This window comes from Bacillus sp. FSL K6-2431, assembly GCF_038005165.1.
Taxonomy (GTDB): Bacteria; Bacillota; Bacilli; order Bacillales; family Bacillaceae; genus Bacillus; species Bacillus pumilus.
The window spans coordinates 807,402-863,868 of sequence record NZ_JBBOSQ010000001.1 but is presented as its reverse complement, the minus strand read 5'-3'; the positions used below and the strand labels follow the sequence as shown (position 1 = coordinate 863,868).

General features: G+C 42.4%; 62 protein-coding genes, 3 riboswitches and 1 other annotated feature (2 of these 66 only partly in view). Of the genes, 47 read left to right on the top strand and 15 right to left on the bottom strand.

The window, feature by feature from the left end; genetic code table 11:
• The 4 genes from MHH40_RS04395 to MHH40_RS04380 all read right to left on the bottom strand — a co-directional run.
• Positions 1–121, bottom strand: partial view of a type II toxin-antitoxin system SpoIISA family toxin gene (locus MHH40_RS04395; protein WP_340900672.1) — the beginning only. 650 nt of this gene lie to the left of the window's left edge; only the first 121 of its 771 coding nucleotides appear in the window; the start codon lies at positions 119–121; its stop codon lies off the left edge, out of view.
• Between the two features lie 136 nt (positions 122–257).
• On the bottom strand, positions 258–1,256 hold the full coding sequence (locus MHH40_RS04390; RefSeq protein WP_003210927.1) for an inorganic phosphate transporter: 999 nt from the start codon (positions 1,254–1,256) through the stop codon (positions 258–260).
• Between the two features lie 15 nt (positions 1,257–1,271).
• Entirely contained in the window at positions 1,272–1,889 is a 618-nt protein-coding gene (locus MHH40_RS04385; RefSeq protein ID WP_003212390.1) for a DUF47 domain-containing protein, read from the bottom strand.
• Between the two features lie 206 nt (positions 1,890–2,095).
• On the bottom strand, positions 2,096–2,554 hold the full coding sequence (locus MHH40_RS04380) for an ASCH domain-containing protein (RefSeq protein WP_050945220.1): 459 nt from the start codon (positions 2,552–2,554) through the stop codon (positions 2,096–2,098).
• A gap of 227 nt (positions 2,555–2,781) precedes the next feature.
• On the opposite strand from MHH40_RS04380, the gene ggt reads away from it, so the two are divergent.
• The 14 genes from ggt to MHH40_RS04310 all read left to right on the top strand — a co-directional run bounded on the left by ggt (position 2,782) and on the right by MHH40_RS04310 (position 16,581).
• Entirely contained in the window at positions 2,782–4,533 is a 1,752-nt protein-coding gene (ggt, locus tag MHH40_RS04375; RefSeq protein WP_340900670.1) for a gamma-glutamyltransferase, read from the top strand.
• A gap of 459 nt (positions 4,534–4,992) precedes the next feature.
• On the top strand, positions 4,993–5,460 hold the full coding sequence (locus MHH40_RS04370; RefSeq protein ID WP_106029849.1) for a PTS sugar transporter subunit IIA: 468 nt from the start codon (positions 4,993–4,995) through the stop codon (positions 5,458–5,460).
• A gap of 53 nt (positions 5,461–5,513) precedes the next feature.
• Positions 5,514–6,887 carry a PTS galactitol transporter subunit IIC gene (locus MHH40_RS04365; protein ID WP_340900669.1) on the top strand — a complete coding sequence of 458 codons (1,374 nt, stop codon included), beginning with the start codon at positions 5,514–5,516 and terminating at the stop codon, positions 6,885–6,887.
• Positions 6,888–6,906: 19 nt separating this feature from the next.
• Entirely contained in the window at positions 6,907–7,185 is a 279-nt protein-coding gene (locus MHH40_RS04360; RefSeq protein ID WP_003212259.1) for a PTS sugar transporter subunit IIB, read from the top strand.
• A gap of 66 nt (positions 7,186–7,251) precedes the next feature.
• On the top strand, positions 7,252–7,698 hold the full coding sequence (locus MHH40_RS04355) for a hypothetical protein (RefSeq protein WP_003211419.1): 447 nt from the start codon (positions 7,252–7,254) through the stop codon (positions 7,696–7,698).
• Positions 7,695–8,726, top strand: coding sequence for an alcohol dehydrogenase catalytic domain-containing protein (locus MHH40_RS04350; RefSeq protein WP_340900668.1), 1,032 nt, complete (start codon positions 7,695–7,697; stop codon positions 8,724–8,726). Before MHH40_RS04355 ends, MHH40_RS04350 begins: the two co-directional genes overlap by 4 nt.
• A 182-nt stretch (positions 8,727–8,908) precedes the next feature.
• Positions 8,909–9,892: a pyruvate dehydrogenase (acetyl-transferring) E1 component subunit alpha gene (gene pdhA / locus MHH40_RS04345; protein ID WP_268458809.1), complete on the top strand. Its 984-nt coding sequence runs from the start codon at positions 8,909–8,911 to the stop codon at positions 9,890–9,892.
• A gap of 31 nt (positions 9,893–9,923) precedes the next feature.
• Entirely contained in the window at positions 9,924–10,904 is a 981-nt protein-coding gene (locus MHH40_RS04340; protein WP_034620051.1) for an alpha-ketoacid dehydrogenase subunit beta, read from the top strand.
• A 17-nt stretch (positions 10,905–10,921) separates the two neighbouring features.
• Complete coding sequence (locus tag MHH40_RS04335) at positions 10,922–12,244, top strand: dihydrolipoamide acetyltransferase family protein (protein WP_340900667.1); 1,323 nt, start codon at positions 10,922–10,924, stop codon at positions 12,242–12,244.
• A gap of 12 nt (positions 12,245–12,256) precedes the next feature.
• The gene (gene lpdA, locus MHH40_RS04330) at positions 12,257–13,639 is read left to right on the top strand and encodes a dihydrolipoyl dehydrogenase (RefSeq protein ID WP_003211944.1); all 1,383 of its coding nucleotides are present in this window, start codon (positions 12,257–12,259) and stop codon (positions 13,637–13,639) included.
• Between the two features lie 25 nt (positions 13,640–13,664).
• Entirely contained in the window at positions 13,665–14,366 is a 702-nt protein-coding gene (locus MHH40_RS04325) for an SDR family NAD(P)-dependent oxidoreductase (protein WP_233421732.1), read from the top strand.
• Positions 14,344–15,129 (top strand): SDR family NAD(P)-dependent oxidoreductase, encoded by a 786-nt coding sequence (locus MHH40_RS04320; protein ID WP_050945211.1) that lies wholly within the window; start codon positions 14,344–14,346, stop codon positions 15,127–15,129. Before MHH40_RS04325 ends, MHH40_RS04320 begins: the two co-directional genes overlap by 23 nt.
• A 93-nt stretch (positions 15,130–15,222) precedes the next feature.
• A complete protein-coding gene (locus tag MHH40_RS04315) occupies positions 15,223–16,179 on the top strand; it encodes a sugar-binding transcriptional regulator (protein ID WP_050945210.1) in 957 nt (318 codons plus the stop codon).
• 63 nt (positions 16,180–16,242) lie between these two features.
• Complete coding sequence (locus tag MHH40_RS04310; protein ID WP_034619978.1) at positions 16,243–16,581, top strand: bh protein; 339 nt, start codon at positions 16,243–16,245, stop codon at positions 16,579–16,581.
• Here the strand turns inward: MHH40_RS04310 and MHH40_RS04305 are convergent, their stop codons facing one another.
• Positions 16,582–17,907 (bottom strand): APC family permease, encoded by a 1,326-nt coding sequence (locus MHH40_RS04305; protein ID WP_106029841.1) that lies wholly within the window; start codon positions 17,905–17,907, stop codon positions 16,582–16,584. It abuts the gene before it with no gap.
• Positions 17,908–18,225: 318 nt separating this feature from the next.
• On the opposite strand from MHH40_RS04305, the gene MHH40_RS04300 reads away from it, so the two are divergent.
• Entirely contained in the window at positions 18,226–19,182 is a 957-nt protein-coding gene (locus MHH40_RS04300) for a ring-cleaving dioxygenase (RefSeq protein WP_003212217.1), read from the top strand.
• A gap of 136 nt (positions 19,183–19,318) precedes the next feature.
• On the opposite strand, the gene MHH40_RS04295 is transcribed toward MHH40_RS04300, so the two are convergent.
• Positions 19,319–20,623, bottom strand: a complete 1,305-nt coding sequence (locus tag MHH40_RS04295) for a trypsin-like peptidase domain-containing protein (RefSeq protein WP_137054739.1) — start codon at positions 20,621–20,623, stop codon at positions 19,319–19,321.
• A gap of 168 nt (positions 20,624–20,791) precedes the next feature.
• Between MHH40_RS04295 and proG the strand changes: the two genes are divergently transcribed.
• The 10 genes from proG (at position 20,792) to MHH40_RS04245 (ending at position 31,388) form a co-directional block, all read left to right on the top strand.
• Positions 20,792–21,616 (top strand): pyrroline-5-carboxylate reductase ProG, encoded by an 825-nt coding sequence (gene proG / locus MHH40_RS04290; RefSeq protein ID WP_340900665.1) that lies wholly within the window; start codon positions 20,792–20,794, stop codon positions 21,614–21,616.
• A 189-nt stretch (positions 21,617–21,805) separates the two neighbouring features.
• Positions 21,806–22,630 carry a M55 family metallopeptidase gene (locus MHH40_RS04285; protein ID WP_003211925.1) on the top strand — a complete coding sequence of 275 codons (825 nt, stop codon included), beginning with the start codon at positions 21,806–21,808 and terminating at the stop codon, positions 22,628–22,630.
• 18 nt (positions 22,631–22,648) lie between these two features.
• Positions 22,649–23,584: an ABC transporter permease gene (locus MHH40_RS04280; protein WP_050945204.1), complete on the top strand. Its 936-nt coding sequence runs from the start codon at positions 22,649–22,651 to the stop codon at positions 23,582–23,584.
• Entirely contained in the window at positions 23,581–24,543 is a 963-nt protein-coding gene (locus MHH40_RS04275; protein WP_044138912.1) for an ABC transporter permease, read from the top strand. The genes MHH40_RS04280 and MHH40_RS04275 overlap by 4 nt, the downstream gene beginning before the upstream one ends.
• A gap of 7 nt (positions 24,544–24,550) precedes the next feature.
• Positions 24,551–25,561: an ABC transporter ATP-binding protein gene (locus MHH40_RS04270; protein WP_106032385.1), complete on the top strand. Its 1,011-nt coding sequence runs from the start codon at positions 24,551–24,553 to the stop codon at positions 25,559–25,561.
• Complete coding sequence (locus tag MHH40_RS04265; protein WP_050945202.1) at positions 25,561–27,183, top strand: peptide ABC transporter substrate-binding protein; 1,623 nt, start codon at positions 25,561–25,563, stop codon at positions 27,181–27,183. Before MHH40_RS04270 ends, MHH40_RS04265 begins: the two co-directional genes overlap by 1 nt.
• Positions 27,184–27,495: 312 nt before the next feature.
• On the top strand, positions 27,496–28,437 hold the full coding sequence (locus MHH40_RS04260; RefSeq protein ID WP_340900664.1) for a S66 peptidase family protein: 942 nt from the start codon (positions 27,496–27,498) through the stop codon (positions 28,435–28,437).
• Positions 28,434–29,513: a dipeptide epimerase gene (locus tag MHH40_RS04255; protein ID WP_106029836.1), complete on the top strand. Its 1,080-nt coding sequence runs from the start codon at positions 28,434–28,436 to the stop codon at positions 29,511–29,513. The genes MHH40_RS04260 and MHH40_RS04255 overlap by 4 nt, the downstream gene beginning before the upstream one ends.
• Positions 29,513–30,430, top strand: coding sequence for a C40 family peptidase (locus MHH40_RS04250; protein ID WP_137054733.1), 918 nt, complete (start codon positions 29,513–29,515; stop codon positions 30,428–30,430). Before MHH40_RS04255 ends, MHH40_RS04250 begins: the two co-directional genes overlap by 1 nt.
• Complete coding sequence (locus tag MHH40_RS04245) at positions 30,420–31,388, top strand: ABC transporter ATP-binding protein (protein ID WP_003211497.1); 969 nt, start codon at positions 30,420–30,422, stop codon at positions 31,386–31,388. The genes MHH40_RS04250 and MHH40_RS04245 overlap by 11 nt, the downstream gene beginning before the upstream one ends.
• Before the next feature lie 39 nt (positions 31,389–31,427).
• On the opposite strand, the gene MHH40_RS04240 is transcribed toward MHH40_RS04245, so the two are convergent.
• Positions 31,428–32,309, bottom strand: coding sequence for a dimethylarginine dimethylaminohydrolase family protein (locus MHH40_RS04240; protein ID WP_003210878.1), 882 nt, complete (start codon positions 32,307–32,309; stop codon positions 31,428–31,430).
• Between the two features lie 179 nt (positions 32,310–32,488).
• Here MHH40_RS04240 and MHH40_RS04235 point away from each other — a divergent pair, with 179 nt between their 5' ends.
• From MHH40_RS04235 to MHH40_RS04215, 5 genes are all read left to right on the top strand, one after another.
• Entirely contained in the window at positions 32,489–33,010 is a 522-nt protein-coding gene (locus MHH40_RS04235) for an acyl-CoA thioesterase (RefSeq protein ID WP_034619972.1), read from the top strand.
• A 114-nt stretch (positions 33,011–33,124) separates the two neighbouring features.
• Complete coding sequence (locus MHH40_RS04230) at positions 33,125–33,451, top strand: PadR family transcriptional regulator (RefSeq protein ID WP_012009682.1); 327 nt, start codon at positions 33,125–33,127, stop codon at positions 33,449–33,451.
• Between the two features lie 4 nt (positions 33,452–33,455).
• Positions 33,456–34,208 carry an HAAS domain-containing protein gene (locus MHH40_RS04225; RefSeq protein WP_050945197.1) on the top strand — a complete coding sequence of 251 codons (753 nt, stop codon included), beginning with the start codon at positions 33,456–33,458 and terminating at the stop codon, positions 34,206–34,208.
• Positions 34,209–34,320: 112 nt separating this feature from the next.
• A complete protein-coding gene (locus MHH40_RS04220) occupies positions 34,321–34,809 on the top strand; it encodes a small multi-drug export protein (RefSeq protein WP_003211008.1) in 489 nt (162 codons plus the stop codon).
• A gap of 17 nt (positions 34,810–34,826) precedes the next feature.
• Positions 34,827–35,372 carry a GNAT family N-acetyltransferase gene (locus MHH40_RS04215; RefSeq protein ID WP_340900662.1) on the top strand — a complete coding sequence of 182 codons (546 nt, stop codon included), beginning with the start codon at positions 34,827–34,829 and terminating at the stop codon, positions 35,370–35,372.
• 17 nt (positions 35,373–35,389) lie between these two features.
• Here the strand turns inward: MHH40_RS04215 and MHH40_RS04210 are convergent, their stop codons facing one another.
• Both MHH40_RS04210 and MHH40_RS04205 read right to left on the bottom strand, forming a co-directional pair.
• Positions 35,390–36,433: a bifunctional transcriptional activator/DNA repair enzyme AdaA gene (locus MHH40_RS04210; RefSeq protein WP_003212344.1), complete on the bottom strand. Its 1,044-nt coding sequence runs from the start codon at positions 36,431–36,433 to the stop codon at positions 35,390–35,392.
• Between the two features lie 174 nt (positions 36,434–36,607).
• Positions 36,608–36,742 carry a YrzI family small protein gene (locus MHH40_RS04205; protein WP_003212325.1) on the bottom strand — a complete coding sequence of 45 codons (135 nt, stop codon included), beginning with the start codon at positions 36,740–36,742 and terminating at the stop codon, positions 36,608–36,610.
• Between the two features lie 220 nt (positions 36,743–36,962).
• Positions 36,963–37,070, top strand: a riboswitch (guanidine-I (ykkC/yxkD leader).
• Between the two features lie 66 nt (positions 37,071–37,136).
• Between MHH40_RS04205 and MHH40_RS04200 the strand changes: the two genes are divergently transcribed.
• Positions 37,137–37,466 carry a DMT family transporter gene (locus tag MHH40_RS04200; RefSeq protein ID WP_003211810.1) on the top strand — a complete coding sequence of 110 codons (330 nt, stop codon included), beginning with the start codon at positions 37,137–37,139 and terminating at the stop codon, positions 37,464–37,466.
• Positions 37,463–37,777, top strand: a complete 315-nt coding sequence (locus MHH40_RS04195; protein ID WP_003212530.1) for a DMT family transporter — start codon at positions 37,463–37,465, stop codon at positions 37,775–37,777. The genes MHH40_RS04200 and MHH40_RS04195 overlap by 4 nt, the downstream gene beginning before the upstream one ends.
• Positions 37,778–37,809: 32 nt before the next feature.
• On the opposite strand, the gene MHH40_RS04190 is transcribed toward MHH40_RS04195, so the two are convergent.
• Positions 37,810–37,995, bottom strand: coding sequence for a hypothetical protein (locus tag MHH40_RS04190; protein ID WP_003211372.1), 186 nt, complete (start codon positions 37,993–37,995; stop codon positions 37,810–37,812).
• A 162-nt stretch (positions 37,996–38,157) separates the two neighbouring features.
• Between MHH40_RS04190 and purU the strand changes: the two genes are divergently transcribed.
• The 6 genes from purU to MHH40_RS04160 all read left to right on the top strand — a co-directional run bounded on the left by purU (position 38,158) and on the right by MHH40_RS04160 (position 43,701).
• The gene (gene purU / locus MHH40_RS04185; protein ID WP_003212058.1) at positions 38,158–39,060 is read left to right on the top strand and encodes a formyltetrahydrofolate deformylase; all 903 of its coding nucleotides are present in this window, start codon (positions 38,158–38,160) and stop codon (positions 39,058–39,060) included.
• A 43-nt stretch (positions 39,061–39,103) separates the two neighbouring features.
• Positions 39,104–39,322: a binding site (T-box leader), on the top strand.
• A gap of 55 nt (positions 39,323–39,377) precedes the next feature.
• Positions 39,378–40,475, top strand: coding sequence for a glutamate 5-kinase (gene proB, locus MHH40_RS04180; RefSeq protein ID WP_106029829.1), 1,098 nt, complete (start codon positions 39,378–39,380; stop codon positions 40,473–40,475).
• Positions 40,476–40,487: 12 nt separating this feature from the next.
• Positions 40,488–41,735: a glutamate-5-semialdehyde dehydrogenase gene (locus tag MHH40_RS04175; protein WP_340900657.1), complete on the top strand. Its 1,248-nt coding sequence runs from the start codon at positions 40,488–40,490 to the stop codon at positions 41,733–41,735.
• A gap of 125 nt (positions 41,736–41,860) precedes the next feature.
• On the top strand, positions 41,861–42,997 hold the full coding sequence (locus tag MHH40_RS04170) for a Rap family tetratricopeptide repeat protein (protein WP_340900656.1): 1,137 nt from the start codon (positions 41,861–41,863) through the stop codon (positions 42,995–42,997).
• A complete protein-coding gene (locus MHH40_RS04165) occupies positions 42,987–43,121 on the top strand; it encodes a hypothetical protein (RefSeq protein WP_050945190.1) in 135 nt (44 codons plus the stop codon). Before MHH40_RS04170 ends, MHH40_RS04165 begins: the two co-directional genes overlap by 11 nt.
• 151 nt (positions 43,122–43,272) lie before the next feature.
• Positions 43,273–43,701, top strand: coding sequence for an organic hydroperoxide resistance protein (locus MHH40_RS04160; protein WP_044138892.1), 429 nt, complete (start codon positions 43,273–43,275; stop codon positions 43,699–43,701).
• 32 nt (positions 43,702–43,733) lie between these two features.
• Here the strand turns inward: MHH40_RS04160 and MHH40_RS04155 are convergent, their stop codons facing one another.
• On the bottom strand, positions 43,734–44,180 hold the full coding sequence (locus MHH40_RS04155) for a MarR family winged helix-turn-helix transcriptional regulator (RefSeq protein ID WP_003212097.1): 447 nt from the start codon (positions 44,178–44,180) through the stop codon (positions 43,734–43,736).
• A gap of 162 nt (positions 44,181–44,342) precedes the next feature.
• Here MHH40_RS04155 and MHH40_RS04150 point away from each other — a divergent pair, with 162 nt between their 5' ends.
• A complete protein-coding gene (locus MHH40_RS04150; RefSeq protein WP_065097132.1) occupies positions 44,343–44,759 on the top strand; it encodes an organic hydroperoxide resistance protein in 417 nt (138 codons plus the stop codon).
• A 61-nt stretch (positions 44,760–44,820) separates the two neighbouring features.
• On the opposite strand, the gene MHH40_RS04145 is transcribed toward MHH40_RS04150, so the two are convergent.
• The 3 genes from MHH40_RS04145 to MHH40_RS04135 all read right to left on the bottom strand — a co-directional run bounded on the left by MHH40_RS04145 (position 44,821) and on the right by MHH40_RS04135 (position 49,136).
• Positions 44,821–45,291 (bottom strand): nucleoside deaminase, encoded by a 471-nt coding sequence (locus MHH40_RS04145; RefSeq protein ID WP_003212370.1) that lies wholly within the window; start codon positions 45,289–45,291, stop codon positions 44,821–44,823.
• A gap of 138 nt (positions 45,292–45,429) precedes the next feature.
• A complete protein-coding gene (gene metE, locus MHH40_RS04140; protein WP_340900655.1) occupies positions 45,430–47,718 on the bottom strand; it encodes a 5-methyltetrahydropteroyltriglutamate--homocysteine S-methyltransferase in 2,289 nt (762 codons plus the stop codon).
• A gap of 154 nt (positions 47,719–47,872) precedes the next feature.
• A riboswitch (cobalamin riboswitch) is annotated at positions 47,873–48,064 on the bottom strand.
• 112 nt (positions 48,065–48,176) lie between these two features.
• Positions 48,177–49,136, bottom strand: a complete 960-nt coding sequence (locus tag MHH40_RS04135) for a S8 family peptidase (protein WP_309216562.1) — start codon at positions 49,134–49,136, stop codon at positions 48,177–48,179.
• Between the two features lie 457 nt (positions 49,137–49,593).
• On the opposite strand from MHH40_RS04135, the gene MHH40_RS04130 reads away from it, so the two are divergent.
• The 6 genes from MHH40_RS04130 (at position 49,594) to MHH40_RS04105 (ending at position 53,745) form a co-directional block, all read left to right on the top strand.
• Positions 49,594–49,896, top strand: coding sequence for a hypothetical protein (locus MHH40_RS04130; protein WP_050945188.1), 303 nt, complete (start codon positions 49,594–49,596; stop codon positions 49,894–49,896).
• The gene (locus MHH40_RS04125) at positions 49,897–50,100 is read left to right on the top strand and encodes a helix-turn-helix transcriptional regulator (protein ID WP_050945187.1); all 204 of its coding nucleotides are present in this window, start codon (positions 49,897–49,899) and stop codon (positions 50,098–50,100) included.
• 236 nt (positions 50,101–50,336) lie between these two features.
• The gene (locus tag MHH40_RS04120; protein WP_034662974.1) at positions 50,337–51,023 is read left to right on the top strand and encodes a response regulator transcription factor; all 687 of its coding nucleotides are present in this window, start codon (positions 50,337–50,339) and stop codon (positions 51,021–51,023) included.
• 3 nt (positions 51,024–51,026) lie between these two features.
• Positions 51,027–52,376, top strand: a complete 1,350-nt coding sequence (locus MHH40_RS04115; RefSeq protein ID WP_050945186.1) for a HAMP domain-containing sensor histidine kinase — start codon at positions 51,027–51,029, stop codon at positions 52,374–52,376.
• Positions 52,377–52,443: 67 nt separating this feature from the next.
• Positions 52,444–53,133 (top strand): PepSY domain-containing protein, encoded by a 690-nt coding sequence (locus tag MHH40_RS04110; protein ID WP_003211196.1) that lies wholly within the window; start codon positions 52,444–52,446, stop codon positions 53,131–53,133.
• A 93-nt stretch (positions 53,134–53,226) separates the two neighbouring features.
• A complete protein-coding gene (locus tag MHH40_RS04105) occupies positions 53,227–53,745 on the top strand; it encodes a PepSY domain-containing protein (RefSeq protein WP_050945185.1) in 519 nt (172 codons plus the stop codon).
• A 148-nt stretch (positions 53,746–53,893) separates the two neighbouring features.
• Here the strand turns inward: MHH40_RS04105 and MHH40_RS04100 are convergent, their stop codons facing one another.
• The gene (locus tag MHH40_RS04100) at positions 53,894–55,186 is read right to left on the bottom strand and encodes an aminotransferase class V-fold PLP-dependent enzyme (RefSeq protein WP_050945184.1); all 1,293 of its coding nucleotides are present in this window, start codon (positions 55,184–55,186) and stop codon (positions 53,894–53,896) included.
• A gap of 260 nt (positions 55,187–55,446) precedes the next feature.
• Here MHH40_RS04100 and MHH40_RS04095 point away from each other — a divergent pair, with 260 nt between their 5' ends.
• Positions 55,447–55,587, top strand: coding sequence for a hypothetical protein (locus MHH40_RS04095; protein WP_003212346.1), 141 nt, complete (start codon positions 55,447–55,449; stop codon positions 55,585–55,587).
• Between the two features lie 132 nt (positions 55,588–55,719).
• Positions 55,720–55,883, top strand: a riboswitch (M-box (ykoK) riboswitch).
• Positions 55,884–56,090: 207 nt separating this feature from the next.
• Positions 56,091–56,467: the 5' end (the start) of a magnesium transporter gene (gene mgtE, locus MHH40_RS04090; RefSeq protein ID WP_003212108.1), read on the top strand. 982 nt of this gene lie beyond the right edge of the window; the window shows 377 of its 1,359 coding nt (coding positions 1–377); it begins with the start codon at positions 56,091–56,093; its stop codon lies beyond the right edge, outside the window.

Genomic DNA, 56,467 nt, shown 5'->3' with positions numbered 1-56,467 from the left:
ACGTTTTGCGAATGGCAAACATCTTTTCTTTTACTTTTTGTTCAAAGCGCCATACGGCAAATACATATACAGCAAGAGCACCTAGCAATAACCACACGGTCAATTGAAAAAATAATAGCATGTTCTTCTCTCCCATAGACAGATGGATACTTATTCATTTCTATGGATATGATTGGAAACCCTGCTTCATGAAAAAATGGCTTGCAGGAAAAGGGTGCAGACAAATAAAAAAAGACCTGTCTGACAGGTCTTTGATATTAGATAATCGCATTTAACACAAAGTATATAAGAGCCCCTAGAGTTCCCGAAATCGGTAATGTGATCACCCAAGTGACGAGCATGCGTTTTGCCGTACCCCAGTTTACTCCTTTTACTCTGTGTGCAGAACCTACACCTAGAATAGAAGATGAGATCACGTGAGTGGTACTAACAGGTAAGTGAATAAATGTCGCTCCGAAGATAATAGCTGCACCCGTTAAGTCAGCTGATACTCCGTTTACTGGACGAATTTTCATAATTTTACCGCCGACTGTTTTAATAATCTTCCAGCCGCCAATAGAAGTACCTAGTCCCATTGCAAGCGCACAAGAGAATTGTACCCAGAAAGGAATGTCGTCAGTTGTATGCAAATTACCTGCAATTAAAGCCATCGTAATAATTCCCATCGCTTTTTGCGCATCGTTTGTTCCGTGGGTATACGATTGCAGTGCAGCAGTTAAAATTTGAACACGTCGGAATTGTTTATTTGTTTTTGCGAGATTGTTGTTTCTGAATATAATTTTGATAATGGTATACACGATATATCCCAATACGAAAGCTAGGATAGGTGAAAGCAACAGTGCTTGAATGATTTTAATGAACCCCGAATAGTTTAAAGCGCCAAAACCAGCAGAGGCAATAACAGCTCCTGCAATTGATCCGATCAGTGCGTGCGAAGAACTACTCGGAATTCCGTAATACCAAGTAAGCAAGTTCCAAGTAATGGCCGCAATTAAAGCAGCCAAAATGACGACAGAACCGTTTTGAAGTGTGAAAGGATCTGCGATGTCTTTTGTAATGGACTTTGCCACACCTGTAAATGTCATTGCTCCTAAGAAGTTCATGAACGCTGCCATAATAATAGCATGTCTAGGCTTTAACGCCTTTGTTGAAACCGAAGTGGCAATGGCATTTGCTGTATCGTGGAATCCGTTGATGAAATCAAAAGCAAGTGCACAAATGACAATAAATATGGTAAGGATGAGTAATGTGTCCATGTTTAACTAACCCCGTTACGCATTCTTCATAATGATTGTTTCTAAATTGTTGGCAACACTTTGACAGGAATCAGCAATTTCTTCAAGTGTTTCGTAAATTTCTTTGTATTGAATGACCTTGATTGGATCCGTTTCTTTTCCAAACAAGTTCTTTAGTGATTTACGATAAAGATTGTCACAATTATGCTCGATCTCTTTGATTTTGATTGCGTGTGGTTGAATATCTTTTAAGCGATTTTCAGCCAGTAAATCGATTGTAATTAAAATTTCCTTTGCACATTCTCTGATGTAGTGGCTGAATTTGTCGATATGTTCGTCAGAGCTTGTCATTGAATAAATTTCCATTGTCGCTGAAAAATGCTCAATTCCATCTAAAACATCGTCGAGGCTATTCGTCAATTGAAGAATGTCTTCACGTTCAATCGGCGTAATAAAGGCTTTGTTCAGCTCTTTAATCATCGTATGAACATGATTATCACCTTTTGTCTCATATTCCTTCAATGTGTCAGAAAATTCTTTCAGAGTGGTTTGATTTGTTACTTTATAGCTAACAAAATACTCAGCAGTTTCATCTAAATTTTTAGCAATTTCCGTTAACAAGACGGAAAACTTGTCTTTTTTCCTTTTTAACATGTAAAAACCCTCCATTGTATAAATGAGACAATGCACACATCAAATAATTATATATTCTTTTGTCGAAAAAAAACAGGTGTAGTCGAAAATTTCTTCACTTTTTCTATTTGATCTTATTCTGACCTAAAGATGTGTTCTCAACACACCTTTTTCAGAAAGGAGAAAAGAAATGAAAAAAGCGGTCCATTCTTGGCGCCGCTTAAAGCTTAAGAAGCTGAATATATTAGTTTAAATCGCTCGCAAACTAGGAGCATGTCTTCTTTAAATTCTAATCCGTACGGTTTGAGTGCTTCTGTGAAAAATGCTTGATGGGCTTTGTACCAATAGTTATAAGAAAGATCGCCTTCACCTTCTGCTTGGGCAAATGATTCTGGAACCTCATTCATTGGCATGACATCTACATGTGTGATCTCTATGATGGCTTTTGGTTCGTCATGGCTGTCCAAAATGACCGCATATTGTCCTGCCTTTGGAAGCGGCTCCTGTTCCTTTTCGTAAAAAAGATGTCCAGAACATGTCGCTGTTTTTTTCCCTTGCAGAACAAGGTCAAGTAAATGATCTGGGTCTGCTCCAAATGCCCAAGCGGAAACAGATGCGTCAATTGGTGCGCTTTCTGATTTTTCTTTCCAATAAGTTTCCCAAAATAAGGTGCTCTGCTGATTCATCATTCTTCCCCCTTTGTGATGCGTTTATTATACCGCGAAATCAAAGACTTGAAAGGATAGTGTCTTTATCCCTACTTTGTACATGTGTCATATGTTTTGAAAATCCGCTTTATATTTGGTGAATATAGGAAGAAATAATGAAAAATTTAGAAATTTTAGAATAATCTATTGTATTCTGGTCAAGAAGTCGGTATGGTCAAAGTAAGAATATGGAAGGGGTGTTGTGTATGAAACGCATTTCTCTAACTATTTTGTCCATATGTCTGTTGGTTTTCTCGTTTTTTCTGCCTGTCAGTCAGGTCACTGCAAACGAAACTCATGGGAATAAAGTAGCTGTTGGGAAGGATGGCATGGTGGCTACTGCCCATCCACTCGCATCAGAAGTGGGTGCAGATGTATTAAAGAAAGGTGGAAACGCTGTTGACGCTGCTGTTGCCATCCAGTACGCACTGAATGTGACAGAGCCAATGATGTCTGGAATTGGTGGCGGAGGATTTATGATGGTTTATGATGGGAAGACAAAAGAAACATCCATCATCAATAGTCGAGAAAGAGCACCACAAGGCGCAACACCAGACATGTTTTTAACAGATGAGGGGAAAGTCATCCCGTTTGCTGAGCGATCCACACACGGTAATGCTGTTGGTGTTCCAGGGACTGTGAAAGGTCTTGAGGCGGCATTAGAAAAGTGGGGAACCCGCTCGATGAAAGAATTGATTAAGCCTTCCATTGAGCTTGCAGAGGATGGATTTGAAATCGATTCTGTTCTGGCAAAAGCCATTGATGATCATCAAGGAAAATTGAAAAAAACGGCCGCAGCGCCAATCTTTCTTCCAGATGATCAGCCGCTCAAAGAAGGAGACCTCCTAGTTCAGCCAGGTCTTGCAAAAACATTTAAGCTCATTGCGAAAAAAGGAAGCAAAGCATTTTATGAAGGAAAAGTAGCAAAGGCACTTGCAAATACAGTCCAAGATTTTGGCGGGACGATGACAACTGATGACATTGGTCGTTATGAGGTCGAGACTGACAAGCCTATCTGGGGAGACTATAAAGGATACCAGCTTGCAAGTATGCCTCCACCAAGCTCAGGCGGGGTGTTTATGCTGCAAATTCTCAAAATACTTGACCACTTTAACCTATCTCAATATGACCCCAAATCATTTGAAAAATATCAGCTACTTGCTGAAACGATGCATCTCTCCTATGCTGACCGTGCTGCATATGCCGGCGACCCCGAGTTCGTAGATGTTCCACTAAAAGGACTATTAGACGATGATTACATTTCAGAAAGAGCCTCTCTTATTCAATTAGATCAAAAGAATCGTAACCCGAAAGAAGGGGATCCGTGGGCGTATGAGGATGAAAAAAATCCAGCTCCTATTGTTCCGCAGCCTGAAGATAAAACCATTGGTGAGACCACACATTTTACTGTTGCCGATCAGTGGGGAAATGTTGTGTCATTCACGACAACCATTGAACAGTTATTTGGTACAGGGATTCTCGTCCCGGAATATGGTTTCTTCTTAAACAATGAACTAACAGATTTTGATGCAAGACCAGGCGGAGCAAATGAAGTTCAGCCGAATAAACGACCATTGTCTAGTATGACACCGACCATCATTTTTAAAGATAATGAGCCTGTCATGACAGTAGGTTCACCGGGAGGAACGACCATTATTGCTTCTGTTTCACAAACCATTTTGAATTTGCTTGAATATGAGATGGAGCTTCAGGATGCAGTTGAAGAACCAAGAATTTACACAAACAGCCCAACTTCTTATCGTTATGAAGTAGGTGTCCCTCTCGATGTGAGAACAAAGCTTAATGACATGGGACATCGTTTCGGCAATTCGCCTATTGATATAGGAAATGTCCAAGCGCTACTCATTGATCGAAAAGCAGGAACCTTTACTGGAGTGGCTGACTCCTCGAGAAACGGAACTGCCGTTGGCGTCAATTTAAAGCTCTCTGCCCAATAAGAACATTTCCCGGGAAAAGAAGCGCCTCTTGAGGATGGCGTTTCTTTTTTATTTAAATAAATGAAACATAGCTGATCAGAGAGCGGAAGACGCTTCGCTATTTATGAAGTACAGGACTGTATGTATTTCGATGGCTAAGGGCCTTTTTTCCGTATGAATGATAATGTTGTTGCTGACATCAAAGAGCAAGTACTGAGTGATTAGAGAGAGGAAGTCACATTTAATAAGAAGTAGAGCAGAGTTGATGAAAGATGCAGAAGACTGCCTCTTTTTTTATAAAATTTTCCCTAGGAACATTGACTTATAATTTAGAATATTATAATATATTTACAAAGGTAACAACATTGAACATTTTTCAGGATGCATATATGTAAGCGCTTTATAAAAGGTTCTATTCCAAAATGTTCTTTCTTTTTGTTACATGTGTTCATATTTATACCAAATGAAAGGAGTGGTTGTTTGAACAACTTGTTTGAGTTAGATGAACAGCTGATTAAGCTGCAGTACGATGCATCTTCAAGAGAGGAGGTGACCACATATTTAGCAGAGCGATTAGAAGCGGGAGGATATATTAAGTCGAGCTTTTTACCAGCTGTGCTTGAAAGAGAAAAAACATATCCTACGGGCCTTCCACTTGCGACCTTTGGGGTAGCAATTCCACATACAGATCCTGAGCATGTGAACAAACCGGCGATTAGTGTAGCCACTTTAAAGGAACCTGTTATCTTTCACAAGATGGGGAGCCCTGATGAAACTGTGCTGGCTAAAATTGTGTTCGTCCTAGCAATCTCTGAACCTAGTAAGCAGCTTGTGATGTTAGAGAAGCTCATGACACTTTTTAGAAAAGAAGAGGTGATGACGAAGCTGTCTGATATGACGTCGTATGAAGAAGCGGTTGCTGTGCTTCAGAAAGAATTAAACCAATAGCCTTTCACAAAATAATGTAAGCGCTTTATCTGAAAAATCCAGGAGGTGGATGTATGATCAAGCAAGCTGTCGATTTTATATTAGACCTTGGACCAACTATTATGCTCCCGATTATTATGACGCTTTTCGGTATAATTTTAAGGCAAGGCTTTAAGAAATCCTTCCGAGCCGGTATTACGATCGGAATTGGGTTTGTCGGTGTCAACCTTGTCATTAATTTGCTTGTGAGTGGCCTTGGGCCAGCAGCAAAAGCCATGGTTAATTCCCTTGGCCTAAAGCTCGATATTTTGGATGTTGGATGGCCGATTGGAGCGGCTATATCCTTCGGTACACCTGTTGCCCCTTTGATGATTCCTCTTGTGCTTTTGTTAAATGTCATCTTATTGTCCGTTAACTTTACGAAAACGCTGAATGTGGATATTTGGAACTTCTGGCATTTGATTTTCGCAGCCTCTGTGACTTACTACGCTTATCATAATATGTTCTTGGCACTTGCTGTTGGTTTGATCGTCTCTGCTATCACGCTTAAATTAGCTGATTGGACGGCACCGACAATCGAACACCATTTTGGATTGAAAGGCGTATCGATGGCTCATGCTGAAACGGTCAACTTCGCACCGCTTATGTATGCGTCCAACCGTATCATTGACAAGATCCCTGGCTTAAACAAAATTCATGCTGATCCAGAAACATTGAAGAAACGTTTTGGTATTTTTGGCGAACCGCTTGTGATGGGTCTCATACTTGGTATCATTATTGGTCTTTTAGGCGGCTATGATGCGAAAGGCGTCATGACGCTTGGTATTCAAATGGCAGCAGTTCTTGTCCTAATGCCAAGAATGGTTGCGTTATTAATGGAAGGTCTTATTCCAATCTCTGAAGGCGCTCGTTCTTATATTCAAAAGCGCTTCCCTGGGAAAAATGTCTATATTGGTTTAGATACAGCGATTGTGATTGGTCATCCGGCGAATATGGCGGTAGCCCTTCTTATGGTGCCGATTACGATTCTACTTGCAGTCGTTCTCCCTTACAATGGCATGCTGCCGTTTGCTGACTTATCAGTTCTACCATTTACAGTTGTATGGGCAGTAGCAGCCGCTCGTGGAAACATTATTCGTGGTCTTATTAACAGTATTTTTACATTAATGATTGTCTTCTTTATCGCAACGAATCTCGCACCGCTTGCGACAACAATGGGGAAAGCAGTCGGGTTTGACTTCCCAGAAGGAGCCAATATGATTTCAGGTATTGACCTTGGTTCCCACGTCATTCCTTGGATCATGGTGAGACTTCTTGATCCGAGCAACCCGTACTTTATTGCAGCCATCATCTGTGCTCTGGCTTATGCGCTCCTATGGTACTGGGTGCGAAATGATATTAGAAAGCAGTATGCGAAAGAAATGGGCTTAGATCAGAAAGATCAATAAAAGAGCTGGAGGGATTCTTATGGCAAAGAAAATATTGGTTTCATGCGGAACAGCGGTTGCAACATCAACGGTTGTTGCCAAAAAGGTCGAAGAGACGTTAAAGGAAAAAGGATATGATGTCGTGGTGGAACAGTGCAAGGCATCTGAAGTCCCGCAAAAAGCGGAAGGCGCCGATTTAATCGTAACGACAACACCAGTGAGTGATACGAAAGGAACGCCTGTGATTCAAACATTATCCTTTTTAACTGGATTTGGCATTGAAGATGATATTGAAAAAATCATCGATCATATTAAGTAAACAATCATTCCATGGAGGAGCTTTGCTTTCCCGGCTCCTTCTATGTATCTGAAAGGAGGACGTCTCATGCAGCATCATGCTTATAGCCGAACGTCTGCAGTGTTGTCTATTTTTCTTCCAGCCGTACTCATCTGTCTGTTTTTTCTTTGGTCTCTTTATACGTTAATGTCAGCAGGGCCTGAACCGTTAGCTGTGTTAGGCGTTTATACGCTGCCTATCCTCATGCTTTCTAGCATCACTGGGCTGAACCAGCCGACAAACGTCATCATTAGTGAAGATAAACTCAAAATCGGAGCGTTTGGCAGATGGCACACATATGCGGTCTCTGATATTAAAGGAAAGCTTTTTATCAAGCCATACCCTCATATCGGAAAAGTCTATGTCAGGGTGGGCCCATCTCGCATATTCGGAGGACGTTACTGGATATCCAGTGAGATGAGTGAGTACAAGCAGCTTGTGCAAACGTTGCAGGATTTTGCGAAAGGTGATGAAAAGGAGGATGCAGCTACATGAAATCAGCTGTCTTTTATTCTTCAGAGGACATTCGGTATGAGGAGCGGAACCGGCCTGCGATTGGTGATGATGAAGTTCTATTAAGAATGCGTGCCTGCGGCTTATGCGGCACAGATATTTACAAAGCAACACATGAGACGGTACCTCCTGGAACGGTACTAGGGCACGAAATCGCAGGAGATGTTGTTGAAACCGGAAAAAATGTGACAAATATAAAAACGGGAGACAGGGTTTATGTTGCGCACCATGTACCTTGCTTCGCCTGTGACTTTTGTCAAAAGGGATTTTATACAATGTGTCCGCAGTTTGCAGCCACTAATGTAGAGCCAGGCGGGTTTTCAGAGTATATCCGCGTCCCTGCATTACATGTCAAGCACACAATGGGCAAGCTCCCGAATGATGTCTCATATGAGCAAGGGGCGATGGTGGAGCCAGTCGCCTGCTGCCTGCACGGGTTTGAACGAGCACCTGTTCATCCAGGAGATTCTGTACTGATCCTTGGAGCGGGGCAAATTGGCTGCATTCAACTACAGCTTGCCAAACATTACTTAGCTGGGAAAGTGATGATAACGGATGTGAATGAGAACCGGCTGCTGCAAGCGAGAAATTTAGGTGCAGACGTCGCTTTTCATCCAGCCTCTGAGCCGGTGGAAGACCGGGTCATGAGAGAAACAAATGGAAAGGGAGCAGACCTCGTCATTATTTCTGTTGGGAGTAGTGCGCTTTTAAAAGAAGCATTTCAATCGGTAGCGAGAGGCGGAACGATTTTAGTGTTTGCTCATTTTCCTAAGGGAGACGTCTCCATTCCGGCTGATCGATTTTTCCATGATGAAGTGAAAGTAGTAGGAGCCTATTCCTCACATCCTTATCACTACCTCGAAGCCCTTGAACTTTTAAGAGCAAAAGTGGTCAACACAGAAAAGATGGTGACGCATCGTTATCCGTTAAGTCAGCTCCTTCAGGCGATAGAATGCGCAAGGCACCCTGAAGGTGAGAGTGTCAAAATCATGATGTACCCAGATGAATGAGAACCTAGGAGATTGGAAGAGAAAGAGAAGTTCTTTAGAAAAGGGCTTTGCCTTTCTCTTTTTTTCTGATAAAAGATGAAAACGCTTAAAAATGATAGAGAAATGCTTGACTTCAAAGATACTTAAACGTATGATAATTACAAATGTAACATATAAGAACAAATGTAAAGGGGAGAGAAGAAATGCAAAAACAAATCACTTTGCCTGAACAGATTAGTCATGAGAGATTAGCAGATTTATATAAACAAATGTGGTTAGTGAGATATTTTGATGAAAAGGTCGATCAATTCTTTGCCAAAGGACTTATCCATGGAACCACTCATTTATGTGTCGGACAGGAAGCGTCAGCTGTTGGATCAATTGCCGTATTAAAGGACGAAGATAAGATCGTCAGCACGCACCGTGGACATGGTCACTGTATTGCAAAAGGTGCAGAGGTCAATAAGATGATGGCAGAACTATTCGGACGTGAGACTGGCTATTGCAAAGGAAAAGGCGGCTCGATGCATATCGCTGATTTAGAAAAAGGGAACCTTGGCGCAAATGGAATCGTTGGCGGCGGTATCCCGCTGGCAACAGGTGCAGCGCTCACATCTAAAATGAAACAGGAAGGCTATGTCGTTCTTTGTTTCTTCGGAGATGGAGCGACAAATGAAGGCAGCTTTCACGAAGCGCTAAATCTTGCATCCATTTGGGATCTGCCTGTTGTATTCATTTGTGAAAACAATCAGTACGGCATGTCTGGCCCTGTAAAAGAAATGATCAACATTGAAGACATTTCAACAAGAGCAGAAAGCTACGGAATACCTGGGAAATCGATTGATGGAAATGACATGGTCGAGATTATGAACTCAGTAGATGAAGCAGTCAGCCGCGCAAGAGCTGGAGAAGGTCCATCACTTATTGAAATGAAAACGTATCGCTGGAAGGGTCATTCTAAGAGTGATGCGAAAAAATACCGTACACGTGAAGAAGAAACAGAGTGGAGACAAAAAGACGGAATCAAGCGCTTTAAGTCTCTCTTGATTGAACTGAATGTTTTGACAGAAGAGCAGGCAGCGGCCTTGCAGGAAGAAGCGAAGCAGGAAATTGAAGAGTCTGTAGAATTCGCTAAAAACAGTAAAGAACCGTCAATCGATACACTATTAGAGGATGTATACGCCTAATTAGGAGGGGAATCACGTGACAAAAACAACAGTGAGAGAGATTTCATATTTAGAAGCCGTTCGAGAGGCTATGAGTCAGGAAATGAGAGAGAACCAAGATGTATTCATTTTAGGTGAGGATATCGGCGTATATGGCGGTGCTTTTGGGGTCACGCGCGGCATGATTGAAGAGTTCGGTCCGGAGCGCGTACGCAATACACCAATCTCTGAGGCTGCCATCGCAGGAGGTGCAGTCGGAGCGGCTTTGACAGGTATGCGTCCGATTTTAGAGCTTCAATTCTCTGACTTTATTACAATCGCAATGGATCAGCTTGTAAACCAAGCAGCCAAAACACGATACATGTTTGGCGGAAAAGGAAAAGTACCACTCGTTGTGAGAACACCAGCAGGATCAGGAACGGGTGCCGCAGCGCAGCATTCACAAAGCTTAGAAGCATGGATGGCTCATATTCCGGGATTAAAGGTAGTTCAGCCTTCAACAGCTTATGATGCCAAAGGACTTTTAAAAGCAGCAATGGATGATGACAACCCTGTCATTTTCTACGAGCACAAGCTTTTATATAAAACAATCGGCGAAGTGCCTGAAGAGCCTTATTCGATTCCTTTAGGGAAAGCTGATGTGAAAAGAAGCGGGAAAGACGTCACAATTGTAGCAACAGCGATTATGGTACACAAGGCATTAGAAGCGGCGAAGGAACTAGAAGCAGAGGGAATCGATGTTGAAATCATTGACCCAAGAACACTTGTCCCATTAGATGAAGAAACCATTATCGAATCTGTGAAGAAAACAGGTAAATGTATCGTGGTTCATGAGGCTGTCAAACGAGGCGGCTACGGTGGAGAGATTGCAAGTATGATAGCGGAAAGTGAAGCGTTTGACTATTTAGATGCGCCGATTAAACGACTTGGCGGCCTTGCAGTCCCAATACCATACAACCCGACGCTGGAAAAAGCGGTCATTCCACAAGTGCCAGATATTATTGAAGCAGCAAAAGAGCTTGTACGCTCTTAAATAAAGGGGAGAAGATCATGCCAAAAGAGATATTTATGCCGAAGCTAAGCAGTACGATGGAGATCGGAACCTTGCTTCAATGGTTGAAAGAAGAAGGAGATTCGGTTGAAATCGGTGAGCCTCTTTTTGAAATTATGACAGACAAAATCAACATCGAGGTGGAAGCCTATGATGATGGCATTTTTCTAAAGAAATACTACGAAGCTGATGATCAAATTCCAGTCAATGCTGTTATTGGATATATCGGAGAGGCAAATGAACAGGTGCCAAGCGAGCCGCCAGCACAGGCTGATGAAGATTCCTCAGAAAGCAGCGAATCGTCTTCACCAGACACGGCATCATCCAGTTCTACTGAAGCCCCAAAAACATCTGATGAAAAAGTACGTGCCACGCCCGCAGCGAGAAAAACGGCAAAGGATCATCATGTGGCGATTCAAGAGGTATCTGGCACAGGGCCAAAAGGCAGAGTCCAAAAGCGGGACGTCGAGGCAGTCGTTCATTCTAGCGAGAAAGACCAGCGCGTCTCACCACTTGCAGAAAAAGTCGCTGCTCGTGAAGGAATTGATTTAGCAGCAGTTTCTGGATCTGGCGCTCACGGTAAGATCATGAAGAGTGACGTACAAGCAGCAACGCAAACAAAAGAGGCTTCGCCTGTGAAAACACAAAAATTAGCTGGCATGAGAAAAGTGATTGCTGATCGCATGTCACAAAGTGCCTTTACAGCACCGCACGTCACATTAACAAGTGAAATTGATATGACGAAAGCGAAAGAAGTGCGTCAGCAGTTACTTCCGGCGATTGAAAAAGAGACAGGTTACAGGTTGTCGTTCACAGAAATCATCATTCATGCGGTCAGCCATGTACTCACGCGCCACCCGCAAATCAATATGACATTTGAACAAAATGAGCTCCATTTCCATGAAGATGTACACATTGGTCTCGCTGTTGCAGTGAAAGACGGCTTGATGGTACCAGTCATTTCTCATGCGAATCAAAAAGGATTAAAACAACTGACAAAAGAAGCGAAAGAAATTGGCCGAAACGCACGTGATCAAAAACTACTTCCTGACCAGCTGAAAGGATCCACTTTTACGATTAGTAACCTAGGCATGTATGCCATTGATACCTTTACCCCGATCATTAATCAGCCAGAAGTGGCGATTTTAGGTGTAGGACGGATTCAAGATAAACCTGTTGCAGTAGATGGAGAAATTCAGGTGCGGCCAATGATGGGTGTCAGTTTATCGTTTGATCACCGAGTAGTAGATGGCGCACCAGCGGCTGCCTTTTTAACAGACCTTAAAAAAGTGCTTGAACAACCATTTGAATTGCTAATGTAGGAGATGAATCGGATGACGAAAACGTATGATCTGACAGTCATTGGCGGAGGGCCAGGCGGGTATACTGCCGCCCTTCAAGCGGCTGAGCGCGGACGGAAGGTTGCTTTGATTGAGGAGGATTTTCTAGGCGGTACTTGTTTAAATCGAGGCTGTATCCCTTCAAAAACCCTGCTGAAACATGCAGAAGTCATTGAATCAATCGAGAAGGCGAAAAGCTGGGGAATCGAAACAGGTGACATGATTCTTTCCTTCGATAAAATGAGAAAGCGCAAAGATGACGTCATTGAAAAGCTCAGAGGTGGAATCGCCTTTTTATTAAAGCAAGGAAAGATTGATGTATATAACGGCAGAGGCACAGCGGTGACAAAGCACCGGATTGAGATTGAAAAACAAGATGGATCAGAATCGATTGAAACGAAAGAGTTAATCATTGCTACTGGATCTACACCAGCTATTCCGCCAATACCGGGGCTTAAAGATATTTCATTTGATACAAGTGATACAATCTTTGACATCCCAGATATTCCTGCTTCTGTCGTCATTATTGGCGGAGGCGTCATTGGTCTTGAGCTTGCTTGTATCTTCCAAAGTCTTCAATCAAAAGTCACCATTATTGAAGCGGCACCGTCCATTATCCCGCAAGAGGATGAAGAAGCATCTAAGCTGCTAGAAAGAGAACTCAAGAAAAAGGGCATCCATATCGCGAAGAAAACCACTGTGACAGAGGTGACGGAAAGCGAAGGAGTCAAAGCGGTTCATGCAACAGATGATAAAGGGGAGACGCACATCTTTACAGCGGAAAGACTGCTTGTCTGCGTTGGAAGAAGACCGAATGTATCAGCTGTTAACCAGCTTGATCTTCAGCATGATGGTCCGTTTATCAAGGTGAATGATCGGATGCAGACAAGTGCTGAAGGTGTATACGCAGTTGGGGATGTCGCCGGCGGTTATCAGCTGGCTCATGCGGCGATGGCAGAGGCTGCTGTTGCGGTCAGCAATATTTGCGGCGTGCCTGAAAAAATGAATGCTGATATTATGCCTAGATGTATTTATACATTACCAGAGGTGGCAAGTGTTGGTCTTACGGAGAAAGAGGCAAAAGCTAAAGGGCTCAGCGTACAAACTGAACGATTTGATTTAGCGGCAAGCGGTAAAGCGTTAGCGGCAGGTGTTCAAACAGGCTTTATTAAATTGGTGTACGATACAGCATATGGTGAAGTGATCGGTGCAACGATGGTTGGTCCGCATGTCACAGAAATGATTTCAGAAGCTTCTTCCTTTATGTATTTAGAAGGAACAGCAGAAGAGATGGCGAAAATGATTCATCCGCATCCGACCATCTCAGAAGGTTTTTATGAAGCAGCTCTTGATATCGTGAGTAAGCTGAGAAAATAAATGCCAAACAAGGGATAGGGAGGAGATGCATGTGCACGTCCAGCTTCATCAGAAAGCGGCACTTGTGACAGGTAGCACAGATGGATTTGGAGAAGCCATCTGCCTGGCTTTAGCCCAGGCAGGTGCACATGTTTTTTTACACACATTTCATGATGAATCAAAGGCTAGAACCATTTGTGAAGACATTCAAAAAATGGGCGGTCAGGCGAGTATCATCATGAACCCGCTAGAAACGCCGCGTGATGCCACGCGTATGTTGAGGCAAGTGATCGATACATGCGGGAAACTGGATATTTTGGTCAATCAAGCAGCGCAAGGAGCTGAGGCGGAGCTTGATGCCGCTCACCCTAATGAGTGGATGGACGAAGTGGAAACAGCTGTGAATACTGTCTTTCTTTCCAGTCAAGCTGCCGTATGGCACATGGTTGACCAGAAAAAAGGCTGCATTATTAATATATCGTCATCAGGCAGTATCACAGGTGATGGCGGGATTTCACATGCGACATCGAATTCCATGCTGAATGCCATGACAAAAGGGCTGGCGCGAGAATTTAAAGACAAAGGCATTCGGGTGCTCGCCTTATTACCGCCCCCTCTCCATTTGATTCCTAATGCAGAGCAAATCAAGGAGACTGTGGCCCATATGACGGTCTTTTTAAGTACATCATATGGCGCATTTACTGATGGTGCAGCGATTATGCTTGATGGGGGTGAGAGTGCTGGCTAATGATCAAAAACCGGTTCTCATCGTTGGTGGTGCCCAAGGGATTGGAAAGGAAATTGCCGAGCGTTTTTTAAAAGAAGGGCACAGAGTGGCTGTGTCTGATATAGATGAACAAGGACTTTCACTTTTAAAAAAACAGCACTCTGAGCTGCTGACATTTCAAGCTGACGTTTCATCGTGGGAAAGTGTTCAGCAGATGATCTCAGCAGCTGAAAGGGAGCTAGGCGGCATTGCTCATCTTGTGTATTCAGCAGGGATGACAAAATCACTTCCTTTTTTAGAAGTCGATTTTTCACTTTGGAAAAAGACACTGGCTGTGAACTTGTATGGTCTTTACTATTGCATCAAAGCGTCAGCACCTTATATATGTGAGCGGCAAGAAGGAAGCATTGTCGTGATTGGATCAGGATCTGCTATCACTGGCTCAGGCGGTGGAATTCAGTATTACGCCTCAAAAGCAGGTGCTTTTGGCCTGATGCGTTCGCTTGTAAAGGAATTAGGGGCACACCATGTGCGTATCAATGTGATTGCACCCCGCGTGATTGAATCTCAAATGCTTGATACGCTCTATCCTACTGAGGTGGAGAAAAGGCAGCTACAATCGCTCATTCCTGTCGGGAGATTAGGAAGACCAGAGGATATCGCAGGACTCACTTTATTTCTTACAAGTGAAGAGGGAAGCTACTTGCACGGACAAATTATCCTGTTAGACGGCGGGAGAACGTATCAGCCAAAATATACGGAGGGAAAAAGAGCGGAGAGGTAATCGCTCTTTTTGTCATTTTCATAACAATTGTGCCAATTAGAAACGAATGTTTGGTATACTGGGAATCATAGTATATTAAAAGGATGATGTCACATGCTGAATTGGGAAGAAAGACGACAGCTCGTCAAAGTTGCTCATCTTTATTATACAGACGGGTGGACGCAGCAGGAAATCGCAAAAAAGCTCAATGTCTCAAGACCAGTCATTTCAAAGCTCTTACAAAAAGCAAAAGATGTGGGAATCGTTGAGGTGTACATTAAAGACGAAAGTATTCATACGGTGGAACTGGAAAAACAGCTAGAAACAACTTTTCAATTAACAGATGCTGTCGTTGTCCCAAGCGTCGGGACAATGTCTGAGATGGTGAAGCGGGCAGTCGGTCAAGCAGGCGCCTATTATTTATCTAAAAACATGAAAGACGCGGAGAAAATCGGCATTTCATGGGGAACTACACTGTCTGAGCTTGTAAAGGAATACCCGTTCGAGCGAAGAAATGATGTGAAGGTCATTCCATTAGAGGGCGGAATGGGCAGGCAGGCAGTCGACATTCATGCCAATCAGCTGGCATATGAGCTGGCAAAGAAAATGAATGGCACGTGTTCCTATTTATATGCCCCGGCGATTTTAGAAACAGAAGAATTAAAAGAGCGGCTCATGGCAATGCAGGATATAGAAGCTGTGCTTGAAGAAGGTAAAAATGTAGATATTGCCCTCATCGGTATTGGCAACCCGCATAAAGGTTCAACGTTAAAAACAGTTGGTTACTTAAAAGAAGAAGATTTATCTGGTTTAAGGCAATCAGGGGCTGTTGGTGATATTGGCTTTCGTTTCTTTGACGGTCAAGGCAAACCTGTCCAAGATGAACTGAACCAAAAGGTCATTGGTTTATCACTGGAGCAGTTAAAGAGTGTCAAAACGGTCATCGCTGTTGTAGAAGGAACCCATAAGGCTGAAAGTATTTTAGGGGCTTTAAATGGCGGCTTTATTCAAGTACTGGTGACAGACGAACTAACGGCCGCAGCCATTTTAAAGGAAGCTTCCGTCCAATAAACGGCGAGTAGCCATCGAATTGTATAAAAAGAGCAACATCAAACGAGAAAGGAGCTGTGTATCTTGAAGAAAACCGAAATGGAAGCGAACCTACATTGTACTCGGTGCCAAGAAGAGACCCTCCACAGCATCGTTTATGTGAATGATCAGATGAAAAGCGTTGAGTGTACAGAGTGTCATCAGAAGATCAGTGTGAAAGTCGACATCATGAAGGAATTTTACAAAGAAGTATACGAAAAAATTGCGACAAAGCCAAAGCGGATGACGCAGGAATATAAGGCGAATTTGAATGGATTTATCTCAAGACTCCCAATCCGCGTGCTTAGTAAGCCATACCGGCTCATGAGATATTTAAACGAATCATACAAAGTGATTAAGCAATATAAAAAAAAGCAGAGCTGATTAGCGCTCTGCTTTTTTGTGTGTTTTTTTCATATAATAATAAATAGGCAGTCCAGCAATCCCGATCAGCATAGAGATGAGACAGCTTTTCCAGTCTGTGATCATGGTGCTGATTAAGACGAATAAAGAACCGATAATCGCAACGATTGGTGTGAGCGGATAAAGTGGTACGCTATAAGCACGCTCCATTCCTTTGTTTTGTTTTCTCAGTTTAAAGACTGCGAAAAAGGCCATGACATAAAAGATGTAGATCATGAAGATCGAAACCTCTGACAGCTTTTCTGGATTGCTGACGACCATAAACACAATGGCGATCAAAATTTGTACAAATACAGCAATCCACGGTGTTTTAAATGTAGGGTGAATACGTGAGATCGCGTTTGCGAAAGGAATTTGCTTTCGTTCTGCCATCGCGAAAATCACACGTGGGAATGAAAGAACTTTTCCGTTCAAACAGCCAAAGATACTAATGATGATGCCGATACTAATGACCTTACCGCCGATTGGTCCAAAGAGCATTGTCGCAGCAGTACTTGTCGCATTTTCTCCAAGCTGTACGATTTGATCTGCTGGTAACACGTGCAAAAGAGCGACATTAATAAAGAGATAGCAAGCCGTGACGATTAAAATCCCGCCTGCCATTGCACGAGGAAGCAGCTTCTCTGGGTTTTTCATCTCACCGCCAAGTGCTGCAAGCAATATCCAGCCGTCATAGGCAAACAACGTAGCCAAGATCGCTGCACCGAAGTTCATTTGAGCGATGCTATCGTTGACAGCCATAAAAATATTTTCGTTTCCTTTCCATAAGCCAAACACAATAATAGCGGCAATCGGGACAAGCTTTCCGATGGTGGTCAGCCCTTGAACAAAGCCGCCGTATTTTGTTCCCATGATGTTAATGAAACATAAAAATAAAACAGTGATAATGCCGATTGTTGTCGACCATAAAGAAGAAAGAGAAAATAAATTAGCTAACAATGAACCAAAATAAAGACCGAGCGCACCGATGATGGCAGGTCCGTAAATGATAATCTGCACCCAGCCGCATAAATAGCCCCAAAACTCACCATACACTTCTTCAAGGTAGGCATACAATCCGCCAGTCCGAGGGATTTGTGTACCAATTTCAGCAACAGTGAGTCCGCCTGCAAGGGTTAAAATGCCGCCTAGCAGCCAAGCGAATAATGCGATATCTGAGCTTCCTGAATAGGAAAGGACGTTGCCTGGCTTCATAAAGACGCCGGACCCGATAATCGTCCCGATGACAAGAGATAGGGCGAAAAATAAGCCGATGTCCTGTTTTAACGCTGGTTGTTCTTTGTTCATTACTCGCGACCTCCTGCATCACTTTCGTACGTTACTGTGACATGTATTTCGTTCATTGTAATACGATTTTAGGAAAACAAGAATTAAAAAAATTTTCTGATTTTCGTATTTGTATTTAAAAGTGTTCGTTTATTGGAGATATCAGGGTGAATGTTTCGTTAAAAACGAACAATAAAAGATTATTTTTGACTTAATGTTAATTTTATCGTTAGAAACCGAACATCTAGCCAAATGGTTGACTTTTCTTGAAAAATGACCTATTTTATTCATAAGGATATTATCTTGAATTCGAGATATTTAGAAAGAGGAGTGAACGTAATGAAAATCAATGGAATTCACCACGTATCTGCATTAACAGCCAATGCTCAAAAAAATGTTGATTTCTACCGCCAGATTCTTGGCTTAAAACTTGTAAAGAAAACGGTCAATCAGGATGACCCATCTATGTATCATTTATTTTATGGAGATGAGGTCGCTTCACCGGGAACGGAGCTCACATTCTTTGAAATTCCAATGCTCGCTCGTCGTTTGAAAGGAACAAACGCGATCACAAGCACAGGCCTTCTCGTTTCTTCTGAAGAAGCACTTTCATTTTGGGAAAAGCGTTTTGAAGAGACAGACGTACAGCAAGAAACGGCTTCCTTGAGAGGGGGCAGACCTGCCTTGCGCTTTCAAGACCCAGAAGGGCAGCAGCTATTTTTAACAGTAGAACCGAACGCACAAGAAGCAGGCTCACCGCCAGTGCATGATGATATTCCGGCAGAGTTTGCCATTAGAGGTTTGGGTCCAGTGGAATTAACTGTTGCAGAAGCGGACAAAACGATCCGTGTTTTAACAGACATCCTTGGCTTCACCGAAAGAGCGCGTGAACAATCAAATGATGGTGAGATCGTGACCATTTTTGAGTCAGGAAATGGCGGTGCTGGAACAGAAATTCATGTGATCGAAAAAACTGAAGGGCCTTCTGAGCGTTCCGGCAGAGGAAGTGTGCATCACGTAGCCTTTCGCGTGGAAGATGCAGAGGAACTGGAAAAATGGTATGACAAAATATCAAAAGCAGGCTTCACGAACTCTGGTGTTGTGGAACGTTTCTACTTTAAAGCCCTTTACTTTAGAGAACCGAATGGTATCTTATTTGAAATTTCAACAGACGGCCCTGGATTTACAGTCGACGAAGGAGTAGATGAGCTTGGCGATCAATTAGCCCTTCCGCCATTTCTAGAGCACAAACGAGCAGAAATAGAACAAAGATTAACGCCAATTCAGTCATCATAAAAAAGCAGCTCATGATGAGCTGCTCAGCGTATAGACAACCCCCCCGCATTCTTTGTCAGATCTGCAAAGGTTTTCTATCACGCTGAAAAGAAAAAAGGGCTAAAATCATCTTGATTTTAGCCCTTTTTCTTTTGCATTAGGAACTTACCTGCTTAGATTCAGTTTGTGTTAATGTCACCTTCTTCGTTTCTTCTTTTCCGTTTCGAATGAGTGTGATGTTTACGGTGTCTCCAACTTTCGTATTCGTGTATAGTTCATGACGTAATTCACTTCCGGTTTTGATTTGTTTCCCATTGATGGCGGTAATGACATCCTCAGACTTTAAGCCGGCTTTGGCGGCAGGTGAGCCTGCGGCGATTTCTTTGACGTATACGCCTTGATCAAGCTGACTATTTTTGAGACCGAGTGTTTCTTTCTGATACACATCCGGGACTTGTTCGAGATCCAGCATGCTGATGCCGATATATGGACGCTCAATCTTTCCTTTTGCGAGAAGCTGATCGGCGATTGGTTTGACATCATTGATTGGAAGCGCGAATCCAATGCCTTCAACACCTGTTTCAGAAATTTTCATACTCGTGATCCCCACAACCTTTCCATCTGTCGTAAGAAGCGGGCCGCCGCTGTTTCCTGGATTAATAGCTGCATCTGTTTGAATGACATTAATGTTGCTTTCACCTGAGGATGTGTTCATCGAGACTGTTCGGTCGACACCGCTGACAATTCCTTGTGTCACGGTTCTTGATAGATCTTCACCAAGCGGGTTTCCGATCGCGATGACGGTTTCCCCAGCACGCAGCGAGGAGGAATCGCCTAATGCCGCAACCTTCGTTACGTGACTGCTGCTAATTTCTACAACAGCTAGGTCAGTCAGCGGGTCAGCTCCAACCAGTTTACCTTTGGCGGTTTTGCCATCGTGTAAGGATACTGTGAGTTTATTTGCCCCTTCAATGACGTGGTTATTTGTTAAGACATAGGCTTTACTGCCGGATTTTTTGAAAATCACTCCTGAGCCTGTACCTGTTTTTTCCTCTTGACTGCTTTTATTTTGCTGTGATTCATCAAAAGGCGTATTGAAATCGCCGAAGCTCGTGTCTGTTTGACTTTGCGCTTGGTAGTTTGTAATGCCGACAATGGCTGGTGATACATTTTCCACCATGCTGGAGATGCTGCTCGATGAATGTGATGTTTGGACGGCGGTTGTTTTTGACGAATTGGCACTTGTATCATTTGTCGATACCACTGCTGAATTATGTGCTGTGTTGTCTGATGCGTGCTGGGCATATGGCGAAAGGACGTACACACCTAACGCCAGCGTACCGCCTACAACACCGCTGACAAATGGCTTAAACCAGCCGTTTGGCTTCTTCTTTCGTTTTTGTGGCTGCTCCGTTGTTTGAAGTTCTTGAGAAGGTTGTTGTTCATTTTTGTGATGTGTCATTCAAATCACTCTCTTTCATCATTTTTTCATGTATGGGTTTAAGGGGTTTTACCTTTTGTTGTGGATACTGACTTGATCGTAAGAAAAAAGTGTGGGATAAAAATGAAAACATTGTGGGAAATTGTTAAAATAAGTAGTGAATCTAAGCAAAATAGAGGAGATTAAACTGTGAAGACAATTGGAATCATTGGATATGGAAGCATGGCTGATATGATGGTGCAAAAATGGCTGGAAAAAGAAGTGCTCTATGCCCATCAAATCATGATCCATACAAGAAGTGAAACGGACCGCCTGCTTCAACTTAAAGACAAGCATCAAGAAATAAACATCTGCTCATTAGAGGAACTTTCTGCGTCATGTGATGTACTTTTTATCTGCGTGCCGCCGCTTGCTGTACTTGATGTACTCGATCAACTGTCTTCAGCAGCCAAATCGGTGCATATTGTGTCAGTAGCAGCGGCTGTGACGTTAGACAAGTTATCAAAGCATACGACTCAACCAATATCCAGATACATCCCAACGCTCACGTCAGCTGTTGGAACGGGCGTTTCCCTTGTTGCGCATGGTGAAACTACTGGAGAGGAAGAAAAGGCGCGTTTGCACCGCCTGCTTTCAGCTTTTAGCATCGTACGTGAAGTTGAAGAAGACAAGCTCGATGCGGCGAGTAACTTGACGAGCTCATCTCCTGGTTTTATCGCTGCTCTTTTTGAAGAAATGGCGAGAGCTGCTGTGAGAAATAGTGAGCTTTCCTTAGAGGAAGCGTATGAATTTTTAACGTATGCCCTTTTAGGCACAGGTCAAGTCCTTGTAGAACGGGGCCTCACCTTTGCTGAAACCGTCGATAGAGTGGCGACAAAAGGGGGCATTACAGGAGAAGGCGCCGAGGTTATTCAAAAGCAGGCACCTCAGATGTTTGATGATCTATTTACACAAACGATGAAGAAATATGAACAGCTGAAATCACAGATTAACGAAGCAGACAAACACCACTAAAGACATAGTTAGTGGTGTTTTATTTGTTAAAAAAATCCTTTGTCGTACAGTCTTTTGATCTATAATATCTGAGTCTAATTTCCTTATTTTCAGACATTGTATTGAAAAATCGATCAAGTAATCATATAATTTTTTAGAAAATTTAGAAAAATATACACAAATTTTAAGTTTAATTTAAGGGGGATGGGAATGAAGCTCTATGTATCTGTCGATATGGAGGGGATTACTGGTCTAGCTGATCATACATTTGTCGATGCCCGTCAGCACAATTATGAACGGGGCAGAAAGATCATGACGGGTGAAGTGAATGCCTGTGTGGAGGCACTTCTTCAGCATGGCGCAACCAATATTTTGGTCAATGACAGTCATTCTAAAATGAATAATTTGTTGATTGAAGAATTGCATGAAGAAGCATCTCTTATATCTGGTGACGTCAAGCCTTATTCAATGGTTCAAGGGTTAGATCAAACCTATGATGCTGCTGTTTTTTTAGGCTATCATGCGAGGGCGTCTATGAAAGGTGTGATGTCCCACAGTATGATTTTTGGTGTTAGACATTTTTACATAAATGATCATCCAATTGGTGAAATGGGCTTTAATGCGTATGTTGCAGGCTACTATGGTGTGCCGGTGATTCTTGTTTGCGGAGACGATCAAGCAGCTCTTGAAGCAGAGAAGCTGATGCCTGGTGTGAAAACAGTGGCAGTGAAAGAGACCATATCAAGATCTGCTGTGAAATGTCTCACTCCTGCCAAAGTCAACCAACAAATCTCACAGCAAGTGGAAGCCGCAATGAAACAGATTCATCACATCAAGCCGCTGACGCCTCCTGATCAGCCGCTGCTGAAGATTGAGTTTGCCAATTATGGACAAGCTGAATGGGCGAATTTAATGCCTGGTACTGCCATTATTGAAGGGACAACAACGGTGACGTATCAAGCAGAGAATATATTAGAAGCCTACCAAGCGATGCTTGTCATGACAGAGCTTGCCGCACGTACAACATTTTGTTAAGCGAGGGGGAGACGGCAGATGACCAGCTTTTTGCTCAAGCGTTTTATTGCGATGATTGCCACGATTTTAACGATTACGACGTTAACGTTTATTTTAATGAAGGTCATCCCAGGATCGCCCTTCAATGAAGAACGAAATACAAACGAAACCGTCCAGCGAAACCTCGAAAGCTACTATCACTTAGACGAACCACTGTATGTTCAATATGTCATCTATTTAAAATCCATCGTTACCTTTGATTTTGGTCCTTCCATTAAAAAGCCTTCTGAAAGTGTCAATGATCTATTGGCGAGAGGCTTCCCAGTCTCATTAGAACTTGGTCTTATCTCTATATTGATTGCTGTCATCTCCGGCATCCTGCTAGGGGTCATGGCTGCCCTCCGGCACAATGGATTGATTGATTATATCGCCATGACCATTGCTGTTTTCGGTATATCCATTCCAAACTTTATCTTTGCTACCTTATTAATTCAGCAGCTTGCTGTGAATTTGAACCTCTTTCCTACAGCGATGTGGACAAGTCCGATGCATATGGTGCTGCCAACCATTGCTCTTGCCGTTAGTCCGATGGCCATTATTGCCCGGTTAACAAGATCGAGCATGATTGAAGTGCTGTCTCAGGACTATATTCGCACTGCTAAAGCAAAAGGACTTTCTCCCTTTAAAATTGTGTTTAAACATGCACTTCGAAATGCGCTTTTGCCTGTTGTGACCATTCTTGGCACACTTGTCGCAAGCATTTTAACAGGAAGTTTTGTCATTGAAAAAATATTTGCGATTCCTGGCATGGGAAAATACTTTGTCGAGAGTATTAACAACCGTGATTATCCTGTCATCATGGGAACCACTGTTTTTTACAGCATCATTTTAATCACACTTCTTTTCATTGTCGATGTGGCGTATCGCCTGCTTGATCCAAGGATTCAGCTGCATCAGAAAGGAGGAAAGGCATGAGTATACATTTGCAGCAGGATCAACCGAATCCGCATCATGAAGTGCCGGACGAATGGTTTTCTCCGAGAGAGCAAAAGAAAACGGAGGCCCATGCCATTAAAAGACCCTCTCTTTCGTATTGGGCAGACACATGGAGGCGACTGAAGCAAAATAAGCTTGCGATGTTTAGTCTATCGGTATTGATTTTTCTTTTTATCATGGCACTATTAGGCCCATTGCTTGCACCTAATAGCGTGACAGAGCAGCGTCTTTCGATGCAAAATCTGCCGCCATCCGCTGCTCACTGGTTCGGAACGGATGAGCTTGGACGAGATGTGTTCACGCGTACATGGTACGGGGCGCGTATTTCTTTATTTGTAGGCGTCATGGCAGCCCTGATTGATTTTGCCATCGGCGTGATCTATGGAGGCATTGCCGGTTATAAGGGCGGGAGATATGACCATGTCATGATGCGAATCGTCGAGGTGCTCTACGGTCTTCCTTATTTACTTGTTGTCATTTTATTGATGGTTCTGATGGGGCCAGGGCTCGTCACCATTATTGTAGCGCTCACTGTCACCGGATGGATTGGAATGGCAAGAATCGTGAGAGGTCAAGTTCTTCAGCTGAAAAGCCAGGAATATGTCCTTGCCTCAAAAACCTTTGGTGCAAAGAGCCTTCGTATCATTCGCCGCAACCTGCTGCCGAATACGATGGGGCCGATTATCGTTCAGATGACCTTAACTGTACCAACCGCGATATTTGCAGAAGCGTTCCTAAGCTTTCTTGGTTTAGGCATTCAAGCACCGTTTGCAAGCTGGGGCGTGATGGCAAATGATGCGCTGCCGACAGTGCTGTCAGATAACGGGCATTGGTGGCGTTTATTTTTCCCTGCGTTTTTTATTTCGCTCACGATGTTTTGCTTTAACAATTTAGGTGATGGCTTGCAAGATGCGCTTGATCCGAAGATGAAGAGGTGATGGCGCTTTGAAAAAAGTTCTACAAATCATCGATCTGCACGTCAGCTTTCGGACATATGGCGGCTCAGTTCGAGCGGTACGCGGGGTGAATGTGGATGTATATGAAAAAGAAACCCTTGCCATTGTAGGAGAGTCAGGCTGCGGGAAAAGTGTGACTTCACAAAGCATTATGAGGCTGCTGCCAGCTTACAGCGCTCATGTTGATCGAGGAGAAATCTGGTTTGAAGACCGAAATTTGCTGTCATTATCTGAAAAAGAAATGCGCGCCATACGAGGTGTCGATATTTCGATGATCTTCCAAGATCCAATGACCGCACTGAACCCAACCTTGACAATCGGCGATCAGCTCATGGAGGCGGCAAAGGAGCATCAAAAGCTGACGAAAAAAGAAGTGACAGAAGCCGCCATTCGGATGCTTGATTTGGTCGGCATTCCGCAGCCGAAGGAAAGGTTAAAGCAATACCCTCACCAGTTCAGCGGGGGAATGAGGCAGCGGCTCATGATTGCCATGGCACTAATTTGCGAGCCCAAAGTGCTGATTGCTGATGAACCGACGACCGCACTGGATGTGACCATACAGGCACAAATATTAGAGCTGTTTAAAGAGATTCAGAGAAAAACAGGGGTCACCATTATTTTAATCACACATGATTTAGGGGTCGTCGCCCAAGTCGCAGACCGGGTAGCCGTCATGTACGGAGGGAAAATGGTGGAGGTCGGAACGAGGCGAGATATTTTTTACAGTCCGCAGCATCCCTATACAAAAGGACTTCTGCAATCCGTTCCAAGACTTGATATGAAAGATGAACTCATTCCAATTGAAGGAAGCCCGCCTGATTTATTTGCTCCGCCAAAGGGCTGTCCGTATACAGATCGCTGCCCGTCCGCCATGAAGGTGTGTGATCATATCATGCCGCACGAAACGCAGCGGTCACCTACCCACACAGTGCATTGCTGGCTCCAAGATGAGCGAGCGAATCAAACCGTTTTATCATCAACACAAAGGGGGAGTTTTTGATGAGAAAAAAGGGATGGATCATCAGTATATGTTTGTTCACGATCATGCTGCTCGCAGGATGTACAGCCAATGAGCAAGCAGGGAAAGGATCATCAAGCAATCAGGGTGAAAAGAAAATATTAACCTTAAATAACGAAAATGAACCGACGTCGTTTGATCCGCCGATTGGTTTTAATAATGTATCGTGGCAAGGGCTCAATAACTTAATGGAGGGATTAACGAGACTGAATGAAAAGCACGAACCATCTCCTGCAATGGCGGAAAAATGGGAGATATCAGAGGATGGAAAAACGTACACGTTCCATTTAAGAGATGGCATCAAGTGGTCAAATGGTGATCCAGTGAAAGCGAGTGACTTTGAATATGCGTGGAAGCGGCTGCTGGATCCGAAAACAGGCTCATCTGCATCGTTCCTAGCCTACATGATTGAAGGCGGAGAGGCATTTAACAGCGGAAAAGGAAACAAAGAAGACGTGAAAGTCAGCGCTGTAAATGACAAAACGCTTAAGGTCACACTGGCATATCCGCAGAAATCGTTCTTAAATATGACCGCAAACCCTGCTTTTTTTCCTGTCAATGAACAGGTAGCTAAGAAGGACCCAAACTGGGCAAAAGACGCCAAAACCTTTGTCGGAAATGGACCGTTCAAGCTGACAGAGTGGAAGCATGATGAGAGCTTCACAATGGAAAAAAGTGAGACGTATTGGGACAAAAAAACAGTCAAGTTGGATCAAGTGAAGTGGCTGATGATCAGTGATCGAAACACAGACTATCAAATGTATCAATCAGGAGATTTAGATACTGCCTTTGTCCCAGCAGAGCAAAGTGAAAATCTGCTGAAAAATAAAGATGTACAAATTGAAGACCAGGCTGGATTGTTCTTTTATCGTCTGAATGTGAACATGGAGCCTTTTCAAAATAAGAACATCCGCAAAGCTTTTCAAATGGCGATCAACCCGCAAGATATCGTGGATTATGTAACGAAAAATGAAGAGAAGCCAGCACGTGCCTTCGTCTCGCCAGGCATTCTTGATTCAAAGGGTGAGGATTTCAGAAAAGCTGGCGGTGATCTTGTGAAGAATGATAAGAGTGAAGCTGCGAAGTTATTAGAAAAAGGGCTGAAAGAAGAGAACTATTCAAAACTGCCAGCCGTCACATTGACATACAGTACAAAGCCTGAGAACAAGAAAAAAGCTGAAGCCATCCAGCAGCAGCTGAAAGAAGCGCTAGGTGTAGATGTGAAGCTTGCAAACATGGAAGCCAATGTGTTTGCAGAAGATCAAAAGGCGCTCAAATTCCAATTCTCACAAAGTTCATTTTTAGCAGACTATGCAGATCCAATCAATTTCCTAGAGAGCTTTCAAACAGGGAATGCCATGAACCGGACAGGATGGTCAAACGATACCTATGATCAGCTGATCAAAAAGGCGAGCCAGGAAGCAGACGAGCAAAAGAGAAACAACATCCTTCATGATGCAGAGGCACTTCTCATTGAAGAAGCACCGATCATTCCGATTCATTTTTATAACCAAGTTCATTTACAAAAAGAAGGCGTGAAGGGGATTGTCCGTCACCCTGTTGGGTATATCGATTTGAAATGGGCACAAGTAGATGGAGAGTAATATTAGGATCAAAAGACGCTTTTAGATAAAAGCGTCTCAGCGTGTAGACAAACCCTCGCATTCGTTGTCAGTCCTGCGCGCTGGTGCTCACGAATGACAAATTCGCTCCGCGCCAGTGCTCGTCCTTCCTAGACTGCAAAGGTTTTCTATCACGCTGAAAAGAAGACAAAGGGCTAAAATAAACATCATTTTAGCCCTTTGTCAACAATCTAAGACGCTTTTAGATAAAAGCGTCTGTTCCTTTATATTCGTTCATGTTATGAAGCAGAAACCCATAGATTGAAAGAAACAAAGAGAAAGAGGGGATATGGCATGAGCCAGCTGCCAGTGGCACTTCAAACAGGGGATACGGTGGGGATTATTGCACCAGCAAGTCCGCCTGATGAGCTGAAATTAGCAAAAGGGATTGCCTTTTTAGAAAGCCTCGGGCTAAAGGTGAAAAAAGGGAAGTATTTGGGCCGCCGGTATGGATATTTAGCAGGTCATGATCATGAAAGAGTGGAGGATCTTCATCGTATGTTTCAAGATCCAGAAGTGAAGGCGATTATTTGTGCTTGCGGAGGATACGGGACTGGCAGACTTGCGGAAGCCATTGACTATGACCTGATTCGCCGGAATCCAAAAATCTTTTGGGGCTATAGTGATATTACGTTTTTACATACGGCCATCCAGCAGCAGACGGGTCTTGTGACGTTTCATGGGCCAATGCTTTCCTCTGATGTGGGACTTGAGGAGGTCCATCCTTATACGAAAGATACCTTTTTACAGCTGTTCGCACCGAAAGCTTTTACGTATGCGCACCACTTGTCACCCCTTCATACTTTCTATCCGGGCACCGCTTCAGGTGAGATTGCAGGAGGAAATCTTGCCCTCATCGTGACAACACTTGGTACGCCTTTTGAAATCGATACGAAGGGAAAGCTTTTGTTCATTGAAGATATTGACGAAGAACCCTATAAAATCGATCGAATGATGCAGCACCTCACATCTGCTGGAAAATTGGATGATGCGACTGGATTCATCATTGGAGATTTTCATCAATGTGAGCCAAAAAAGAAAAATCAGTCCCTCACATTGAATCAAGTATGGGACACCTATATTGTCCCGCAAAAGAAACCTGCACTTGGGGGCTTCCGGATCGGTCATTCTTCGCCGAACTTTGCCATACCAATGGGCACGCAGGCTACATTAGATGCGACAGGAAAAAAACTGCACATTTCTCCAGGCGTTGCAGCGAAAGAGGTGATCAAATGAAAATCGTCGATGTTCGTACATGTAGAATGAGTGTACCGCTAAAAAAGCCTTTCAAAACCGCTTTACGAACGGTGTATGACGCAGCATCTCTGATCGTTATCATCACATATGATCAAGGTGACGTCAGCTACGGAGAGGCAGTCCCGACAACAGTGATTACAGGTGAAACGCTGGAAAGCATCGACTATGCCATCTGCGAAGTGATCAGACCGAGTTTGCTTGGAGCTTCCTTGTCAGAATATGAACAAATTTTTTCTCATATGAACCGGGTGCTCGCTTGCAACACAAGCGCAAAGGCAGCGGTTGACATGGCCATTTATGATGGCTTAGCGAAGCAGGCAGGACTTCCACTTTATCAATACCTTGGCGGATATCGCAGTCAGCTTGAAACCGATTATACGGTCAGTGTAAACCGTCCGCTTGAGATGGCGGAAGATGCGAAGCAATACGCAGCTGAAGGCTTTCAGACATTAAAGATCAAGGTAGGAAAAGATGATATAGATACGGATATTCAGCGTATCAAGCGAATTCGAGAAAAGATCGGGCCGGATATTCAGATTAGACTCGATGCGAACCAGGGCTGGACGTGGAAGGAAGCGGTCGTAGCCATTCGGAAAATGGAGCCAATGAATATCGAGCTAGTCGAGCAACCAGTGCCAAAAGAAGATATCGAAGGCCTACGCCGTGTGACGGAGGCAACAGATACACTGATAATGGCAGACGAAAGTATTTTTAGTTTTCATGATGCGATCAAGGTGCTTGAAACGAGAAGCTGTGATTTAATCAATTTAAAATTAATGAAATCAGGCGGCATAAAAGAAGCCCTAAAAATCAATGCACTGGCAGAAGCATACGGCGTAAAGTGCATGATTGGCAGTATGATTGAGTCAAAACTTGGCATTACAGCAGCCGCTCATCTCGCCGCCAGCCAGCCAAATATCACCCGCTATGATTTTGATGCCCCGCTCATGCTAAAAGAGGACATGGTGGACGGAGGAATCGTGTACAAAGGAAAAGATATCTTTTTCCCGCCGCATCATGGGTTAGGCATTCAAGGAGTGAAAGGAGTCTCATGATGATATTTGAATCAAAGGTTGCAGTTGCGAACGTATGGACAGCGCCGCAGTCACCGAGAGAAATCGATCAAAAGGTACTTCAGAGCTCCTTCAAATTCAAAGAGTGGATTGACAAGCAAACATATGAAGAAAAACTGGCTTTATGTGAAGAAAATCTGATCCAGTCGCAAGTACTGCTCGGTGAACGAGTCATTGGCTTAGAAGAAACAGACGGCTGGATGAAAGTCGTTATTCCGCAGCAGGCCAGCCGGAAACACCCACAAGGCTATCCTGGCTATATACCTGCAAACCAACTAAAGCAAGTGACAGAAGGAAGTGCACCAACTATATCTCATATCGTTTGTCAGAAAAAAGCCATGCTCTATCGAAACGGGCAAGCGGACATGGAAATTAGTTTTTTAACAGAGCTCGCAGCTGTAGAAGAAACGAGTGATCGCTTTCGTGTTGTCACACCAGCAGGGACGAGAGAAATCAATAAAGCAGATGTGCAGCCAGTTTCATCCATTTTTTCTATGGCCGGCAAAGATGTTGTAGACAAGGGAAAACAATTTATTGGTCTTTCGTATTTATGGGGCGGCATGAGCAGCTTTGGCTATGACTGTTCGGGCTTTGCTTACAGCATGTATAAAGCGTGCGGATATCTTTTGCCGAGGGATGCAAGTGACCAAGCAGTGCAAGGAACACCGGTCGCATCAAGCCATTTAGAACAAGGCGACTTATTGTTTTTCGCCAATGACAACGGAAAGGGAGCAGTCCGCCATGTGGGGATCTACGCAGGTGACGGTATGATGCTTCATTCACCTAAAACCGGCAGAGAAATTGAACTTCTTTCCCTTGCTGGCACTTCATATGAAAAAGAATGGGCAGGTGCAAGACGGTATTTGCCAAGCGAGAGGAGCAAAGGTCATGGCAGTTGAACCACTTTTACAAGTAAACAATCTCAAAAAACATTTTCATCTATCGAAAGGAAGAACGCTAAAAGCGCTAGACGGTGTCTCCTTTCAGCTGAAACAAGGCGAAACATTTGGCCTTGTTGGCGAGTCCGGCTGCGGGAAATCCACACTTGGAAAAGTGCTTATGCGCCTTTATGAACCGACAGACGGAGAAGCCTTGTATGAAGGGAAAAGCCTTCATCACCTTTCACAAAAAGAATCCTTTGATTTTAATCGGCAAATTCAAATGGTGTTTCAAGATCCGTATTCCTCCTTAAATCCGCGGCTATCTGTAAAAGATATTATGCTGGAGCCAATGGAGATTCATAACCTTTATGGGAGTCAAAAGAAAAGGGTTGCCCGGGTGAAAGAACTACTGGAAGCTGTTGGACTTAGCTATGACTTTGCCACGCGCTATCCTCATGAATTCAGCGGAGGGCAGAGGCAGAGAATCGGTATTGCAAGAGCACTCGCCTTAGCGCCGAAATTTATTGTGGCAGATGAACCAATTTCTGCACTAGATGTCTCCGTTCAAGCGCAGGTCGTGAATTTGCTGAAGAAACTGCAAAAGGAGGAAGGGCTGACATTTCTCTTTATTGCGCATGACTTGTCGATGGTCAAATATATTAGCGACCGAATCGGTGTCATGTATTTAGGTCATCTCGTCGAATTGACTAGCAGTGATACGTTATATCAAACACCGCTGCACCCCTATACACAAGCATTGCTGTCAGCGATCCCCATACCAGATCCTGACGTGGAGGACAAGCGCAAAAGGTTCATTTTAAAGGGAGAAATTCCAAGTCCAGTGAACCCGCCAAGCGGCTGTGTATTTCGAACAAGGTGTCCTGCAGCGATGGATGTGTGTGCTGAAAAAAAGCCAACATTACAAGCAGTAGAAGAAGGGCATGATGTCGCCTGTCATTTATACGATCGGACATAAAAATAGGCAGAAAAAAAGCCAGCAAGTAGACAAACTGTTCTACACGCTGGCTTTTTTAGTGAACGAACGCCTAATCGGCAATGTGCAGCATCTAAAAGAGCCGCCAGATTTAATGATTTCTGAAAAATCCACTTCAATGACAGTGTAGCCGTGAGCGGTTAATGCAGCATTTGTTTCTTGATTGATGGGCAAACTGATCACTTTTTTCTGTCCAATGGATAAAACGTTTGGGCCGAGTGTGAATTGCTCTTGTTCGCTTATTTCAATTAGATGATAATGCATGTTGAGCAGGTGAAGATCCTCTTTTTTGAACGCTTCTGGATAAATCAATATCTCATCATGAGAGAGAATATTCATCACACAATCGAGATGCAAAATGTGAGCAGGAAGATGAATGGGAATGATGTCATGATCCGGCAGTTCTTTTTTAAGCTCATGAATAGCGGCTGGATTTGTTCTTTTGCTCGTTCCGACAAATACGCGTCTTTGATCCACAAGCACATCGCCGCCTTCAATCGTTCCATTTGTCAGGGTAACAGTCTTCAACCCATTTCCCTGTGCCCACTCTTTTAACAATTGTTCTTCTCCTTGCCTAACTGGAGCGGCCATGCTTGAAACAAAGAGTGTATGTCCAATCGTAAACCCAATATCCCGGGTAAACACTTGTTCAGGAAAGCGGTCATTTGCAGGAAGCATAATGGGGCGTACTTGATGGTCTTTTAGGGTTTGGATCAATTGCTTATGCTGAGTAATGGCTTTCATTTGAGAAATATTTTCTCTTGCAAAATGTTTTTGGGTTTCGTTGATGATCTGTTTGATTTCCATATAGATGGGACTGCATAAAAGGACTTCTTGTAAATCGTCATATTCACTCATGCATTGCGGCATTTTGTGTATTTGTTCTGCTCTCATAGAATCCATCAAATGGCCTCCTTGTTTGTTCATAGTTCTATTATTCCTCGTTCTAGTCATAGTTGAAACATTTCCGAAAGAAAATCTCTCACAGGAGACTAAAGCAAAATGTTTAGACAAACCTAAAAGAATAGTGTTTAATAAAAGTCGTTCCGCATTCACGAAAACAGCAAGAAGGAGCTATGATGATGAGTGAAGAAAATTTTAAATACTGCAAGGAATCAAAAGTTGTCAAAACCAGCAGGGTATTCCCTCTCGATACGAATAATCACCAAACCTTATTTGGTGGAAAATTAATGAGTTATATAGATGACATTGCCTCCATCTCGGCAGCAAGGCACAGCCGATGTGAAACGGTCACGGCATCAATGGATTCAGTTGATTTTTTAGAGCCGATTGGACAAAAGGAGTCGGTATGTTTAGAGTCCTATGTCACATGGGTGGGTACGTCTTCTATGGAAGTGTTTGTTAAGGTCATCAAAGAAAACTTGATGTCTGGAGAGCGCAGACTCGCAGCGACTTCATTTCTTACCTTTGTGTCGTTAGATGACAATGGGAAGCCAAAGAAAGTCCCACAAGTCATGCCGGAAACAGAGGAAGAAATCATGCTGCATCAAACCGCAAAACAGCGGGCTGAAGAAAGAAAAAGCCGCCGAAAGCATAGCAAGGCACTGGCTGACGCACTTGGGACAGATAAACCATGGGCGTAAAAATCACCCTTTAAGCGGTGATTTTTTTCTAGAACGGTATCTTGCATGGCAAGATAGTGTGTGGTAAGATGATGCTATCTTGTGATGCAAGGTACTGGAATCGGAGGAACAAAGATGACAACATCCACACAAATGCTAAAAGGAATTTTAGAAGGCTGCCTGCTGTCGATTATTTCAGAGGGTGAGATTTATGGATATGAAATGACGAAGAAGCTCGCTCATTATGGATTTGATCAAATTAGTGAAGGCAGTATCTACCCGATTCTGCTGCGTATGCAAAAGGAACAGCTTGTGACCACTGTCACAAAAGCATCAGCAAGCGGGCCGAAAAGGAAATACTATACGCTCACACAAGCTGGAGAACAAGCGCTCACAGAGTTTATTACCCGCTGGAGTGAGCTTTCAAAAAATGTGAACTGTTTACTACAAAAAGGGAAGTGAGATTATGGTATCAAAAGAAACAAGACACATCTTACTAGAGCTGAAATTTTATCTCATATCAATGGGAAAAAATGAGGACGAAATTGATGAGCTGATGGATGAGCTAACGACACATGCGGTTGAGGCTGAAAAAGATGGCAAAACAGGGGAGGCTGTGTTTGGCGGAGATCCGAGGGGCTATGCTGATGAACTCGCAAAAGAGCTGTCAGGAAACCATAAAGACTGGGTTCCTTTCGTCAGTGCCTTCTTAATTGGTTCACTCTTTTATATGATTTTATCAGATGCGATCAGTCAAAGCTTATCCTATTCTTGGTATGCGTTAATTGGCTATCCGCTCGTTTTAGTAGCCAATGTCATCATGATTATTGTGATGTTTAGAGCGTCTGCCTTTCAGACAGGCGGCCGGGCATTTCTTTATTTTTGGATCTTAGGAATCTTTCAACTGACTTCAATGGTCACAATCAAACTATTGGATCAAAAGCTCGGCACACCATTACTTGTGCTGACCTCAGGTCAAAGATTGGGCGTCATCCTGCTTATGCTGTTATGTATCATTGTCTTTAATGCAATCTTAAAGGCGAATGTCGTTTCATTGATACCGGTTATCTTCTTCGGACCGCAGCTCATATTCGAATGGCTTGGCTGGACATCACCAAGCGTGCTTCTCATGCAAAGTCTACTATCGGTTGTGATCGTAATAGGGCTTATGCTCATGGTCTTACGCCGGGCGAACAAGAAAAATGAAAACACGATGTAAAAAATAGAGTACATCTATCCGGTGTACTTTTCTTTTTCTAAAAAAATGTAGAAATGGTAGCGTATTTTTCATTACAATGGGAAGAGGACAAAAATGAAAAGGGGTTCTATGCTTGGATATTTTATGGGGATATGTACTTGTTTTTGTATTGGCTGCTTTGCCTTTTTTTGAAGTGGTTGGTGTTGTTCCACTGGCCATCTTAGGTGGACTGCATCCTGTGACAACGGCTGTAATCGGATTCATCGGCAACTTTCTCACAGTCTTGCTCCTCATTGTTTTCGTAGACCGCTTCAAAGCATGGCGGTTGAGGAGAAAAGAGGACAAAAGTGATGAAAAAGGAGAAAAAAAGCAACTGCGAGCCAGAAAAATTTGGGAACGATATGGTCTCCCGGGATTAGCGCTTATTGGTCCTTTTATCATCGGCAGTCATCTAGCGGCATTTATGTGCATGAGCTTCGGGACGAAGAGAAAGCAAGTTGCGGTGTGGATGACAGTCAGTTTAATGATGTGGACGGCGCTGGCAGCTAGTTTAACCGGTGCGGGAATCCATTACTTTGCCCCAGATTCAAATGGATTGTTCGGTGATATTTTTAATCAGTAAGTGAGGGGGGATCATAAATGAAACTTCAAACACGCATAGTGCTTGAAACAGAGCGCCTTAGACTGAGAACGATGAATGAACATGATGCATCATTTTTATATGACATGTTGTTCCAAGATGAAGAAGTAATGAAGTATTATCCTTCTTTGAAGGATGAGCAGCAGACGAAAGAGTGGATTGCATGGAATCAAAAGAATGACCGTATGTATCATACTTCTCTCTGGATCATTGAAGACAAAGAAACGAATGAACCACTTGGACAAAGCGGGATTGTTCTGCAAAACATTGAAGGACAAACAGAACTTGAAATCGGCTACATGCTAAAAAAAGCAGCGTGGGGAAATGGCTATGCTGCTGAAGCCGCAAAAGGCTGTCTCACCTATGGTTTTGAAGAAATGAAGGTCAGACGAATGGTGAGCTTAATCCGCCCAGACAATGAAGCATCGGTAAAGGTCGCTTTAAAAATGGGCATGAAAAAAGAAAAAACCATTTCAAAATGGGACCAAATCATTGATGTATACAGCATCACCCGCAACGAAGAAAACGGCTCGCTTACAAAATAAGCAGAGCCGTTTTTATTTTATATCCGCTGTTCTAGCTGAAGTAAATATTTCTTACGTTCAACCCCGCCGCCGTAGCCGCCAAGCTCACCACTTGTTTGAATGACGCGGTGGCATGGAATGATGATCGCCAATTGATTGGCACCATTTGCATTCCCTACCGCCCGGACCAAATGCGGATCGCCCAGCATCACAGCAAGATCTCGGTATGAACTTGTTTCGCCTGATGGAATGCGTGTGAGCAGGTCCCACACCTTCATTTGAAAAGGGGTACCATGCATGGAAAGTGGTACGGTAAACTGCGTCAGTTTTTTCTCGAAATATAAGGTCAATTCCTTTACTAATTGTTGGTGGACGTTTGTTTCCCCAACTAAAATACGCGCATGATGCTTTTCTCTCATGTTCTCAATTTCCTTTTCTAGTCCCCGCCTGTCCATAAATTCCAGTAAATACACATGCGCGGCATCTGTCACGCTGATCATGCGTCCAATCGGTGTGGAAATAAAATTAGCGTGGAGAATCTTAGTCTGCGCCTTTTTAGGGGGATTTCCCATGATTTTCGTAAAGGCATCATTGAAGGCACTCGAAGAATCATAGCCCAAGGCGACCTGCTGATCAATCACTTTTTTTCCATTCATAATTTCTTTAAAGGCAAGCCCCATTCGGCGTGATCTCGCATATTGAACAAAGGTCATGCCGTAGATTTCTTTGAATTTCCGCCGGGCCGTTGCAGAGTGAATCCCTAACTCGCGAAAGTCCTCTTCTTTCCAGCGTTTTTCAGGATGTGTTTCAACTGCTGAAACGAGTGTTTTGACTTCTTCTGGAATGCTGTTTGGATAGGTTAATGGAGTGCAGCGCTTGCACGGACGATATCCTGCTAGCAGTGCTTCCTCTGCTGTAAAGAAAAACTCACAGTTCTCATATTTTGGTTTTCTAGCGGTACATGTGGCATGGCAGAAAATACCGGTCGTCTTAATGCCGGCGAAAAATGTGCCGTCATATTGCGGATTCTTGTCAACCAGTGCTTGATAAAATTCATGTTTCTGTACGTCGGTTATCATCATACGATCCACCTCTTGGTTTCATTATTTGGGCCGATACAACGGATGATCTGTAAATGCAGCATCCTAAAGTTGAACGTTCATCACATCAATCTGAGTTCATTATACCAGCGATATGATCGTTCCTTTAACGTCTGAGCGTGTCTAACTTGGTCCTTCTTCCATATTTTTTCTGTTTTAGTTCATATACTTTAGTTGTTTCTGTTTCATTTCTTCATAAAATGTTTCAACTTCTTGTTCGTAAAGAACGGTCTCCATGTCCTTGTATTTACGCTTGATCGTCAATGTAATAAAAAATAAATGGATTGTCATATACGTTCATTTCCCTTCGGTTAGCAGCACGCAAATATCCCGCAGATCTTCTTTATCAGTTGATCTGTTTCTAACACTTAGTATACGCCGGTCCGAAATCATTTCTTTCGAAAAATGAACAAGTATATTTGAAGAGGGAGAGCAAACTGGTAGACCGGCATATTGGGGTGTGATAAGATTTTTAATACAGAATCTGCTCTAAGTCAGGTCTGTTTATCATGAATTGGTTTTCTAGGGTTCCGTGCGCTGGCGCAGTCTGGACCGAGAGAAAACACATAGGGTCTTAGAAGAGGCCATATGGACACGGAGGGATAAAAGCCCGGGAGATTTGATCAAACGATCGATTTCCAGGCTTTTTTTGTTGGTTGGAATCGTTCAGAAAGGAGAAGATCAGATGAAATGGGGAAATGTCTTTATTGCGGCCATCTTTGAAGTCGGCTGGGTGATGGGGCTGAAATATGCCCACTCGCTCATAGAATGGGGCGCAACCATCGTTTGTATTATCGTGAGCTTTTATTTACTCCTGAAAGCAACAAGTGTACTCCCAGTTGGCACACTTTATGCCGTTTTTACCGGGCTTGGGACAGCAGGAACCGTCGTCATAGGCATGGTGCTTGGTGAGCCGGTTCAGCTTGTCAAACTGCTTTTGATTGTCATGCTTTTGTGCGGTGTATTAGGACTGAAGCTGACAACAGGTGAAAAGAAGGGAGAGGCTGAATCATGAGCTGGCTTTTACTTATTGGAGCAGGCATCTTAGAAATGTTTTGTGTGACCATGATGAACCAATTCCAAAAAGACAAGCATGTCAAATGGATTTTATTCATTGCGGCTGGTTTTTCGATGTCCTTTCTGATGCTGTCTCTTGCGATGAACACGATTCCGATGGGAACGGCGTACGCCATTTGGACTGGAATCGGAGCTGCTGGAGGCGCCATCGTCGGTATGCTGTTTTACGGAGAATCGAAAGACGCAAAACGTATTTTCTTCATCGCACTGATTTTATCTGCGGCAGTAGGATTGAAAATCATTGAATAAGAAAAGGCTGGCAGATAGATGCCAGCCTTTTGTTACATCGAATGATGATTGGAATCGTTTTCATTTTTGCGGTAAAGCTGGCTCACAAGCAGAAAACACACACCAAATGTGAGAAAAGGAATGAGTCTTTCACCGGCTATAAAAAGGGAAATACCTGTGATCAGACAAATGATGCCGAGCCAAAAGCTCACTTTTCCAAACAAAGTCATACTTTTCATCTCCATCACTCCTTTTATGATAAAAGGTCTATTCACATTATATCACGATAGGTGCAGAATTGAATGAATATTCAATGAAAAATAGGGCTCTACATTGCTTTTTCTCTTTCCAGTCCAGTATAATATTTCATTAGAATGAAAACGTAAATGAGGTCATGATACATGAGAACTTTGATAACAGAGAAACTTGAATTACACAGACAAAAGCATGAGCAAAAAGGAAGATTGCTTGTCAGCTGCCCGGATCAGCCTGGAATTGTATCAGCTGTCTCTTCCTTTTTATTTGAGCACGGAGCAAATATCATTGAATCCAGCCAATACACAACAGATCATGAAAGCGGCCGGTTCTTTTTAAGAATTGAATTTGATTGGAAAGACATCTCGGCAAATATGGATCAGCTGAAGCAGCAGTTTGAACCAATTGCAGCATCTTTTCAAATGACGTGGAGCATGTCGCGTGCAAGTGAGCTGAAAAAGCTGGCAATCTTTGTGTCAAAAGAGCTTCATTGTTTACATGAGCTGCTATGGGAATGGCAAAGCGGCAATTTGATGGCTGAAATTGCGGTCGTCATCAGCAATCATGAAACGGCAAAAGATACAGTAGAAGCGCTTGGAATTCCGTTCCATTTTGTGAAGGCGAACAAAGACATTCGCAAAGAAGCGGAAAAACAGCAGCTCACATTATTAGAAGAGTATGATATTGATGCCATTGTGCTTGCTAGATACATGCAAATTTTAACGCCTGGATTTATAGAACAACACCCGAACAAAATCATTAATATTCATCATTCCTTCCTGCCAGCGTTTATCGGTGCGAATCCATATAAGCGTGCATATGAGCGAGGAGTCAAATTAATTGGCGCAACCTCTCATTATGTGACCAATGATTTAGACGAAGGACCGATCATTGAACAGGATATTGAGCGTGTAGATCACAGGGATGATGCGGAAGCTTTAAAAAATATTGGCCGAACAATTGAGCGGAGTGTGCTTGCACGTGCCGTCAAATGGCATCTAGAAGATCGAATTATTGTGCATGAGAATAAAACGATTGTATTTAATTGACCGCTTGACTTTTCCTTAGCAATTGGTGATAATATAAAAAAATTAACGAGCGTTGAAAAGGAATAGTAAGCAGGAACTGATGCGTAAAGAGAGCAAATGACATGCTGAAACATTTGCCGCAGACAGCTGCTGAACCTGCCCTTTGAGCCTTAGAGGAAAAATCTAAGCGCGTGCCTGGCGTTACAGGAGTTGAGTGGAATAAGCTAGATGTATGCTTATTCAATGAAGGTGGTACCACGGAAAATCCCTTTTCGTCCTTTACATAAGGAGAAAAAGGGATTTTTTTGTGCCTAAAGGTATAGCGGAGGGAATCAATAATGAAAAAGCAAAGGATCGTCATCAAAATTGGCAGCAGTTCATTAACAGAGCAAAAAGGAGCCATTGATGAACAAAAAATGCAGGATCATGTGAAAGCGATAGCAAAGCTGAAAGAGGCTGGGCATGAAATTATTTTAATTTCATCAGGAGCCGTGGCAGCAGGGTTTGGCAGCTTAGGGTATCCATCAAGACCTGTGACCTTAAAGGGAAAACAGGCAGCAGCAGCCGTTGGTCAGGGCTTATTAATGCAGAAATATACAGAACTATTTTCACAGTTTCACATGACACCTGCACAAATGCTTTTAACCCGTAATGACTTTTCAGATCGAACAAGATATCGAAATGCTTATGCAACGATGATGGAGCTGCTAGAAAGAAAAATTTTACCGATCATTAATGAAAATGATTCTGTCTCCATTGAGGAGCTTACCTTTGGTGATAATGACATGCTGTCAGCTCTTGTCAGTGGATTAATTCATGCAGACCAATTGATCATCTTAACAGACATTAACGGTATTTATAATGCAAATCCAAATGAGCATCCTGAGGCGAAGCGTTTTGATGTACTAACACACATTTCAGAAGAATTGTTTTCATATGCGAAGAGCACAGGCTCAAAAGTGGGAACAGGCGGGATGAAATCAAAGCTGTCTGCTGCACAAACGGCACTTTCACTAGGCGTGAAAGTCTTCATTGGTACAGGTACTGGTGAGGATAAGCTGCTTCATATTCTAGCGGGTCAAGGAGACGGAACGTATATCGGAGAACAGGACTTATCAGCTGTTAACAACCGCCGTCAATGGATTCAATTCCATTCACCCGTTTCTGGGAAAATTATGATAGATGCAGGAGCGGAAGCGGCGATTTTGCATCATGGCAGAAGTCTTCTTCCAGCTGGCGTCATTGATGTCGCTGGTGACTTTTCTAAAGGAGAGGTCGTTGAAGTCGTCGGTCCGAATGGGCTAGTAGGTAAAGGACAAACCTTGTACGCATCCGATGAGCTTCGCGGTATTAAAGGAATGCGAAGTGATGAGCTTTCAAATGAGAAGCCTGAAGTCATACACAGAGATCACTGGGTACAGCATGTACAAAACTGAGGAGGGAATACGATGAATGAAGTTCTTGAAAAAGCAAAAAAAGCAAGTGTAGCCAAAGATCAGCTGCTCCTAAAAACGACGGAGCAAAAAAATGCAGCTTTACATGCCATCGCAACGGCACTTAAAGCATCTTCCGCTTATTTACTCGATGAGAATAAAAAGGATGTGCAGGCTGCAGAGGAAAAGCAGTTCACGCCTTCTGTTATTGACCGGATTACACTCACGGAAGAGAGAATTGAAGCCATCGCAGACGCGACCCTTCAACTCATTCACCTAAAAGACCCAATTGGTGAAACATTAGAAACCATTCAAAAAGAAAACGGTCTGTACATCGAAAAGGTGCGTGTGCCTCTTGGAACGGTTGGAATGATTTATGAAGCAAGACCAAACGTGACTGTAGATGCTGCCACCCTTTGTTTGAAAACTGGGAATGCTGTTATTCTTCGCGGGAGCTCCTCTGCCATCCATAGTAATAAAGCGATTGTGAAGGTGATCCATGAAGCGCTTCACACAACGGATATTCCAGTAGACAGTGTGCAATTGATTGAAGATACAGGCCGTGAAACGGCGAAAACGCTGTTCACTTTAAAAGAATATCTGGATGTCCTTATTCCGCGCGGCGGGAAAAATTTAATTGATCTTGTTGTGAGAGAGTCTACCGTGCCAGTGCTTGAGACAGGTGCAGGGAACTGTCATATCTACATTGATGAAACAGCGAAAAACGAAATGGCTGAGCAGATTGTGCTGAATGCTAAAACCCAAAGGCCGTCTGTTTGCAACGCGATCGAGAGCATTGTCATTCATGAAGCATGGGCAAAAACATATGGCGCTTCGTTATTTGAAGCTCTTCATGCAAATGGGGTAGAGATACGGGGCGATGAAGCTGTATGTGCTCTTGCGCCAAGTGCTTCATTAGCGACCACAGAGGACTATGAAACAGAGTTTTTAGCGCCGATTGTCAGTATTAAAATCGTAGCCAATATAGAAGAAGCGATTCAGCATATACAAACGTATAGCTCCAAGCACTCTGAAGCGATCATTACGGAAAATGATCAAAATGCGTCACTGTTCTTAACAGCTGTCGACGCTGCCGCTGTCTATCATAATGCCTCTACTCGGTTCACAGATGGCTTTGAATTTGGCTACGGAGCAGAAATAGGGATTAGCACACAAAAACTGCATGCAAGAGGACCTATGGGTCTGCCTGCCTTAACCTCTGAAAAGTTTGTCATTCACGGTCAAGGACAAATAAGAGAATAACGAATTCAAAAGAGAGTCTTGTGACAAAAGGACTCTCTTTTTCCTTTCATTTTTGTATTTCTTCGGTCAAGTATGATAAAATATGGTAATGTTTTATATTTTGAGAAGATTGGAGAAGGCAACGTATGGCGAAAATCATTCCCTCTTCGGATATTGGAGTGAAAATCAACAAGTGGTATGAATTAATCCGCAGATTTGATTCAGAACAAGCAGAACAACTAAAGCAGGAAATTCGCACCTCTCTTGATTCAATGGAAGAAGATCAGAATTTGCTTCTCTATTTTTCTTTAATGGAATTCAGACATGAGGTCATGCTCGATTATTTAAAGCCATTAAAGGAAGGAAAGCTTCGCGCCAACTTTTCCGAGCTTTCGAAAGAAATAGATGAGCATCAAACACATGTCACAGGCATGCTTGAATACTACTATCATTTTTTCAGAGGCATGTATGAATTTGGCCGTAGGCAGTATATTGCTGCCATCTCGTCTTATCAAAAGGCAGAGCACAAGCTTTCTTTTGTGTCAGATGATATTGAACGTGCGGAATTTCATTTTAAAATGTCAGAAATATATTATCACATGAAACAAACACATATCTCGATGCATCATGCCAAACTGGCGCGAGATGTCTATATTCAGCATGAGCTATATGCGCTTCGCACGATCCAATGCGAATTTATTGTGGCAGGTAATTATGATGATATGAGAAGACATGAAAAGGCATTACCACATCTCGAGAGAGCGCTTGCGAGATCAAGAGACTTTCAAAATGTGCGTTTTATTGCTTCCTCTTTGTTTAATATGGGCAACAGTTATTACCGAATGGGAGATCTTGACCGCGCACTCGAACTAATGAAAGAATCCATCTCGTTATTTGACCAAAATCAATCCGATCACCTTCGTCGATCCATAGACCCTCTTTATACAGCCGCTCAGATATTATACAAACAAGGCAAACACGAAGAAGCCTTACACTACAGAGAAGAATGTATGAAGCGAGCAGAAGTACTTCAAGATGACATTCATATTCAAAAGACGATATTTTTAGAAGCATTGTATTTAAAGCAAGATGCGGAGCATATTAAACGAATTTTTCATTTTTTAGAGTCTGCCTATGCATATCCAGATATAGAGGAGCTGGCATTAGACACCGCAAAGTATTATAATGAAATGGAAGATTATGAAAAATCTTCCATGTTCTACGGAGAAGCGGAACATGCTCGAATCTATATTCAGAGAGGGGATTGTTTATATGAATTTTAAAAAATGGGCAGTCGTCTGTACAAGCATCACCATCCTGGCGTTATGGCTGGCAGCAGCAAATGCCGACCCGGATAACAGAAATCATACGCTACAACAACCAAATGCGCAGCAAGACATCATCTAAAAGCCCTTATTAAGGGCTTTTTTTACTGTGTACATAAAATAGAAGAGAAAGGAAATCTTAAAAAAAGAGTGTGTATTCGTTGACTCTTGAATTTTAATTGTGTACAATTCAATTGTAGAAAATATTATTGGAGAGAAAGAGGGTTATATACATGTCAGAAGTTTTATTTACTGCAACGGTATCAGCTGTAGGAGGAAGAGAAGGAAAGGTTGTTTCAACTGATGGTGTGCTTGAGCATGATGTAGCAATGCCTGGAACACCAAGAGCGAAAAAAATTGAAAAAGCAACAAATCCAGAGCAATTATTTGCAGCAGGCTACTCTGCATGTTTTGATTCAGCCCTTCAAATGGTCGCAAGACAAGAGCGTATCCGTTTTGAAAGTGAAGTAACAGCACATGTGAGCTTAGTAAAAGACAGTTCAGATGGCGGCTTCAAACTAGGCGTTAAGCTAGAAGTAAAAGGAACTGGAATTGAGCAATCAGCATTAGATGAGCTTGTTCATAAAGCACACGGCGTATGCCCATATTCAAAAGCGACTCAAGGAAATATCGAAGTAGAATTAGTAGCTGTCGCACAATAATTGATATCATAAAAGGCTGAGGGAATGTTCCCTCAGCCTTTTGATTGTGTTAATTTTTGCAAAAGCTCATGCAAAGAGGCGCGCAGCGTTTTTAACTCTTCTTCCGATCTGCCTGTCCCAGACAGCATCTGAAATGGAATTGCAGTAGCCTTCTCTTTTAGTTGCTCGCCATATTCCGTTAAACGAATTTGCACAGAACGTTCATCCTCTTTCGAGCGCTCGCGGATGATGAGTCCGTTTTGCTCCATCCGTTTCAGCATAGGTGTGAGTGTACCGGAGTCTAAATATAAAAGCTCTCCCATCGTTTTCACATTTAATGTCCCATGCTCCCACAATAAAAGCAGTGCCAAATATTGCGGATACGTAATGTCTAACTCTTCTAATAACGGTTTATACTGCTTCGTCATCTCTCTTGAACTTGCATATAACAAGAAACAAAGCTGATTTTCCAGCTTCATATGCTCGAATTCATTTGTCATGTCAGTCACCAACTATTTTTTGTCATACTTATCATTGTATAAGATTTTCTTCTTTTTTAAAATAAATACAGCCCAAAAACGAAAAAATTCTTTAATGTGCGATAAATGTTTGAGAAATGGATAGAACGTGAAAGGAATAAATAGATAAAGGAGGAGATGAAGATGAAACCATTATTCACAGCAAAAGTAAAGGCACAACACGGAAGAGCTGGACATATTCGTTCAGAAGATGGTGTGCTCGATCATAACATTGTCATGCCTAATGCAAAGAAAGACGGAGAAACTGGTACGAATCCAGAGCAATTATTTGCAGCGGGCTATGCAGCTTGTTTCGGAGGGGCACTTGAACAAGTAGCGAAAAAGCAAGGGGTCAACATTGAATCAGAAGTCGAGGGACATGTCAGTCTTTTAAAAGATGAAAGTGATGGCGGATTTAAGCTTGGTGTCAAGCTGATTGTATCTGCAAAAGGCCTTGACCATGACAAGGCGAAAGAGCTTGTCGAGGCTGCGCATGAATTCTGTCCATATTCAAAAGCAACAAGAGGGAACATCGAAGTAGAGCTTGAAGTGGCTGAATAAAAAAGGTTCTCTATTACGCTGAAAAAAAGAAACACCTGCTGATGAGCGCAGGTGTCTTTTTTTAATATTCTTTCTTTTGTTCGTATGTTTCCCATGCTTCAAATGGTGCAAGGGTTTTTTGAAGTGTCAGCTGATAAAATGGAATATTTCTTGATTCGTAATCTTTATTGATTTCTTCATAAATAAACGAGTCATCAAAACCGGAAACTGCTGCATCCTGATGCCCAGCAGCAAAATAGACCGCTTTTGGTCTAGCCCAGTAAATAGCACCAAGACACATCGGACAAGGCTCACAGCTTGTATATAAAATACAATCTTCTAATTGGTATGTATTCAGCGTTTGGCACGCCTTTCGAATGGCTGTGACTTCAGCATGTGCGGTTGGATCATTTGTTGTTGTCACATTGTTGCTTCCCTCGGCAATAATCTGTCCATCCTTGACAATGACTGCTCCAAAAGGGCCGCCAGTACCACTATTGACTCCTTCTACTGCAAGATCAATTGCGCGTTGTAAAAAATCTTCGTGATTCATTGTCTTCCTCCCTTTGTTCGACTGACTTCTCTAGTATAAACGAATCATGCTAGAAAAGGAAACCTCCTAGTAGATGGTCAAGTAGGACAATTTGCACATAAAAATCCCCCGCTATGATAGCAGGGGAGAGGAAATCAATTATGCATGCTGCGACAGCTTTTTACGAGCGACTTCAGCCGCCGTCACCATGTTTTTCAAAGCAGCAATGGTTTCAGGCTCTTGTCTCGTTTTTAGTCCACAGTCAGGATTCACCCAGAAGCGATCTGTCGGGCATACGTTCAGCGCATCATCAATGATTTGACTCATTTCTTCGACAGATGGAACGCGCGGGCTATGGATGTCATATACACCAAGTCCGAGGCCTTTCAAATACGGATGCTTCTCTAGGTAATCGAGGAATCCGCCATGACTGCGTGAATGTTCAATTGTGATCACGTCGGCATCAAGGTCTTCGATCGTATCGACAATATCCTCGAAGTTACTGTAGCACATATGTGTATGAATTTGCGTTTCATTTTGAACAGATGATGTTGATAGACGGAACGACTCTGCTGCCCAGTTTAAATAGTCTGCCCAATCACTTTCTTTGAGCGGAAGACCTTCTCTTAGCGCAGGTTCATCCACTTGAATAACTTGAATCCCTGCTTCCTCTAACGCTTCTACCTCTTTACGTAATGCGAAAGCAATCTGGAAGGCAATGTCTTTTCGGGTGATATCTGTTCTTGGGAAAGACCAGTTTAAGATGGTGACAGGACCTGTCAGCATTCCTTTGACCTTTTTCTCCGTTAAGCTTTGTGCATAAACCGTTTCTTTCACGGTCATTGGCGCTGTAAACTCGACATCTCCATAAATGATTGGCGGCTTCACGCAGCGTGAGCCGTAGGATTGTACCCAAGCAAATTTCGTAAAGGCAAATCCGGCTAGCTTTTCACCAAAGTATTCAACCATGTCTGTACGTTCAAATTCTCCATGTACGAGAACGTCCAGACCGATTTCCTCCTGAATATCAATCCATCTTTTTGTTTCTTTCTTAATAAATTCATCATATTCTGCATCTGTCCATTCATTTTTACGCCATTTTTGACGAGCACTGCGCACTTCAGCAGACTGCGGGAAGCTGCCAATGGTTGTTGTTGGCAAGAGCGGCAGTTCAAGAGATTCGTTTTGGATACGAAGGCGCTCTTCAAAGGCAACTGGACGTTTAAAGTCTTTCGATGAAAGATTGTTGCGTTCTGCTGTGAAATCCGCATTGGTTCCTTTTGCAAATTCTTTTAAAGTAAGAAGTGCTTGCTTGGCTTCATTGATGGCGGCTTCAATCGCCGCAGCTCCTTTTGTTAAGCCCTCTTTTAATGTTGTTAATTCAGCCAGCTTTTCAGTAGCATAAGAAAGTCCGTTTAATAGTTTTTCTTCAAGCTGTTCGCTTGGGTGTTTTGCAACTGGTACATGCAGCAAACTGCTTGATGGCTGCAGCCATACTTCCTTCGGCTGAGCGTCAGCAATGACCTCAGAAACGAATGACAATCTTTCGCCAAGATCTGATCTCCAAATATTTCTTCCATCAATGACGCCTGCTGCTAAAATTTTATCTTTCGGGAAGCCGTGCTTTTTCACTTGATCAAGATTGCGTCCTTGATCATGGACAAAATCAAGACCGATGGCTTCAACAGGATATGTGACAAGCTCTTCATACGCATCTACTGAATCAAAGTAGGTTTGAAGAAGAATATTTAAGGCAGGTACGGCTTCTTTGATTGTTTGATAGATTTCTTTGACGGCTTTCACGTCTTCATATGAAGCTGTGACAAGTGCTGGCTCATCAATTTGTACCCATTTGACGCCAGCTTCTTCAAGTTCTTTTAAAACTTGAGTATAAAGCGGGACGAGACGCTGCTGAATCTCTTTTACTTCATTTGGTTCATAGCCTTTAGAAAGTGAGACAAATGTATAAAGACCAAGTACGACAGGTTTTGTTTCAACACCAAACGCCTTTTTCACCTTTTCGTAAGCTTCAAGCGGTTTGTTATGTGTGAGTTTGAATTCGGTGGTTTTTTCGTATTCTGGAACGATGTAGTGATAGTTTGTATTAAACCATTTTGTCATTTCACTTGAGACAGCATCTTTTGTTCCTCTTGCCATCGCGAAGTATGTATCTAGCGGGTCTTTTAAGCTGCGGAAGCGCTCTGGAATCCAATTGAACATGACAGCAGTATCGAGCACGTGATCGTAGAAGGTAAAATCTCCAGAAGGAACAACATCAATTTGTCGATCAATTTGCGTTTTAATGGCAGTTAAAAATTGTTCATCCAGTGTGCTTAAGAGGGTTTCACGGTCAGTTTGACCTTTCCAATAAGACTCAAGTGCTTTTTTCCATTCTCTGTTTAAACCAATTCTCGGAAAACCTAGATTACTTGTTTTAACAATTGTCAATTCCAATTCCTCCTCTAAATATAAAAAGACATTTACACTCATGGTGAAGATTGATGAGGGCAAATGTCTGGTTTAAAAAGACAAAATGTGTGTGCGAAATAAGGCGTGAGCAGAACTGACGCTTTTTTCCGACATCTCCTATCAACCGTAGGGGGTTTGATGTGATAGAGCGGCTGGTATCCTGGCTGGTGAATCTGCAAGCTTTTCATCCTTCCCGTCCTTATGACAGTGGATTCATAAGAAAAGCTCTCCTCACTCACAGTGGCGGGACCGCGCCGGATTTTCACCGGTCTTCCCAATTAAAATTCGACGTATGATCGAATTACCGACTCTCAAACTATGAATTTATTGTGTTCGATTATATAACGTCCATTTCATTTCGTCAAAGTAAATTTTGAATAATTTTAATTAAAAAAATCCTGAGAAAATTCTATCTATTCTCAGGACCTCTATTCAAGCTATAGAGATAAAAGATCTGCTTCCAATGTTTTTTCTAAAAGGACATCAGGCGCAGTTAAATATAAAAATCCATTTCCGACGAGGGCTTTAGATTGCTTCAGTGGAAGGGTTCTTCTGACAAGCTGAGCATAGACCTCAGGCTCTGTCAGCTTACGCTGGAACGCTTCTTCTTCGGCATTTTTAATAATGGCTAGTGCACCGCTCACGTGAGGGGCAGCCATTGAGGTGCCTGTGAGTCTGCCATATTTATGGTTAGGAAGAGTGGATAAAATGTCTTCTCCTGGAGCGACGAGGTCGATTTCTTTATTGGCGTTGGAGAATTCAGAGGATTCTCTTGCAAGGGAGACAGAGCCGACGGCAATGACTTCATTGTATGCTGCTGGGTAGGAGAATTCTTCTGTACGCTCGTCCCCGTCCCCTTCATTTCCTGCTGCGCACACAACAAGTACACCGCTTTTCACCGCATTTTGAATGGCTTCCTGCAAGGCGGGCTCATTGCTTGGACCACCGAGAGACATAGAGATAATATCCACCTTCTGCTCAGCGGCATAGTTGATGCCATTAATGATCCATTCGTATTTCCCGCTGCCATTTTCACCGCCAAGAACTTTCACGATCAGCAGCTTGGCTTCAGGGGCAACCCCTAGAATTCCGCCATTTTGATCTGTTGCTGCAATCGTTCCTGCTACATGGGTACCATGCCCGTTGTAGTCTTTTACATTTTCAGCATCTCCATTGTCATCATCGGTAAAGTTCTTGCCTCCGATAATCTGATCTTTTAAGTCGGGATGCTTTGTGTCACAGCCTGTATCAAGGACAGCAATGGTTATGCCTTTTCCTTTGAAGCCACTTGACCAAAGTTCGGGTGCTTTAATCTCCTGAATACTTTCCGGCGTCTCTTTCGCTTCCATCACATTGGCTTTTACTTCATACGGAATTAAGCGAATTTCACCTTTCATAAGAAAGCCCTCCTTATTTTGTTTTCAAAGTAGATTCAGGCTGCGTAATGTTATTGTATAAAAGAAACTTTTGATCGGAAAGGGTCAATTGTAATAATTTTTCAAATAATCAATCTATTATCAAAAGTGCAGTTCTCCTCACATCTTGACGAAAGAACTCAGCTTTTGAGGAAAACTCTTGATATCATATGAAAAAGAAGGAAATGCTGCATAGTGAGCTTGCACCTGTATAGATGAAAATGGGTGAAAAGGACTAAAAGAGGCAAACTACATAACAATGAAATCAGGAGATGATAAATAGAAGGGAAGGAAGAGCACAAGCGAGGGGCGAATGATTGTTTTTTTATGATAACGTTATATAAAATAAAATGTAAAAAGTATTTGACATTTATCGGAATGATGCTATGATTTTAAATGTAAAGAGTTTTTTACATTTTGATGGAGAGGGGACGAATAAATGGATGTTGTAAAAATTGTGTATTCAGTTATATTATTACTGATCGGACTGTTCATCTTTATTGCACCAATGATTCAAAAAGGTGATGAGAGAAAGAAATTTATCTACTCGAAAGCTCAATCCTATGCTTTTATGGTGGTAATCGGTATACTGGTATTAGAAGTCGCACAGGCCATATTTTATATGATTCAAGAAAAAAATTCTTATAAAGGTTTTGGAGTTTCCCCTATCATGTTTTTGACTCTGATCTCAATCATATATTTGTTTTCATTAATCATTTACAGAAAAAAATATGGTGATTAAATGCAAAATCATATTAGAGAACTCAGAAAATCTTTTAAATTATCCCAAGAAGAACTGGCTAAACGTTGTAAGGTCTCAAGACAAACCATAAATGCCATTGAAAATGATAAATATGACCCTACTTTACAATTAGCCTTTGACATTGCAACTGTTCTGGATACCACAGTAGACGAGCTTTTTGACAATAATCCTAAAACGAAATAAATAAAAAGCCTCAAGAAAGAGGCTTTTTTTGTTGAGCATCTATTCAATTTGATTTCTCTGTATTTCGTGAGATTGAATGACTATGTTTAAAAATTGATGAAAATGAATACAGCTTTATTAAATATATGTTCCTTTTTTAAGTAAAAAAAGACGTGAAGTTTGTGACTGTTCCAAATGGGAAAGGCAACATATAATAATGGAAAGACAAGCTTGCCTTTTAGATAGGAGAGATAGAGATGAACAAAGGGAAGATACTCGTAGTCGAAGATGAAAAGAAAATTGCAAGGGTGCTGTCACTAGAGCTTGAGTATGAAGGATATGAGGTGACAGTCAAAGAGACAGGAATGGATGGACTCCAGGCTCTTGAAGAGGAAAGCTTCGATTTGGTGCTGCTTGACGTCATGCTTCCAGAATTAAGCGGTCTTGAAGTGCTGAGAAGGGTTCGAAAGACAAATACAGCGACACCTATTATTTTGATAACAGCAAGAGGGAGTGTGCCTGATAAAGTAAGCGGCCTCGATCTTGGGGCGAATGATTATATTACAAAGCCTTTTGACATAGAAGAATTACTAGCGCGAATTCGTGCGCAGCTAAGGTTGAATATAAAGGCGCAAGAAGAAAAGGAAACAGAGCTTAGCATAGCAGATTTGACCGTCAACGAGAAAACAAGAGACATACAAAGGGCCGGGCAAATGCTTGAGCTCACACCGAGAGAATATGACCTGCTTGTCCACTTGCTGAAGCATCAGCAGCAAGTGCTTACAAGAGATCAGCTTTTAACAGCCGTTTGGGGCTTTGATTACTTCGGTGACACAAACGTAGTGGATGTCTATATTCGTTATTTAAGGAAAAAAGTCGATTACCCATTCGAAAAACAGCTGATTCACACAGTGAGAGGTGTGGGTTATGTGATGAAAGGATAAAGAATGAGATTAAAAAATAAAATTCAGCTTTATACATCGTTGTCCTTGTTTTTAATGGTGCTGCTGTTTCATACAGCCATTTATTTTATTTTTTCGATGACCTTGACGCAAAAAGATATGTCCCGGCTGTCTGAGGTTGCTGAAAATATTGCCATTGCTTTAAAAAAATCAGAAGAAGAGGGTCTTCCATCCTCGGAGCTGCTGAAGGCGTACCTACCTCAAAATGGCATGATCCGTGTCGTGACAGAAAAGGGTGAGTCAAAGCTGACTGTCACAAAGGAATCAACGTTTAGCTCACTGCCTTTTACATATGAAACTGGTCAGACAGCAGAAATCAAAGAATACAACAAGCATATGGTTGCGTTCGCTGCGATTCCGGTTATTTGGACAAATGGCGAGATCGTGTCGCTTCAAGTATATGAAGAAATCGAAAATACGGAAGAGAATTTGGCGTTATTAAGAATGATTTTAATCGCTGCTGGCGTTTTAATTATAGTGCTTTCCTATTTTGCTGGCCACATTTTAACAAAACAAATCGTACGCCCTATTAGTAGAATGACGAGCACCATGAAGGCAAGTATGAAGGAGAAGGCGTTTAAGCGAATCAAACTAGCAGGCGATTCAAAGGATGAATTGTATCAAATGGGACAAACCTTTAATGAAATGTCAGAAATCCTCGAGAAGCATTATGAGAAAGAGCAGCAATTCTTGCATGATGCCTCTCATGAATTGAAGACACCGATTACCGTCATTATGAGCTACAGCAATTTACTAAAGCGCTGGGGACAGACACGTCCAGAGGTTATAGAAGAATCCTCTCAAGCGATTCATGATGAAGCGAAAAAAATGAAAAGGCTGACAGATCAATTATTAACACTTGCGAAAAATGGTCAGCCGCTTTACTTGGACATGAAGCCAGTTGATCTTGGTCATTTATGCAAGCAGGTATGTCATACACTTGAAGTCGCAACGAATCGAACCATTGATCCTGATGTGCAAACAGATCAGCCGCTCGTCGCTGAGGGGGATGAAGAGAAAATCAAACAGCTTTTGACCATCTTGATTGATAATGCAGTTAAATATAGTACAGAGCCCGTTGATGTGACCTGCGGATGGGCGGGAGAGAAGCCGTTTATTTCAGTCGTTGACCATGGGATTGGCATAAAAGAAGAGGATCTGCCGAAAATCTTTGACCGCTTTTTCCGTGTGGATGAAGCGAGAAACAGTGAGACGGGCGGAACCGGACTTGGTCTTTCAATTGCGAAGCAAATTGCGGAAGAGCACGGGGCCGAACTGAAGGTGGACAGTCGTATCGGCGAAGGGACAACCATGACCATTCTTTTTCAGAAATAAAATAGGTCTTTTCTCATCAATTTCTCATTTCCTCCTTATAAAATAGGAAATAGGAAGGAGGCGCTGCATGTCTAGAAAAACGAAAATGGTGCTTGCGCTCGCAGGATGTCTCGTCGTTCTTGCAGCCTTTGCAATGCTCATGATTCAAACCATTGATCAAAAAATATTAAGTGAAGCAGAAATCAAAAAAATCATCGCAAAAGACTACAATGGAAACATTACAAATATTGATTTAATCAATCATAAACAGGACTATACCTTGACCCTGGAAAATTCAAATGGGATCTATCAAATCATTGCATCTTCTGCAAGCGGTCAAATGAAAGAAATCAAGCAGTTAAAAAGCTATCAAAAGCCAAATGAAAAAAATGCTGAGCTTCTGGCAGAAGAAGCGGCTGTTAAAAAAGTAAGCGGTACGGTCATTCAAAAGAAAGAAAAGTCCGATCGTTTTATTTTTACGATCCAATCAAAAAAAGAATTATATCAAGTCGATGTCGACAAGCAAACGTTTAAGGTGCTTGAAGCAGAAAAGAAAAACCCAACCTCTAAAGAAAAGAAAATGACAAAAATCACGGTCGAAGAAGCCATCCGAATTGCAGTAAAAGAAGTCGGAGGGACAGTGGATGATGCTGATCTTGAAACATTTAGCGGTATGCTCGTCTTTGAGGTGGAGCTGGATTTGCCTGATGGGCGAGAGGCAGAGGTGCTTGTGAACGCATATACAGGAGACATTGAAGGTATTACGTACGAAAACTAATCCTTTTCTCATGATTTTCTCATGTTTCTTTCCTTCCTTTATCATCTTGTTTCTTTAAGATAAAGGAGAAATCAAATAGAGGAGGACATGAACATGATGAAAAAAGTACTAGTAGCTACAGCATTAACAGGAACTCTTGTCGCAGGTGGTTTCACACTTCAAGCGCAAAATACAAATCAAACAGCAAACGCCGAGCAGGTGGTGCAAAAGAAATCATCGTTTGTCTCAAAGAAACAAGCTGAAAAAGCAGCATTAAAAGTTGTGAAAGGCTATGTGGACGATGTGGATCTTGAGCGTAAAAAAGGAAAATGGGTGTATGAGGTCGAGATTAAAAAAGGCGGCTTTGAATATAAAGTATATGTCGATGCCAAAACAGGGAAAGCGCTGAATGATCCAGTCAAAGAAAAGAAAAAGAATGTGAAAATCACTAAAAAGCAGGCTGAACAAATTGCCCTTGCAAAAGTAAAAGGAACAGTCACAGATTCTGATTTAGATAAAGAAAATGGTGTGTACTTGTATGAAGTCGAAATCACCACACCAAACGGCGAGGAAGTTGATTTTGAGATTTCCGCTAAAACAGGCAAAATCCTGAAGCAAGAATGGGATGATTAATACGGCAGCAATCCTAAGATAAATTTGTATGCGGTCTGAACCGATGGTTCAGACCGTTATTTTTGCTTAGAAGATGATATTTAAGTACAAATGAATATCATCCTTTAAACTAAATAGCGTACTTCCATGTATCTGTCCACCAAGCATGTTAATGCTTTTTATGTTGATTGCTTATCATTTCAGTTGTTCTTAAAAACGTCTCAATCTCTTGAATAGTATGACAATGGAGAGGTGATATTCTAATAGCCCCTTTCATTCCAAAGGAATCCAGCATCCTTTTAGAATAAATGCTTGTATTCAACCTTTCATATACGATCACACCGTGCTGTTCATATTGTCTTACTGCATCCTCATGGTTTGTTCCTTCTATCGATATGGCTACGATGAAATCTCTTTTTGATAAATCATGGTCATCAAGATGAACGGTAACTCCTTTGATTTCTCTTAGCCCTTTTACGTTGGGTGTCCCGTCTAGCATTATTTTTAATAAAGACCTTTCTTGTTTTCCGATAGCTTCCATACCTGCTGCGAATAACTGTCGTCTGGCATTCACTGTTGTAAAATGACCTCCAAGCCAGCACACATAATCAACAATTGCGCTAATAGCCGCATAATGAGCAGGTGCTGGAGTTCCTAGACCCCATTCAGTTTTTTTCTTTCCTTTTAACTTATGGTGAGGGAGAAGAGCAGCTCTTTCTGATAAATAAGCAATCCCGCAGCCTCTAACACCAAAAAATTTATATGTGGCAAAATTTATCACATCCACAGGTGTTTTTTCAATATCAATTAAACCATGAGGTGCATGTTGAACGGCATCAACCATGATAAATAAGTTTGGTTTCTTTTTTCTTGCCTCTTGTACAATTTGTTCAATGTCTAAAATAGCACCAGAGATATTCGAAGCATAGATGACGCTTAGAAGAACAGTATCTTGATCGATTAATGCCAAGATGTCTTCTACGTTCACTCCACCTGTTAAAGGATTAGACTTGGCCACTCTCAGCTCTTTGTTTAATTTATTTGCATAAAAACTAGCTGCGTCGTAGGCTGCTGGATGTTCTAAGGATGTTGTGACAATATTTGTTCCTTGAATATGTTCTGCAATGATACCCGTAGTTTGAAAGATAGCCTGTGATGCTGTCAGATATGTGGCGAAGCTTCCTTGTTTCACGTTAAAAATGGTTTGAAGATCAACAATCCCCTTTTTTTGGATATCAATCAAGTGTTTTGCAGCTTTATGATTTCTTTCAGAACAATCTGGGATGCCATCAATGATTGAAAATATATGATTTGCCTGTTTTAAACGAAGAGAGCCACCTGCATTGTCAAAAAAAAGTCGTTCCTTTTTTAGGATAGGATCCTCATCAATATATAAAAATTGTTCTCTTACTTTTTTTAATAAATCATTTGAAAAGTGCATGTTCAGTGTAGATTCGCCCATCATCATATCCCCCAATATTCAATTTTTATACTTAGTATTATACATTGTGTTATCAATCAATGGCTGTACCCTAATCAGAGAGAGCTTTTTTCTGTAAACAATCATTCATTTTTAGCTAAAGCGACGGTTATCAGCGCATTGCCAATGGTGACATTCGCCGCACCTTTATGAGTTCAGCTGTTTTGTACTAATCACTCCTTACACTTTCATGTGTAAGGTTTTTTCATTGGGACAAACTACGGGAAAGGAGGCGAGAGAATATGAAGAAAAAAGAAGAAGAGCAGACAATGGACCATGCGGAATATGTTCCGCATCCTGATGGAGAAGGATATGCTTTGTTTTTGCATGATTCCTTTCATCTCCTCTCCCAAGAGGATATGAATCAGCCAGAAGAGGAATAAAAGACATGAAAGGGCGATAGTCTACTTTGTCTATCGCTCTTTTTTTCAAAAGTAAGCGAATACATAAGGGGAATTGGCATCTTGCTTATTGACATCACTGCGCTTTTTCTGTAATCTCAGTGTGTCAACAATATGAGACTTCGTTAGGTGAGGCTCCTGTATGGAGATACGCTGCTGCCCAAAAATGTCCAAAGACGCCAATGGGTCAACAGAAATCATCGACATAAGGTGATTTTTAATGCAGCTGGATTTTTCCTATGCCATACAGTGCTAAAGCTCTACGATTGAAGGAGCAAGTGTTTATTTGTCATGCTTACAAAGCGCCTTCATTCGGTTGAAGGTGCTTTTTTATGAGAAAAGGAGGTGTGGGGATGGATCATCCCGATTCGAGACACATAGAGGATATGTCAAAAGATCAGATTGAGACATCAGATAGAGGAGATCCTGACCCCCGCACATTCTAAGGGATTCGGGTATCTCCTGACTTTGGGGAGGTAACAGCGATGATACAAAATATTACGTATGATGAACTCATTTTACGCATCATTATTTTATTGAGAGATGGAAAACGAAAAGAATTTAAAAACATCATGGAAGAACTTCAGCCATATGATATGGCCTACTTATTTAAAGAACTTCCAGAGAAACACCGCGGCCGCTTCCTTAGCTTTTTACCAGTCGATGACGTGACAGAAATGATGGGTGAGCTGGAGCGGGAATATCAAGAAATTGTTCTTGAAAAAGTAGGTAAAGACAAAGCGACCTTCGTCACAAACAAAATGGATAACGATGATCTAGCCAACTTGTTTGATGAGATGGAGGATGAGCTAAAGGATCAGCTTTTATCTAACATGGAAGCAGAGGAATCCAAGGCCGTCCA

Excerpts from the sequence above, each read along its gene's own strand:
- MHH40_RS04095 (WP_003212346.1), top strand. The coding sequence starts at position 55,447 with ATGAAGAAAAAAGAAGAAGAGCAGACAATGGACCATGCGGAATATGTT.
- MHH40_RS04275 (WP_044138912.1), top strand. The coding sequence starts at position 23,581 with ATGAGTATACATTTGCAGCAGGATCAACCGAATCCGCATCATGAAGTG.
- purU (WP_003212058.1), top strand. The coding sequence starts at position 38,158 with ATGAGAACTTTGATAACAGAGAAACTTGAATTACACAGACAAAAGCAT.
- MHH40_RS04195 (WP_003212530.1), top strand. The coding sequence starts at position 37,463 with ATGAGCTGGCTTTTACTTATTGGAGCAGGCATCTTAGAAATGTTTTGT.
- MHH40_RS04260 (WP_340900664.1), top strand. The coding sequence starts at position 27,496 with ATGAGCCAGCTGCCAGTGGCACTTCAAACAGGGGATACGGTGGGGATT.
- ggt (WP_340900670.1), top strand. The coding sequence starts at position 2,782 with ATGAAACGCATTTCTCTAACTATTTTGTCCATATGTCTGTTGGTTTTC.
- MHH40_RS04135 (WP_309216562.1), bottom strand. The coding sequence starts at position 49,136 with ATGAAAGGTGAAATTCGCTTAATTCCGTATGAAGTAAAAGCCAATGTG.
- MHH40_RS04285 (WP_003211925.1), top strand. The coding sequence starts at position 21,806 with ATGAAGCTCTATGTATCTGTCGATATGGAGGGGATTACTGGTCTAGCT.
- MHH40_RS04155 (WP_003212097.1), bottom strand. The coding sequence starts at position 44,180 with ATGACAAATGAATTCGAGCATATGAAGCTGGAAAATCAGCTTTGTTTC.
- MHH40_RS04350 (WP_340900668.1), top strand. The coding sequence starts at position 7,695 with ATGAAATCAGCTGTCTTTTATTCTTCAGAGGACATTCGGTATGAGGAG.
- MHH40_RS04355 (WP_003211419.1), top strand. The coding sequence starts at position 7,252 with ATGCAGCATCATGCTTATAGCCGAACGTCTGCAGTGTTGTCTATTTTT.
- MHH40_RS04380 (WP_050945220.1), bottom strand. The coding sequence starts at position 2,554 with ATGAATCAGCAGAGCACCTTATTTTGGGAAACTTATTGGAAAGAAAAA.
- pdhA (WP_268458809.1), top strand. The coding sequence starts at position 8,909 with ATGCAAAAACAAATCACTTTGCCTGAACAGATTAGTCATGAGAGATTA.
- MHH40_RS04255 (WP_106029836.1), top strand. The coding sequence starts at position 28,434 with ATGAAAATCGTCGATGTTCGTACATGTAGAATGAGTGTACCGCTAAAA.
- MHH40_RS04125 (WP_050945187.1), top strand. The coding sequence starts at position 49,897 with ATGCAAAATCATATTAGAGAACTCAGAAAATCTTTTAAATTATCCCAA.
- MHH40_RS04280 (WP_050945204.1), top strand. The coding sequence starts at position 22,649 with ATGACCAGCTTTTTGCTCAAGCGTTTTATTGCGATGATTGCCACGATT.
- MHH40_RS04245 (WP_003211497.1), top strand. The coding sequence starts at position 30,420 with ATGGCAGTTGAACCACTTTTACAAGTAAACAATCTCAAAAAACATTTT.
- MHH40_RS04100 (WP_050945184.1), bottom strand. The coding sequence starts at position 55,186 with ATGGGCGAATCTACACTGAACATGCACTTTTCAAATGATTTATTAAAA.
- MHH40_RS04325 (WP_233421732.1), top strand. The coding sequence starts at position 13,665 with ATGCATGTGCACGTCCAGCTTCATCAGAAAGCGGCACTTGTGACAGGT.
- lpdA (WP_003211944.1), top strand. The coding sequence starts at position 12,257 with ATGACGAAAACGTATGATCTGACAGTCATTGGCGGAGGGCCAGGCGGG.
- MHH40_RS04295 (WP_137054739.1), bottom strand. The coding sequence starts at position 20,623 with ATGACACATCACAAAAATGAACAACAACCTTCTCAAGAACTTCAAACA.
- MHH40_RS04360 (WP_003212259.1), top strand. The coding sequence starts at position 6,907 with ATGGCAAAGAAAATATTGGTTTCATGCGGAACAGCGGTTGCAACATCA.
- MHH40_RS04265 (WP_050945202.1), top strand. The coding sequence starts at position 25,561 with ATGAGAAAAAAGGGATGGATCATCAGTATATGTTTGTTCACGATCATG.
- MHH40_RS04110 (WP_003211196.1), top strand. The coding sequence starts at position 52,444 with ATGTCTAGAAAAACGAAAATGGTGCTTGCGCTCGCAGGATGTCTCGTC.
- MHH40_RS04150 (WP_065097132.1), top strand. The coding sequence starts at position 44,343 with ATGAAACCATTATTCACAGCAAAAGTAAAGGCACAACACGGAAGAGCT.
- MHH40_RS04115 (WP_050945186.1), top strand. The coding sequence starts at position 51,027 with ATGAGATTAAAAAATAAAATTCAGCTTTATACATCGTTGTCCTTGTTT.
- MHH40_RS04205 (WP_003212325.1), bottom strand. The coding sequence starts at position 36,742 with ATGACAATCCATTTATTTTTTATTACATTGACGATCAAGCGTAAATAC.
- MHH40_RS04225 (WP_050945197.1), top strand. The coding sequence starts at position 33,456 with ATGGTATCAAAAGAAACAAGACACATCTTACTAGAGCTGAAATTTTAT.
- MHH40_RS04240 (WP_003210878.1), bottom strand. The coding sequence starts at position 32,309 with ATGGATTCTATGAGAGCAGAACAAATACACAAAATGCCGCAATGCATG.
- MHH40_RS04190 (WP_003211372.1), bottom strand. The coding sequence starts at position 37,995 with ATGAAAAGTATGACTTTGTTTGGAAAAGTGAGCTTTTGGCTCGGCATC.
- MHH40_RS04335 (WP_340900667.1), top strand. The coding sequence starts at position 10,922 with ATGCCAAAAGAGATATTTATGCCGAAGCTAAGCAGTACGATGGAGATC.
- MHH40_RS04385 (WP_003212390.1), bottom strand. The coding sequence starts at position 1,889 with ATGTTAAAAAGGAAAAAAGACAAGTTTTCCGTCTTGTTAACGGAAATT.
- MHH40_RS04170 (WP_340900656.1), top strand. The coding sequence starts at position 41,861 with ATGGCGAAAATCATTCCCTCTTCGGATATTGGAGTGAAAATCAACAAG.
- MHH40_RS04145 (WP_003212370.1), bottom strand. The coding sequence starts at position 45,291 with ATGAATCACGAAGATTTTTTACAACGCGCAATTGATCTTGCAGTAGAA.
- MHH40_RS04305 (WP_106029841.1), bottom strand. The coding sequence starts at position 17,907 with ATGAACAAAGAACAACCAGCGTTAAAACAGGACATCGGCTTATTTTTC.
- MHH40_RS04165 (WP_050945190.1), top strand. The coding sequence starts at position 42,987 with ATGAATTTTAAAAAATGGGCAGTCGTCTGTACAAGCATCACCATCCTG.
- MHH40_RS04365 (WP_340900669.1), top strand. The coding sequence starts at position 5,514 with ATGATCAAGCAAGCTGTCGATTTTATATTAGACCTTGGACCAACTATT.
- MHH40_RS04215 (WP_340900662.1), top strand. The coding sequence starts at position 34,827 with ATGAAACTTCAAACACGCATAGTGCTTGAAACAGAGCGCCTTAGACTG.
- MHH40_RS04105 (WP_050945185.1), top strand. The coding sequence starts at position 53,227 with ATGATGAAAAAAGTACTAGTAGCTACAGCATTAACAGGAACTCTTGTC.
- MHH40_RS04320 (WP_050945211.1), top strand. The coding sequence starts at position 14,344 with ATGGGGGTGAGAGTGCTGGCTAATGATCAAAAACCGGTTCTCATCGTT.
- MHH40_RS04390 (WP_003210927.1), bottom strand. The coding sequence starts at position 1,256 with ATGGACACATTACTCATCCTTACCATATTTATTGTCATTTGTGCACTT.
- MHH40_RS04230 (WP_012009682.1), top strand. The coding sequence starts at position 33,125 with ATGACAACATCCACACAAATGCTAAAAGGAATTTTAGAAGGCTGCCTG.
- MHH40_RS04235 (WP_034619972.1), top strand. The coding sequence starts at position 32,489 with ATGAGTGAAGAAAATTTTAAATACTGCAAGGAATCAAAAGTTGTCAAA.
- MHH40_RS04315 (WP_050945210.1), top strand. The coding sequence starts at position 15,223 with ATGCTGAATTGGGAAGAAAGACGACAGCTCGTCAAAGTTGCTCATCTT.
- MHH40_RS04120 (WP_034662974.1), top strand. The coding sequence starts at position 50,337 with ATGAACAAAGGGAAGATACTCGTAGTCGAAGATGAAAAGAAAATTGCA.
- proB (WP_106029829.1), top strand. The coding sequence starts at position 39,378 with ATGAAAAAGCAAAGGATCGTCATCAAAATTGGCAGCAGTTCATTAACA.
- MHH40_RS04200 (WP_003211810.1), top strand. The coding sequence starts at position 37,137 with ATGAAATGGGGAAATGTCTTTATTGCGGCCATCTTTGAAGTCGGCTGG.
- MHH40_RS04300 (WP_003212217.1), top strand. The coding sequence starts at position 18,226 with ATGAAAATCAATGGAATTCACCACGTATCTGCATTAACAGCCAATGCT.
- MHH40_RS04130 (WP_050945188.1), top strand. The coding sequence starts at position 49,594 with ATGGATGTTGTAAAAATTGTGTATTCAGTTATATTATTACTGATCGGA.
- MHH40_RS04175 (WP_340900657.1), top strand. The coding sequence starts at position 40,488 with ATGAATGAAGTTCTTGAAAAAGCAAAAAAAGCAAGTGTAGCCAAAGAT.
- MHH40_RS04210 (WP_003212344.1), bottom strand. The coding sequence starts at position 36,433 with ATGATGATAACCGACGTACAGAAACATGAATTTTATCAAGCACTGGTT.
- MHH40_RS04250 (WP_137054733.1), top strand. The coding sequence starts at position 29,513 with ATGATATTTGAATCAAAGGTTGCAGTTGCGAACGTATGGACAGCGCCG.
- MHH40_RS04160 (WP_044138892.1), top strand. The coding sequence starts at position 43,273 with ATGTCAGAAGTTTTATTTACTGCAACGGTATCAGCTGTAGGAGGAAGA.